Origin of the sequence: Paenibacillus silagei, assembly GCF_017874735.1 — a bacterium.
In the GTDB taxonomy this organism is placed as follows: Bacteria; Bacillota; Bacilli; order Paenibacillales; family Paenibacillaceae; genus Paenibacillus_AQ; species Paenibacillus_AQ silagei.
The window spans coordinates 1-48,293 of the sequence record NZ_JAGGLV010000037.1; the positions used below are offsets into that span (position 1 = coordinate 1).

At 53.7% G+C, this 48,293-nt stretch carries 41 protein-coding genes and 1 riboswitch; of the genes, 37 read left to right on the forward strand and 4 right to left on the reverse strand.

Annotated features, from left to right (window positions below; translation table 11 throughout):
- Positions 1-521 precede the first annotated feature (521 nt).
- Positions 522-2,453, reverse strand: coding sequence for a beta-N-acetylhexosaminidase (locus J2Z70_RS31270; RefSeq protein WP_209879396.1), 1,932 nt, complete (start codon positions 2,451-2,453; stop codon positions 522-524).
- 84 nt (positions 2,454-2,537) lie between these two features.
- Between J2Z70_RS31270 and J2Z70_RS31275 the strand changes: the two genes are divergently transcribed.
- The 23 genes from J2Z70_RS31275 to J2Z70_RS31385 all read left to right on the forward strand — a co-directional run bounded on the left by J2Z70_RS31275 (position 2,538) and on the right by J2Z70_RS31385 (position 33,784).
- The gene (locus J2Z70_RS31275) at positions 2,538-3,392 is read left to right on the forward strand and encodes a helix-turn-helix transcriptional regulator (RefSeq protein ID WP_209879398.1); all 855 of its coding nucleotides are present in this window, start codon (positions 2,538-2,540) and stop codon (positions 3,390-3,392) included.
- A gap of 846 nt (positions 3,393-4,238) precedes the next feature.
- Positions 4,239-5,678: a sensor histidine kinase gene (locus J2Z70_RS31280; protein WP_245368670.1), complete on the forward strand. Its 1,440-nt coding sequence runs from the start codon at positions 4,239-4,241 to the stop codon at positions 5,676-5,678.
- 23 nt (positions 5,679-5,701) lie between these two features.
- Positions 5,702-6,337 (forward strand): response regulator, encoded by a 636-nt coding sequence (locus J2Z70_RS31285; RefSeq protein WP_036693598.1) that lies wholly within the window; start codon positions 5,702-5,704, stop codon positions 6,335-6,337.
- Between the two features lie 668 nt (positions 6,338-7,005).
- Entirely contained in the window at positions 7,006-7,746 is a 741-nt protein-coding gene (locus J2Z70_RS31290) for a YveK family protein (protein WP_209879404.1), read from the forward strand.
- Positions 7,730-8,371 (forward strand): CpsD/CapB family tyrosine-protein kinase, encoded by a 642-nt coding sequence (locus J2Z70_RS31295; protein ID WP_036723430.1) that lies wholly within the window; start codon positions 7,730-7,732, stop codon positions 8,369-8,371. Before J2Z70_RS31290 ends, J2Z70_RS31295 begins: the two co-directional genes overlap by 17 nt.
- Before the next feature lie 46 nt (positions 8,372-8,417).
- Positions 8,418-9,308 (forward strand): UTP--glucose-1-phosphate uridylyltransferase GalU, encoded by an 891-nt coding sequence (galU, locus tag J2Z70_RS31300; protein ID WP_036723429.1) that lies wholly within the window; start codon positions 8,418-8,420, stop codon positions 9,306-9,308.
- A 79-nt stretch (positions 9,309-9,387) separates the two neighbouring features.
- The gene (locus tag J2Z70_RS31305; protein ID WP_209879408.1) at positions 9,388-10,080 is read left to right on the forward strand and encodes a sugar transferase; all 693 of its coding nucleotides are present in this window, start codon (positions 9,388-9,390) and stop codon (positions 10,078-10,080) included.
- A 24-nt stretch (positions 10,081-10,104) separates the two neighbouring features.
- Complete coding sequence (locus J2Z70_RS31310; RefSeq protein WP_209879411.1) at positions 10,105-11,040, forward strand: glycosyltransferase; 936 nt, start codon at positions 10,105-10,107, stop codon at positions 11,038-11,040.
- Positions 11,041-11,055: 15 nt separating this feature from the next.
- Positions 11,056-12,402, forward strand: coding sequence for an O-antigen ligase family protein (locus tag J2Z70_RS31315; protein WP_209879413.1), 1,347 nt, complete (start codon positions 11,056-11,058; stop codon positions 12,400-12,402).
- Entirely contained in the window at positions 12,399-13,172 is a 774-nt protein-coding gene (locus tag J2Z70_RS31320; RefSeq protein ID WP_076078985.1) for a WecB/TagA/CpsF family glycosyltransferase, read from the forward strand. Before J2Z70_RS31315 ends, J2Z70_RS31320 begins: the two co-directional genes overlap by 4 nt.
- A gap of 98 nt (positions 13,173-13,270) precedes the next feature.
- Complete coding sequence (locus tag J2Z70_RS31325) at positions 13,271-14,701, forward strand: O-antigen ligase family protein (RefSeq protein ID WP_209879472.1); 1,431 nt, start codon at positions 13,271-13,273, stop codon at positions 14,699-14,701.
- The gene (locus J2Z70_RS31330; protein WP_209879416.1) at positions 14,667-16,046 is read left to right on the forward strand and encodes an oligosaccharide flippase family protein; all 1,380 of its coding nucleotides are present in this window, start codon (positions 14,667-14,669) and stop codon (positions 16,044-16,046) included. The genes J2Z70_RS31325 and J2Z70_RS31330 overlap by 35 nt, the downstream gene beginning before the upstream one ends.
- A gap of 292 nt (positions 16,047-16,338) precedes the next feature.
- Positions 16,339-17,193 (forward strand): glycosyltransferase family 2 protein, encoded by an 855-nt coding sequence (locus tag J2Z70_RS31335; protein ID WP_036693614.1) that lies wholly within the window; start codon positions 16,339-16,341, stop codon positions 17,191-17,193.
- Positions 17,180-18,370, forward strand: a complete 1,191-nt coding sequence (locus J2Z70_RS31340; protein ID WP_209879419.1) for a glycosyltransferase family 4 protein — start codon at positions 17,180-17,182, stop codon at positions 18,368-18,370. The genes J2Z70_RS31335 and J2Z70_RS31340 overlap by 14 nt, the downstream gene beginning before the upstream one ends.
- Complete coding sequence (locus J2Z70_RS31345) at positions 18,367-19,506, forward strand: glycosyltransferase family 4 protein (RefSeq protein ID WP_209879422.1); 1,140 nt, start codon at positions 18,367-18,369, stop codon at positions 19,504-19,506. The genes J2Z70_RS31340 and J2Z70_RS31345 overlap by 4 nt, the downstream gene beginning before the upstream one ends.
- A gap of 101 nt (positions 19,507-19,607) precedes the next feature.
- Positions 19,608-20,708 carry a glycosyltransferase gene (locus J2Z70_RS31350; RefSeq protein WP_036723418.1) on the forward strand — a complete coding sequence of 367 codons (1,101 nt, stop codon included), beginning with the start codon at positions 19,608-19,610 and terminating at the stop codon, positions 20,706-20,708.
- A 4-nt stretch (positions 20,709-20,712) separates the two neighbouring features.
- Positions 20,713-22,053, forward strand: a complete 1,341-nt coding sequence (locus tag J2Z70_RS31355) for a UDP-glucose dehydrogenase family protein (RefSeq protein WP_036723416.1) — start codon at positions 20,713-20,715, stop codon at positions 22,051-22,053.
- A 1,010-nt stretch (positions 22,054-23,063) separates the two neighbouring features.
- On the forward strand, positions 23,064-24,437 hold the full coding sequence (locus J2Z70_RS31360; RefSeq protein WP_209879425.1) for a sugar phosphate nucleotidyltransferase: 1,374 nt from the start codon (positions 23,064-23,066) through the stop codon (positions 24,435-24,437).
- Between the two features lie 137 nt (positions 24,438-24,574).
- Positions 24,575-24,655, forward strand: a riboswitch (cyclic di-GMP riboswitch).
- Positions 24,656-24,669: 14 nt separating this feature from the next.
- Positions 24,670-27,000, forward strand: a complete 2,331-nt coding sequence (locus tag J2Z70_RS31365) for a PA14 domain-containing protein (protein WP_342593073.1) — start codon at positions 24,670-24,672, stop codon at positions 26,998-27,000.
- Positions 27,001-27,192: 192 nt separating this feature from the next.
- Entirely contained in the window at positions 27,193-28,713 is a 1,521-nt protein-coding gene (locus J2Z70_RS31370; RefSeq protein WP_209879428.1) for a glycosyl hydrolase, read from the forward strand.
- A 76-nt stretch (positions 28,714-28,789) separates the two neighbouring features.
- Positions 28,790-31,474 carry a discoidin domain-containing protein gene (locus tag J2Z70_RS31375; RefSeq protein ID WP_209879431.1) on the forward strand — a complete coding sequence of 895 codons (2,685 nt, stop codon included), beginning with the start codon at positions 28,790-28,792 and terminating at the stop codon, positions 31,472-31,474.
- A 129-nt stretch (positions 31,475-31,603) separates the two neighbouring features.
- Positions 31,604-33,082, forward strand: coding sequence for a potassium/proton antiporter (locus J2Z70_RS31380; RefSeq protein ID WP_209879434.1), 1,479 nt, complete (start codon positions 31,604-31,606; stop codon positions 33,080-33,082).
- A gap of 246 nt (positions 33,083-33,328) precedes the next feature.
- A complete protein-coding gene (locus J2Z70_RS31385; protein ID WP_209879437.1) occupies positions 33,329-33,784 on the forward strand; it encodes a Dps family protein in 456 nt (151 codons plus the stop codon).
- Between the two features lie 56 nt (positions 33,785-33,840).
- Here the strand turns inward: J2Z70_RS31385 and J2Z70_RS31390 are convergent, their stop codons facing one another.
- Together J2Z70_RS31390 and J2Z70_RS31395 are read right to left on the reverse strand one after the other, a co-directional pair.
- Positions 33,841-34,545, reverse strand: a complete 705-nt coding sequence (locus J2Z70_RS31390; protein ID WP_036723116.1) for an AIM24 family protein — start codon at positions 34,543-34,545, stop codon at positions 33,841-33,843.
- 12 nt (positions 34,546-34,557) lie between these two features.
- Complete coding sequence (locus tag J2Z70_RS31395) at positions 34,558-35,067, reverse strand: hypothetical protein (RefSeq protein ID WP_209879440.1); 510 nt, start codon at positions 35,065-35,067, stop codon at positions 34,558-34,560.
- Between the two features lie 211 nt (positions 35,068-35,278).
- Here J2Z70_RS31395 and J2Z70_RS31400 point away from each other — a divergent pair, with 211 nt between their 5' ends.
- The 14 genes from J2Z70_RS31400 to modB all read left to right on the forward strand — a co-directional run bounded on the left by J2Z70_RS31400 (position 35,279) and on the right by modB (position 48,082).
- Positions 35,279-35,965, forward strand: coding sequence for a M50 family metallopeptidase (locus tag J2Z70_RS31400; RefSeq protein WP_209879442.1), 687 nt, complete (start codon positions 35,279-35,281; stop codon positions 35,963-35,965).
- A gap of 187 nt (positions 35,966-36,152) precedes the next feature.
- Complete coding sequence (locus J2Z70_RS31405; RefSeq protein WP_036723121.1) at positions 36,153-36,836, forward strand: hypothetical protein; 684 nt, start codon at positions 36,153-36,155, stop codon at positions 36,834-36,836.
- A gap of 233 nt (positions 36,837-37,069) precedes the next feature.
- A complete protein-coding gene (locus J2Z70_RS31410) occupies positions 37,070-38,035 on the forward strand; it encodes a helix-turn-helix transcriptional regulator (protein WP_036723123.1) in 966 nt (321 codons plus the stop codon).
- A gap of 259 nt (positions 38,036-38,294) precedes the next feature.
- Positions 38,295-39,284: an ABC transporter ATP-binding protein gene (locus J2Z70_RS31415; protein WP_245368668.1), complete on the forward strand. Its 990-nt coding sequence runs from the start codon at positions 38,295-38,297 to the stop codon at positions 39,282-39,284.
- The gene (locus tag J2Z70_RS31420) at positions 39,281-40,273 is read left to right on the forward strand and encodes an ABC transporter ATP-binding protein (RefSeq protein ID WP_209879445.1); all 993 of its coding nucleotides are present in this window, start codon (positions 39,281-39,283) and stop codon (positions 40,271-40,273) included. The genes J2Z70_RS31415 and J2Z70_RS31420 overlap by 4 nt, the downstream gene beginning before the upstream one ends.
- Positions 40,274-40,386: 113 nt before the next feature.
- Positions 40,387-42,054 (forward strand): ABC transporter substrate-binding protein, encoded by a 1,668-nt coding sequence (locus tag J2Z70_RS31425; protein ID WP_209879448.1) that lies wholly within the window; start codon positions 40,387-40,389, stop codon positions 42,052-42,054.
- Between the two features lie 25 nt (positions 42,055-42,079).
- On the forward strand, positions 42,080-43,084 hold the full coding sequence (locus tag J2Z70_RS31430; protein WP_209879451.1) for an ABC transporter permease: 1,005 nt from the start codon (positions 42,080-42,082) through the stop codon (positions 43,082-43,084).
- Positions 43,085-43,097: 13 nt separating this feature from the next.
- Positions 43,098-43,991 carry a nickel transporter permease gene (gene nikC, locus J2Z70_RS31435; protein ID WP_036723130.1) on the forward strand — a complete coding sequence of 298 codons (894 nt, stop codon included), beginning with the start codon at positions 43,098-43,100 and terminating at the stop codon, positions 43,989-43,991.
- Between the two features lie 473 nt (positions 43,992-44,464).
- Positions 44,465-45,019: an RNA polymerase sigma factor gene (locus J2Z70_RS31440; RefSeq protein WP_209879454.1), complete on the forward strand. Its 555-nt coding sequence runs from the start codon at positions 44,465-44,467 to the stop codon at positions 45,017-45,019.
- On the forward strand, positions 45,020-45,340 hold the full coding sequence (locus tag J2Z70_RS31445; RefSeq protein ID WP_209879457.1) for a hypothetical protein: 321 nt from the start codon (positions 45,020-45,022) through the stop codon (positions 45,338-45,340).
- The gene (locus J2Z70_RS31450; protein WP_209879460.1) at positions 45,318-45,695 is read left to right on the forward strand and encodes a PLDc N-terminal domain-containing protein; all 378 of its coding nucleotides are present in this window, start codon (positions 45,318-45,320) and stop codon (positions 45,693-45,695) included. The genes J2Z70_RS31445 and J2Z70_RS31450 overlap by 23 nt, the downstream gene beginning before the upstream one ends.
- A 20-nt stretch (positions 45,696-45,715) precedes the next feature.
- Positions 45,716-46,096, forward strand: a complete 381-nt coding sequence (locus J2Z70_RS31455; protein WP_209879463.1) for a hypothetical protein — start codon at positions 45,716-45,718, stop codon at positions 46,094-46,096.
- 550 nt (positions 46,097-46,646) lie between these two features.
- A complete protein-coding gene (modA, locus tag J2Z70_RS31460) occupies positions 46,647-47,390 on the forward strand; it encodes a molybdate ABC transporter substrate-binding protein (protein WP_245368677.1) in 744 nt (247 codons plus the stop codon).
- A gap of 29 nt (positions 47,391-47,419) precedes the next feature.
- The gene (gene modB / locus J2Z70_RS31465) at positions 47,420-48,082 is read left to right on the forward strand and encodes a molybdate ABC transporter permease subunit (protein WP_036723137.1); all 663 of its coding nucleotides are present in this window, start codon (positions 47,420-47,422) and stop codon (positions 48,080-48,082) included.
- 31 nt (positions 48,083-48,113) lie between these two features.
- On the opposite strand, the gene J2Z70_RS31470 is transcribed toward modB, so the two are convergent.
- Positions 48,114-48,293 (reverse strand): hypothetical protein (locus J2Z70_RS31470; RefSeq protein ID WP_209879469.1); only part of this gene is annotated, 180 nt, incomplete at its 5' end.

Genomic DNA, 48,293 nt, shown 5'->3' on the forward strand with positions numbered 1-48,293 from the left:
AAAAACGAAACGTTCTTTTGGGGCGGTGGGTCTTTTTTTGTCAAAATCCAGTCTGCGGCACATTTCCCGGTACTTTTATTTTCGTATTAAACCGACCACAATGGGACCCGGGGGCAGCACGTAGGCCAAATGTAATCGAAAAACCGACCACAATGGGACCCGGGGGCGCACGTAGGCCAAATGTAATTGAAAAACCGACCACAATGGAACCGGGGGCAGCACGTAGGCCAAATGTAATCGAAAAACCGACCATATTGAGCGTGACGGAGGCGTGTGGTCCGAATGTATGCGGAAAAGGATTCTTCAAAATCCTTCTAAATCACAAAAAGAAACCGCCCTTTGCTGAAATGGAGTACCCACACAACCATTTCATAAGGAGCGGTTTCTATTGTATGTTCAAATATAAGAATGTATAGGTTGCACACGATAACTTATCCTTCTATTTCTCGCTGAAACGGTACCGTCCTTTAAAAGGACGGCAAAGCCGTTTCCACTTGTATTGTGTTCTTCCGTAGTGTAATCTACCGAACAGTCTCTGCATCCAGCTTAGCGGCAAGCGCAGCATATTCCCCCCGCAGGCGGACCAGCTTCGAGACACTGCGCTCCAGGCCGCCCGGCCGGTTGCGCCGGGTCCAGAGCTGGCGGTACTGGTGGAGCAGCAGATCCAGGTCATGGATCTGCGCCTGTACCAGCGCTGCCTGGGGCTGCGAATCTGCGGCGGCGAGCTGCTGCTTAAGCCGGGTAAGCTGCACGGCATGCTTCACGAAGTGAATGCCGCTGCGCAGTTCTTCTATGACCAATCCGGCGTCGCTGCATTCCAGAACGGGCTGCTCAAGCCTGGCTTCAAGGCCAAGAATGTATTGCTCCAGCTGGTCGAGCTGTTCTACTGGCAGCTTCACAGCCAACTGCACATGCTCCAGATGGCTGCGCAGCAGCATAGACATCTCCGTGTCATTCGGGCGGACCGTGCCCGACTCCAGCTTGTAGTAGTTGCCCAGATCCAGCAGCAATTGCCCGATGGTTCCTGAGCGGTCTTGGAAGACCGCCGTGTTCAGATAATGCGCCACATCCGCCTCCAGATTCCCCTCTACATTCCAGGCAAGCGCTGCCCCGTAGGCGAATCCGGCATAGCTGACCGGCAGATGCTGCCAGTGGCCGAAATCTCCCCAGTCGGTAATCAGGTAGCCGACAGCGCCGTTTCTCTTGCCATGCACCGCAGCGCTGCGCAGATTGGCGAGCATGTTGTCGGTCCTGCCGGTGAGCGAGTTCCAGGAACTGGTTCCCGGACAGACATAGAACGGGATGCCTGCCTCCTTGAATTTGCGGGTATCCGCTTCAAAAGGATGAGCCGCGCTGTATCCCCACTCCATGGCGATGATATCCTTCGGCAGCCGTGGGATCAGCTCGGGATGCTGGATAATGATATCGCCCCAGAATTGCATGGTTTTGCCGCGCTGCTTGACCAGTCCGTGAATCTTCTGCAGGAAGGAGAGATACAGCTCGCCTTTGCCGGAAGACTCCGCCAGCGCCTGGCTTGCGCCAAGTCCCAGTTCATAAGTCTCATCACAGCCGACATTGAACATCTCTGAGCTGAAGTAGGGAAGGAGGTCATCGTACATCGTGCCCAGGAGCTGCAATACCTCAGGGTCCTCTGTATGGAAGGTTCCGGGATGCATAAATAATCCTTCCGGGTATAAATCGCTATCATACATCTGATCCGGGAGCATGAAGCCTGCGGGGATCTCTGCCAGATGGTTGAATTCCGGCCGGGTCAGCCAGCCTTCCATATGGCCGAAGCTGTTTTGATTAGGCACCAGCTCAATGTACCGCTCGCGGCAGTAGGCATCCAGCAGCAGGATTTCATCGCCGGTAACCGGAGTTTCCAGCTCCCATACCTGCGGGAAAGACTCATAAGCAAACGGAGCTCCTTCTATATATAGCTGCAGCTGATTCAGTTTGAGGTCCGCCATGAGATCAATGATCCGGTACAGGGTATCCAGCGTGGGGATTTTGTTACGGCTGATATCAAGCATGAGCCCTCTGGCTGCGAAATCCGGCTGATCGCGGATATGCAGATATGGCAGTGTCCGGCCGTACTGCTGCAGGAGCTGCTTCAGCGTCACGGCTGCATAATAAGCGCCTTGCGGGGAACCGTAAGCGGCAATTAGGCCTTCTTCGTTAATGTGCAGCTCATAAGCTCCTTCTGTAAGCTGTGCGTTATAGCGGAAGGTGCAAGCCGGAACTGTGGCGGACCGCTGCCCTATGGACAGAGGCAGACTGAGACGGACCACCTCGAAAGCGGTCTGCTGAAGCCTGCGGGCTGCGGGAAGGGCGGACAACTGGTCCTCACCGGTCAGCACAATGCTGCCCCGGGAAGGAAGGTGGAACTGTCCTGCGGATACCGTGAGCTTATGCGGCCGGGGAAAAAGCTGTAAGTGAACAATATCAGACATAGCGTGGACACCTCTTATTCATGTAGAATATGATCATCTTCATTATCAACATATCACTCCTGAACACATGGAGGAATGCAATGTATGCTTAAGCTCATGGATTATATGATCAGCCCGTATCCAGTAAGAATTATTGATCCGAAGGTGGAGGCCGCCAGGCTGCGCCTGAAGTCGATCCGTGTCGGGCAAGCCGGCCATCTGCCGGGAAGAACGCTGTTTCGTTCGGGCGTCACCTTTGAACACTGGGCACTTGTATATATAGTCGCAGGAGACGGAACTTATACGGAGAACGGAGGACCAGAGCAGCAGGTCCATGAGGGAAGCCTGTTTTTTTTCAGACCCGGTTATAGCTACAGCTTCGGACCGCCCCCAGGCGGGTATTGGGATGAATATTATATTAATTTCAGCGGAAGCCGTGTCACCGAATGGCTGGAAGCCGGAATGATTGCGGGTGGAGAGGTAACCCGGGGGGATAAGGCGGAAGGGCTGAAAGCGTCCTTTGAAAAGGTTCTGGCGTACATGGCCGGAGATGTTCCCGGTGATGCGGACCGGGCTGCGCTGCTGCTGGAGGAGATGCTGCTGGAATGCTCGCTGCAGCTCCAGGGCAGCCGCCGCCCGTGGCAGCAGGAAGCCATGCCGCTGATCCGGGAGGCGCTGAATGCCTGCATCTATGAGCAGCCGGATCTGCCGGGGATGGCCGAGCGCCTGCACCTGTCCATGTCTACACTCCGCCGCACCGTGCGGCGGAGCAGCGGGTACCCGCTGCATGAATATATCCACCGGCTGAAGATGGCCGAGGCCAAGCATTTGCTGCTGAATACCTCCCTGCAGGTGCAGGAGATAGCGGGAATGCTTCATTATAGGGATAGTTTTTATTTTTCAAGGCTATTCAAGAAATATATGGGCCTCTCTCCGCAGACCTGCCGGAATCATCTGTGATATAATAAACGACATAATTCTACTTTTTATCTTAAAAGGGTCTCTGAATAATGTCGTTTTTTGCAGATTTTTGTTGACACGCAGAAAAAAACAGTGCTATGCTCTAGATAATATTAGCAGTTCTAGAATAGTTCTTCTAGACTATGCCGGAGATGAGACTATTGAGAGAGTATTACTGCATCAGTTGCCGCAGTCTCCATAAGGTGGTAGGACCTAATCATACCTTGCGTATTTTGTCCACCGGGTATCATATCGTTGGCGAACAGCGCTATCAAATTTGTATATGTAATAATGCCAAGCTGGAGCAAGCTGTGACGGCGGTGACTGAATAGACTGTGCCGGGTGTACTCACCGGATAACCGAAGACTTCTCTTTTGAAGAGCCTGTCCCTGGAGGGAGAGGCTCTTTGTCATGCCCGGAGCCGGACTGGATAATTTTGCATACGCTATCATTTGAGAAGCTGGATAGAGTTGGTTAATTTTTCATGAAAAAAGAATAATTATACCCATTTTATTTTCAAAGTAAACGCTATCATTAGAAATCGAAACTTGTTATTGTGATTTTTCTCATGTATGATGCTTTTAAACATAGCTTAGAATAAACTCGAATTTTCCACAAACTGGAGAATAGGGTGGTGGGATGAACATTAAATTAACAGTCGAAGACCGTACGATCGCCTTTTTCAGAATCTTTTCTTTGTCCCTCACATCGTTTATGTACCTCATGGTTCCTGCGGGGCCTTCCGTAATATACAAATCCCTACTAATCATTGTGCTATTCTTATTTGCCCAACTATTCCCGTATTATTACCGGAGGTTCCATGCAAAAGCCCGTACTCTAGTGCTGATGGTCAGTATAGAGACGGCACTCATTGCGGTGTTGATGTTATTTACTGGAGGATACGATAGTCCTTTTAAGCTATATGTACTGAATCCGGTGCTGTTTGCGGCGGGTGCGCTGTCTTTGTATTGTGCCTGGAGTCTGATCTTGGGTTATATTGCCATGGTGGCGGTATCGGGCTACATGGATGCCGGTTCTCCGGGTCTTACGATTGCTGAAATTATGCTTGCCAATGGTAACCTGTTTCTAGCCCTGGCTCTCGCGGTTATAGTTATGCAGATGGTTAAGGGGATAAAGCGGCAGCGGGAGGAAGCGAACGCGCGGACCAACGATACCATGGAGCATATCAAATCGCTTTATCACATCGTGGAAACATCAAGCCAGCATGACTTCATGAATATTGGCCAAGTCATTACCGACTATGTGGTCAAGCTTACCAAGCTGGAGAAGGCACTGTTCTGGTTCGCCAAAAAAAGCGGTGAGCCTGCTCCGCAGAGCCGCCAGACGGGATGGCAGCATGAGGAGGAGCGCTTTCTGTTCATGGAGCTTGAGAAGCACGAGCATGAATGGAGGCTGCAGCGTGAACCGGTATTCAAGAGTATGCCGGGGATCGGCGACTTCCTGCTGATGCCGGTAAGAATGAGCACCCGGTTCGTCGGAATGATTGGCGTGAAGCTGGAAGCCTCGGAAGGGCTGGAGGGCCGCCGGTGGTACATCCAGCAACTGATGTTCCTGTCGGAGCTGAGTGCGATTATTCTTGAGCGCCACGAGCTGGGCGTGATCGAGAACCGGCTGATCATCACGAACGAGCAGAACCGGATAGCCGATGAGATGCACGACAGTGTCTCCCAGAGTCTTTTCGGCATCGTCTATGCGACCCACTCCCTGAAGCAGACCTGGCGCAAAATGTCTGAGCGGGAGCTGGAGGAGCAGATTGAGCTTATCCATGATTCAGCCACTAAGGTAGCCAAGGAGCTGCGGATTACCATCTACAGCCTCAGCTCCAAGAAGAGCGGCGGCCCGAGCTGGCTTGGGATGGTGCGCTCGCATCTGAAAAGCCTCTCCCGGCTTAATGATGTTGAGATTGAACTGAAAATAACGGGGGATGATTTCAGTCTCCCTTATCCTTACCACAAGGCACTCTTCCGGATTATCTCCGAAGCGACCGGCAACGCCATAAGACATGGTGCTGCCAGCCGGGTGGATGTAGAACTGTCGCTTAAGCCGAAATGGATTAGACTATCGATTATCGACGATGGCGTCGGTTTCGATGCAGATCTAAGCTGGAACGAACCTGATGAGCACTCAGGCGGACTGGGAATGAAGAATATGCAATATCTGGCACAGTCCCTTGGAGGCGATTTCCAGTTAACCAGCAGTGAGAACGCTGGAACCAGAATTTTAATCTCTATACCTGTCGGTGTGGCTGAACTGAAAAATGCATAAACTTTAGGCAGGAGGTCGTTCAAGTGAAAATCGTCATTGTTGATGATCACCCTTTGGTGAGAAGAGGATTGGCATCTGTGATATCGATGCAGTCCAATCTGCAGTTTGCCGGCGAAGCAACGAATGGCCAAGAAGCTCTTCTCGTGATTGAGGAGATACAGCCTGATCTTGTGCTGATTGATCTGAAGCTTGCCGATGAATCGGGCCTGGATATTATCAAGGAAGCCCGCGTGCGCGGATTCTCATGCAAGTTCATCCTGCTAACATCCTCAGCCAGCCGGGAAGATTTCCTGAAGGCGGAGGAAGTGCTGGTAGACGGTTATGTACTGAAGGAAGCTCTGCCGGAGGAATTGCTGTTTGCTATTCAACTGGTCCACAAGGGCAGGAAGTATTACGATCCCGGGCTGATGGAAGATAAGATGCGCATGAGCGGCAGCAGTCCGACCGATGAGCTTACACCCAAAGAGAAGGAAGTTCTGATCGAGCTGGGACAGGGGGCCTGCAACCGCGAGATTGCTTCACGCCTGTTCATCAGCGAATTCACCGTCAAGAAGCATGTCAGCCAGATTCTGGCGAAACTGCAGGTGGCGGACCGGACGCAGGCGGCCTTATACGCCAATGCTGTCGGGCTTACCAAATATGAGATGTCATACGATTAATAATCATCCCTGTGAATGATCGGGGACGGAGCACGGACCACGTTGTCCGTGTTTTTTTGCGTTCAGGGAGATCAAACCGAACACAATGGGCGGCTGTGAGGCCCACGGCCCGAATGTATGCGAAAAACAGCATACATTATGCTCGCAAGCAGGCACACGGCCTGAATGTATGTGAAAAACAGCATACATTATGCTCGCAAGCGGGCCCATGGCCCGAATGTATGTGAAAAACAGCATACATTATGCTCACAAGCAGGCACATGGGCCGAATGTATGTGAAAAACAGCATTATGCTCGCAAGCAGGCCCACGGGCCGAATGTATGTGAAAAACAGCATACATTATGCTCGCAAGCAGGCACACGGCCTGAATGTATGTGAAAAACAGCATACATTATGCTGGCGCGGAGTGCTGACACGAAGGTGCGCCGGCATCCTTCACCCGGCTGGGTGATCTTGGCTCACTGCTGGTGTTAGCATTTTCCATGGATATGGTACTAAAGTATACCATCCACCCCCTCTGGCGGACCAAACACAGTCACTCGAAAGTGAAGTGTAAAGTGATGCTAGGGGGCATGTGATAAATCCTGCGCGTTGTTAGAATAAAAGCAAGACATCTGAAACTTTCATGATTGCTTTCAAAACGAACATAAGCGGAAGGAGGGTTACTGTGGAAAAGACGATTCTGGATTACATTAACCTGATAAAGAAAAAATTATGGTTAATCATGGTATTTGTACTGATCTCCTGCGCCACCACCTTCTACGTCAGTAAAAACTTCGTTGCACCCGTCTACTCCGCCTCTGGACAGCTACTGGTCAACAACGTTGTGAATGTCCCCGAGAGCAATAATCTCAACGCACTTAACTTCAGTCTTAACCTCATCGAGAGCTATAAGGAAATCATGAAGTCGCCAACCATTATGAAGAGTGTGATCGCGGAGCATCCCGAGTTCGGTCTGACGGCGGGCCAACTGGCTGCCAAGCTGCAGATCAAATCCTCGGAGAAAAGCCAGGTGATTAATCTGACCGTGGAGGATAAGGATTACGGCACTGCAGCTACGATTGTAAACGCGGTTTCGCAGACCTTCATCCGCAGCCTGCCGGCACTGATGAACCTGGATAATGTAACATTCCTGACTCCGGCTGATCCTGCAGCCCAGCCTCTGCCGGTCAACGGCGGGGTGACCATGAATATTCTGATCAGCTTCGTGGTGTCACTGATGGCAGCGGTCGGGATTATCCTGCTGATGGAGACGCTGAACGGTACGCTGAGAAACGAGAAGGAAGCGGAATTTGAGCTTGGCCTTCCGGTCATTGCCAGTATTCCGGCCATCCGCAAACGCGATTTCGGCAGTGCGAACAATGACAAGGCAAGAGTAGGGGAGGGAAAATATGTTACGGCTGAATAGAAGTCTAATCGCGGACATAAACCCGTCCTCGCATGTCTCCGAATCCTTCCGCTCGCTGCGCACGTATATCCGCCAGCTCGGCTTGCTGAAGGGGCCAGGCGGACAGGTGCTGCTCTTCACTTCAGCGGAGAGCGGCGAAGGCAAGACCACGATTCTCTCCAATCTGGCTGTATCCTTCGTACAGGATGGCAAGAAGGTGGCGGTGGTGGATTGTAACCTGCGGAAGCCCGGCCTGCATAGCGTGTTCGATGTGGAAGGCAGCCAGGGGCTGGCAGCTTACTTGAGCGGCTACGAGGAAGCGAAGGACGTTCTGGTATACGGCAGCTTGGCGAATCTGGCGGTAATCCCTGCCGGAGTGAGTACAGTCAGTCCGCCGGATCTGCTCGGCAGCGAGAAGATGGCCGGGCTGCTTACAGAGCTGAAGGCAAGCTTCGATCTGATTCTGCTGGATTCGCCGCAGGCGGTCGATTACAGCGATGCACGGATTCTGGCCCCGCTCTCGGACGGGGTGGTCATTGTCGCCAGACACGGCCGGACGAAGCGCGAAGCGCTCCGCAAGCTGAAGGGTCTCATGGAACAGACAGGTGTAAGGATTCTCGGAATAGCAATGAACCAGACCAAGTAGAACACCGAAGCGGCAATGTGAACGAAACTATTGGGAGGTATGTGTGATGAAAAAGGTAAAAAAGGTAATTATCCCGGCGGCCGGGTTAGGCACACGTTTCCTTCCGGCGACCAAGGCAATGCCCAAGGAAATGCTGCCTATTATCAACAAACCGACGATCCAGTATATCGTGGAGGAGGCCATTGCCTCCGGGATTGAAGACATCATCATTGTTACCGGTAAGGGAAAGCGGGCGATCGAGGATCATTTCGATAACGCCTTTGAGCTTGAATCCCGGCTGCTGGAGGACGGAAAGCTGGAGCTGCTCAAAGAGGTACAGCGGTCCTCCAAGGTGGAAATTCACTACATCCGGCAAAAGGAACCCAAGGGTCTCGGCCATGCCGTATGGTGTGCCAGACGGTTCATCGGCGATGAGCCATTCGGCGTTATGCTCGGCGATGATATTGTAACCGGACAGGTCCCTTGCCTGAAGCAGCTGATCGACCAGTATGAGGAGACCCAGAACTCGGTGATCGGGGTACAGGTTATCCCGGATGAATTCACGAACCGCTACGGGATTATCGAGCCGGATCTGCAAGACGGGAAGCTCTACCGGGTGAACAACTTCGTGGAGAAGCCGGCACTTGGCACGGCGCCTTCCAATCTGGCGATCATGGGCCGCTATGTCTTTACCCCTAAGATCTTCAAGTATCTCGATCTTCAGGAGAAGGGTGCGGGCGGTGAGATCCAGCTGACGGATGCCATTCAGAAGCTGAACCAGAGCGAACGTGTCTATGCTTATAACTTCGACGGTACCAGATATGATGTCGGCGAACGGCTCGGTTATATTTTGACCACACTGGAATTTGCCTTAGAGAGCGAGGATCTACGTTATCAGGTCATGGATGCTATGGCGGAATGGTTAAAAAAAGCGGAACAGACCTCGGTCAGCAGCTGAGACGGTTCCCCGAAAGTGAGCGACACAAGCCGGAGTCAAGAAGTAAGGCTGCATAAACCTTTACGAGAAATGAGGAGAGATGAGCATGCAAAAACTGCCGGAAGACTATGAGGCCGTCCTGCCGAAACTTTACATGCTGCATTCGGGTGAAGAAAGCAAGGGAATGGAGTCCTATCTGGTCATGAAGCGGATCATCGACATCTTGTTCTCTGCCCTGGGGCTGCTGTTCCTGCTCCCGCTCTTCGCAGTGGTGGCTGTCCTGATTAAGCTGGAAGATCCGAAGGGCAAGGTGTTCTTCCGCCAAATGCGGGTCGGCAAGGACGAGAAGCTGTTCCCCATGTACAAGTTCAGATCCATGGTCTCTAATGCCGAGGAGCTGAAGGAGAGTCTCATGGCCTATAACGAAGTAAGCGGCGCGATGTTCAAGATCAAGAATGATCCCCGTATTACACGGATTGGAAAATTCATGCGCAAGACCAGTATTGATGAACTGCCGCAGCTCTGGAACGTGCTGATAGGGCATATGAGTCTGGTGGGTCCCCGTCCTCCGCTCGTTGAAGAGGTGGAGCAGTACACGGAATACGACAAGCAGCGGCTGATGGTAACCCCCGGCTGCACCGGCTACTGGCAGGTAAATGCCAGAAACAGCGTCGGCTTCGACGAGATGGTTCAGCTGGACCTCACGTATATCCACATGCGCAGCACGATGCTGGATCTGAAGATTATTGTCAAGACCGGTCTGATGCTGCTAGGTTCCAAAAATGCTTATTAAAAATATGGGAATTAGGTGATGCCGATGTTCGTACACGGAGATGGACCTGAGATTTCCATTATCATATGCACCTATAACCGGTCGGCGCTGCTGGTGAAGACTCTTCATTCACTGCTGCCGCTGGAGAATTTGCACCAGGCCGAGATCATCGTCGTGGATAACCAGTCCACGGATGATACGGCGGCCGCCATTAAGGGGTTCATCGAAACCTATGGTGCGGATATGGATATCCGTTATCTGCTGGAGCCGGTTCAAGGGCTGTCAGCAGCCCGGAACACAGGAATTCTGGCTTCCAAATCGCAGCTCATCGCTTTCCTGGATGATGATGCGATCCCCTGCCGGACCTGGATTACAACCATTGTGAACACCTTTGCGGATAAGCCGGAGGTGATGGCTATGGGCGGCAGGATTGCTCCGATCTTCGAGAGCAAGCGCCCGGATTGGCTGATCAAGCCGTTCGAGCTTCCTTATACGATTGTCGATCTGGGGAGCCGGATTAAAGAGTATCCGAAGCGGCTTCACCCTTGCGGTGCCAATATGGCGATGCGCAAGCCGGTATTCGATATCAGCCTGTTCCCGCTGGAGCTGGGCCGCAAGGGCGATTCGCTGCTCTCGGGTGAAGAGACCTGGCTGTTCAGCCAGCTGCAGCAGGAAGGGCATTCCATTCTCTATCATCCCGAGATGGCCGTGGATCATTTCGTTCCGGCGAACCGGCTGACGGAGGACTGGATCATGAAGCGGTATTACAGCCAGGGCATATCGAACGCTATGAAGAGTGAAGGAATGAAAGGGCATCTGCTGCTCCTGGGCAAGACAGGCGCCAAAGTCATCTACATTCTGGCAGATTCCGTTCTATCCCGCAGTAAGGGAAGGAAGCTGCTGAATAAATGCCGGCTGGAGAGTATTCGCGGAACTCTTCATATGATTCTTAACCGGAAGAGGGAATCCGCAGCGGGGTGAGGGGAGGTACGCGCGATGACCCATTTTGAGTGGGGCTCCAAAATCAATAGTCTGCCATACGGAATGCTCTATCTCTTAACAGCACTGTTCCTGGGAACAGCTGTCATCTTCCAGCCGGTCATCGCAGTAGCGGCCGTATTCTTCATTCTGCTGCTGGTTGCCTCCCTATCACGCCCTGAACTGATCAGCTATTTCGTTCTGCTGACCACGGCGGTCTCGATTAACTTCTTGTACAGCGGGAGTATGTTCGGTATTGAGATCCTGTCGCTCTACAAGCTGGTTATTCTGATGCTGCTGGTGCCGTGTATCCTGGTTAATGGCCTCAGGTTCAAGCTCAGTCCTCCCTTATGGGCGATGCTGGCCCTGATTCTGCTCACCTTCAGCTTCTCCATCTGGCTGCCGGAGATGAGCACATCGATTGCGGTCAAAGCCTTCATCGGACTGTCTCTGCCCTTCGTGCTTCTGCTGATCAACTGGAAGAAGGAGGTCGCCGAGAAGCAAATCCGGATCATTACCCTGCTGCCGCTGGTCAGCATGCTGCTGGGCGTGGTGCTCCAGGCTGCGAATATACATTCACTGGTAGCCGTTGAGTTCACAGGCGCGGTGCGGGTGCAGGGGGCGAACATACCGCCTCACCTGGCGATGCTGGCCTTCATGGGAGTAGCGATCGCGTTCATCGAGATCAAGCGCAGTCCGCAGTATACCCGGTTCAATTACATCATGCTGGGGCTGAATTTCTTGATTCTGGTGATTACAGGCACGCGCGGGCCGATTCTCGCCCTGGTGCTGATGGTGCTCTATTACTTCTATGATATCTCCCGCGCTTTTCTGAAGGGGAAGAAGAGATTTCTGATCCCGCTGCTGTGTTCACTGCTGGTCATCACCTCGGCAGTATACATGCAGCTGGACAACATCAAGAAGCGCTCCTTCGAACGGACGACCGAGACGGGAATTGACCTGTCGGGGCGGGCGGAGGCCTGGGAGTACTTCCTGAACAAGGCGGCGGATTCGCCGGTGGCAGGACGGGGGCTTGGAGCCGTAACGGTGGCGAATGACGGAACGCTCTACGGAGGGTTCGTGGTTCCGCATAACGAATATATCCGCTTTTATTACGATGGGGGATACGTTGGTGCCATCCTGCTGCTGCTGTCCTTGCTCGCTGTGTTTCTAATGGTATACAGAGTTCTTTTGCCGGCGGTCAAACCTTATTATTCTCTCTTTATTGCAGCATTTCTGATCTATTCTTTCACGGATAACACGCTGTCGACGGTCCAATTCATCATTCCGTTCTGTTGGTACCTGAACTGCCTGTATCGATCTTCACAGCTGGCCGATTCCCCACAAAAAGAAGTGATACGATGAACCAAGTGAACATGTTCGATGTCAATTTCGATAACTATGATTTCATGGATCTGCTGGATTATATCGACAGAACCATTCAGGAGAGGAACCAATCCTACATCCTGACCTGTAACGTCGACCATGTGATCAAGCTGCGCAAGGATAAAGAGTTCCGGGAAGTGTACTCCGAAGCAGGTGCCGTAGTCGCGGACGGGATGCCGATTATCTGGGCGTCCAAGATGCTCGGCAAGCCGCTGAAGCAAAAGGTGTCCGGCGCAGACCTGTTCAGCCGCCTGGGCAATGCGTTCGAGCAAAGGCAATACCGGTTGTTCTTCCTCGGTGCCGCCGAGGGTGTGGCGGAGCAGGCTACGAAGAATCTGAAGGCCGCCTTCCCGGGGATTAACGTCGTGGGCTGTTACTCTCCTTCCTACGGCTTCGAACACAACGAAGAAGAGAACCGGCATATTATCCGGCTGCTGACCGAGAGCCAGCCCGATATCGTGTTCGTAGGGGTAGGCGCACCGAAGCAGGAGAAGTGGATCTACCGTCACTATACCTCCTACCAGGCGCCGGTCTCCATCGGCGTAGGTGCAACCTTCGACTTCCTGTCCGGCTCGGTGAAGCGGGCACCGGATTTCATGCAGCGAACCGGCATGGAGTGGCTATGGAGACTTAGCCAGGAGCCGGGCCGGTTATGGAAAAGATACCTTGTCGACGATGCCCAGTTCCTGGTGCTGCTGCTCAAGGAGCTGCGCAAACGGGGCAAGGTGAAGAACAGCAGTACGGATTGAAGAAAGCGGCGAAAGACGGGAGGCAGGGAATGAAGATGCTAAGCAGAGATGAGAATAGTCTGAATCTTCCATCGGCACAAGCTGTGAAGTCGGCTGTAATGATGACCTTGATCTGCGCCTCGGCGCTTGTCCTGCCGCTTGCGATCGGCTTCGCCAGTGCGAACCTGAGCGCATCGAACAGCCTGCAGGGCATCATTCTGGCAGGCATCCTCTTTCCGGCCTTGCTGCTGGCCTTGCTGAATACACGGATGCTGATTCCGTACACGCTGCTTATCTGGGCGGTTGCCCCGGAGCTGCGGCGGATTGCAGACTGGTACGAAGGCGTGTACCATTCCGTCTCTCTGCTCAGTCTGGCCCCGCTGCTGACCGGAGCGACCTTAGCTATTCCGGTGCTGCGGGAAATTCACCGGATTCGCAAGTCCTCCACCCGGATCATGCTGCTGTTCTCCATCGCACTGGCTTACGGCGCATTGATTGGTCTGGCGAAGAACGGCATCGGCTCGGTATACGATCTGGCGAATTACATCGTACCGCTGCTGCTGATTCCCTTCTTCGCGGTGACGCCGTTTAAGCCGAAGGATATCGACCGGCTGTTGTACGCTTTTGCTAATATTGCGGTGCTGGTTGCGGTCTACGGGATCGTACAGTATCTGACCGTTCCGCCTTGGGATGCCTTCTGGATGCGCAATGCGGATATGATCTCTATCGGTACTCCGTATCCGCTGGAGATCCGTGTCTTCTCGACACTGAACTCCCCGGGTCCGGCTGCAACCTTCCTGGTCTTCGCCCTGGTGCCGATGATTCTGGAGAAAAGATGGCAGGGTACCCTGCGCTGGCTCGGTGTTCTGCTCGTAGTAGTCTGCCTGCTGACTACGCTCGTCCGGTCCGCATGGCTGGTCCTGCTGGTGATGCTGCTGGTCTACATCGCTTCCTCTCCCTCCAAGGGCAAATGGAAGACGCTGTTCCAGCTCGCATTCGTGGCAGCCGCGCTGTTCTGGATCGTGCCGAAGCTCCCTGGAGCAGAGGGGCTGGTGGCCCGGATGGAGACCCTGACCTCCGTGCAGGAGGATCATTCCTACAATGAACGCCTCAGTCTCTGGACCAACATGCTGCCGATGGTCGCAGGCAACCCGGTAGGTCAGGGGATCGGCAGTGTAGGTCAGGGCACCAAGCTTGGCAACGGCGGAGAGCTGGGGGAATACGGCAATATGGATAACGGCTTCATCGCGCTGCTGCTGACCTTCGGCGTACTCGGCGCATTGTTCTTCTTCGGGGCACTCGGCGCGGTCATCAGGGAGATCGGCGCCAGAGTCACCCGCAGGAATGAACTTCAGCCTTACGCCAGACTGGCGCTGGCGGCGTGGATGGGAGCTGTAGCCAGCCTGATATCGGATAACGGCTTTCCCGGTCTTAAGGGGTATCTGATCTGGATGCTGATCGGACTTGGCCTCAGTGCCAAGGAGCTCAATCAAAGCAGAAAGAAGGGACTACCGCATGCAGCAGTCAAGCGCCAAATCACTACCCGCTAACCGGGTATGGTCCATCTTCCGGAGATTCACGAAGAGTAAGGACAATAGCTCGGCTGCTGTCAAAACGATGTTCGTCAGCGTGCTGATCCTGCTGGTCAATATGCTGACCGGCGTACTGACTGCCCGTTATCTCGGCCCGACCGGCCGGGGGGAGCAGACAGCGATGGTGAACTGGTCGCAGTTCCTGGCCTTCAGCATGAGCTTCGGCATTCCCTCGGCGCTGATCTACAACGCCAAGAAGAATCCGCAGGAAGCCGGGGTGCTGTACCGGATTGCCCTGCTGATCGGTCTGACGTTCGGAACCATCGCCATGACAGTCGGGATACTCGTGCTGCCTTATTGGCTGGGGTCGTTCAGTCATGAGGTAGTGGTCTTCGCCCAGTGGTCGATGATTCTCTGCCCGCTGATTGTGGTGTCGCAGATCAACAACGCGGCCTTCCAGTTCAGAGGGGATTACAAGACCTTCAACTGGATGCGGTATCTGGTGCCGCTGCTGACACTGGGGGCTATCGGGATTCTGATCCTGACCGGCTACATGAATCCTTATACAACTGCACTGGCCTATCTGGTGCCATCGGTTCCGCTGTTCATCGGGATGACCTTCCTGCTGCTGCGGACCTACAAGGTCAAGCTCCGGGATTCCTATCTTAATTTCAAAAGACTGTTCACCTATGGTCTAGGCTCCTACGGAAACGACCTGCTTGGACAATTCTCGGTATACATAGACCAGATCATCATTGCCGGATTGCTCAGACCGGCAGATCTGGGGCTCTATGCGGTAGCGGTCAGCCTGTCGCGTATGGTGAACTTCTTCGCGAATTCGATCACGGTGGTGCTCTTCCCGAAGGCCTCTGAGATGTCGAAGGACGAAGCGGTCGCCCTTACGTTCAAGGCTTTCCGGATCAGTACTACCTGTACTTTGCTTGGCGCAGTGTTCCTGATGCTGGTAGCGCCCTTTGTCATCCCGCTGCTCTACGGCAAGGATTTCAATACCGCGCTTACCGTGTTCCGCCTGCTGCTGCTGGAAGTAACCATCAGCGGCGGGACGCTGATTCTGGCTCAGGTGTTCATGGCGCTGGGCAAGCCGAAGTTCGTATCCATCCTGCAGGGGGTCGGCCTGATCCTCGTGATTCCGCTGCTCTTCCTGCTGGTGCCGAAGTTTGGATTGTTCGGAGCGGGTGTGGCTATGCTCTCATCGGCTGTGCTGCGATTCCTGTTCATTATTCTCAATATCAGGTACAACCTGAAGGTTAAGCTTCCGCGGCTGCTCATTAACGCCCAGGACCTTCAGTGGATGAAGACGACGATGAATTCGTATATTCGCAAGAAACCTATGGATGTGTAGGCGGTTAAGGGTTCGATTCAAGCGTTTTGAGTAATCTCAAATGTTTTGTATTTGATTCAGCGAGCCCGAGAACACGAGGCGAGCCCCTTATCTGCTTAAAAAACCATGGAATGGTGTTGAAGAAGCGGAGAGGAAATTTGGAGCTGTAGAAGCGTCAGCGTTCGCCTTTGTCTTCTGATTTCTACCACAGCTAGCGGTCCTAAATCAGGAAATCAGAAGACAACAGCGATCGGAAGCCCAAATTTTCCCGCAGCGACGACACACACCAGACCATATAAGGAGGATACCTATCATGGATTCAGTAACAAGCGTGCTTGGCGGCCGGGGCAGCTACCCGATCTCGGCGGTCATCATTGCCCAGGACGACGAAGTTCGGATATCCAAAGCCATTCAGTCCTGCCGGTTATTCGCCGATGAGGTGGTCGTAATCGACGGAGGAAGCAAAGACGGGACCGTTGGGCTATCCGAGAGCCTCGGATGCCGGGTGTATGTCAACCCCTGGCCCGGATATGCGAAGCAAAGGGAATTCGGAGTGGAACGTGCCATCCATGATTGGGTCTTCCTGATTGATACTGACGAAGTGGTCAGCGAGGAGCTGGCCCGGGATATCCTGGAGCGCAAGCCGGGACTGACCGATGCTACGGTCGCGTTCTCGCTGTACCGGATTGGCGACTTCCTAGGCAAATGGCTGGATAAAGGCGAGTATCTGGTGCGGCTGTATAACCGCAAGGAATACGGTATCCGCAACTCTCTGGTGCATGAGATGCCAGAGGTGTCCGAGGAACGGACCGTGAAGCTGAACGGAACGCTGTGGCATCAAGGCTTCCGCAGCATCAACGATCATGTCGCCCGGTTCAACAAATACACCGATCTGGAAGCAGAGAGTGCATTCGCCAGCGGCAAGCCGTTCAAGCTGAGCCACCTGCTGCTGCGTCCGCCGGCACGCTTCCTGCAGAAGTATTTCCTGCATGGCCTGTTCAAGAAAGGCATCTCGGGCTTCGCGGTATCCGTCTTCTGGGTGATGTATGAATTCATGGTCGGCTTCAAGCATTACGAATTGCACAGCGCAGGCAGGCTGGCCCGGCATAACGAAGCGGGTCAGGCCGAGAAGGAGAACAAGGGGGAGAGAAGCTATGTCGTACAATGACGGACTCAACATTATGACGACCGGCCTCAGCTGGCCCTCGTTACAGCCCGGAGGACTGAACACCTATTTCAAATCCGTGTGTGAGCAGCTCTCTTCACGGAACCGGGTGCATGCCCTGATCTGCAGCCAGGAAACACCGGAGACGCCGAAGGAACTGATCATCCACAATGCCGGTGATCCGAAGGAGACGATCTGGAAGCGCAAGGATGCTTTCCAGCGCAAGGCGGCCTCCCTGATGGGGGATGGCAGCGGGCGGATTGATATCCTCTACACCCACTTCGCCCCTTACGGCATCGGGCCGGCGATTGAAGCGAAGAAGCGGGGGATTCCGGTCATCATGACCTTCCACGGCCCGTGGAACGAAGAGATGAAGATCGAAGGTCAAGGTATCAAGCATAAGGTCAAAACAACGATTGCCAAATCGATAGAACATAAGGCTTACAAGCTGGCGGACAAATTCATCGTCCTCAGCGATTACTTCCGTAACATGCTGCACGAACTGCATGGTGTACCGCTGCATAAGATTACTGTCATTCCGGGAGCGGCCAATGTCGAGCGGTTCACGCCCGCGACGAACCGGCTGGCGATCCGCCGGACGCTGAATCTGCCGGAAGGCGCAACAACGGTCCTGACCGTCCGCCGGCTGATGAACCGGATGGGGCTGCTGCAGCTGCTAGAAGCCTGGAAGCAGGTGGCAGAACGGTTCCCGAACGCAATTCTGCTGATCGGGGGCAAGGGCCCGCTGCGCGGGGAGCTGGAAGAGCGGATCGCCGATTACGGGCTGGGCAACAAGGTCCGGCTGCTCGGGTACATTCCCGATCATGAGCTGGCCTCCTATTATCAGGCGGCAGATATGTTCGTTGTTCCTTCCCAGGCACTGGAAGGCTTCGGCCTGATCACCGTTGAAGCCTTGGCCTCGGGGCTGCCGGTGATGGCTACGCCGGTCGGCGGCAATAAGGAGATTCTCCAGGGCTTCCGTCCGGAGCTGCTGTTCAAGAGTGCGGCCAGCGAGGATATGGCGGAAGGCATGATTCATATGCTGAGCAACCGCAAGCTGCTGCCGGGCCGGGACGAATGCCGGAATCATGTGCTGGAGAAGTACACCTGGCAGCATGTGGGCGACAAGATTGAGTCTGTATTCCTCGAAACCTTGGGAAAGGGTGTGAGCGTAGGATGATCAAAGTCGCTTATATCGACCACACCGCCAAATGGAGCGGGGGCGAGGTCGCCCTGTTCAACATCCTCACCAACATCGGTGAGCAGATTGAGCCGCTGGTGATCCTGGCAGAGGAAGGCACGCTTGCCGAACGTCTGCGGGAGAAGGGCATCGATGTCCGCATTATCCCGCTGGATGAGAGCATCCGCAGCCGCGGCCGCAATGCCGTGAATCTTGGGGCTCCGGCGGCTGCTATGAAGCTGCTGGCTTATGGCCGTAAGCTGGCTCCGCTGCTGAAGGAAGAGAAGGTGGATTGCGTGCATACCAATTCCCTGAAATCGGCCTTTTACGGAGCTGTTGCTGCCAAAAAAGCAGGTGTGCCGCTGATCTGGCACATCCGGGATCACATCGGGGCGCCTTATCTGAAGCCGGTTGTCGCCAAGGCGATCCGGCTGCTGTCACGCCTGCTGCCGAACGGGGTCATTGCCAATTCCCACTCCACGCTGAATGCACTGGAGCTGCCGCGCTCGAAGAAGACGCTGGTCGTCTACTCGGCCTTCGCCAAGGCGATCGGTGAAGGGATCGGCCGGCGGGACCGGAAGGACTTCAACGTCCTGCTGGTCGGGCGGCTCGCCCACTGGAAAGGCCAGCATATTGTGCTGGAAGCGGCCAAAGCCTTCAAGCAGGACAGCCGCGTGAAATTCTGGCTGGCCGGTGACGCCCTGTTCGGGGAGGAAGAATACAAGCAGGAATTAATTGCGCAGATGCAGCAGGGGGACATCACCAATGTCAGCCTGCTGGGTCATGTAGATGATATACAAGGACTCATGAACCAAGCGGATTTACTGATTCATACGTCGATCACTCCTGAGCCGTTCGGCCAGGTCATCGTCGAAGGCATGGCAGCCGGACTGCCGGTGATTGCCTCCAATGAAGGCGGTCCGGTAGAGATCGTAGTTCCTGGTGAGACAGGACTGCTGATCCAGCCCGGAGATGCTACTGTACTTGCAGACTCCATCACCTGGATGCTGAACCATCCCGAAGAGCGTAGACGGATGGCGGACAATGGAATGAGACGGGTGAAAGAGCATTTTGTCATCGAGAACACGGTCAAGGATATTGTCGCTTACTACAAAGGTCTGCTGGCAGTCACCTGACCTTCCCGCTCCATAATGCTTAAGGCTTGCATCATATCTGTCTCTAGCCATGCGTGTACTGCTTAATGATGCTGCTCCATAAAACTTTGAGGATGATTCACATGAAAATTGCGATCGCGCACGATTATTTAATCCAGATGGGCGGGGCGGAACGGGTGGTGGAGGTTTTCCATCACATGTACCCGGAAGCTCCGATCTTCACAACGGTTTTTAACGGAAGCCGCCTGACCGATAACCTCAAAGATGCCGATATCCGGGCCTCCTGGCTGCAGAAGATTCCGGGAGTGAAGCGTAACTTCAAAGGGGTGCTCCCGCTCTACCCCATGGCTGTCCGCGATTTGGACTTCAGCGGGTATGATATCGTTCTTAGCTCCAGCAGTGCTTTTATGAAAAGCATCCAGGTGCCCGAATCCACCTTCCATCTGTGCTACTGTCATACGCCGATGCGTTTCGCCTGGGACTATGACACATACATGGAGCGGCAATCGAATTCCGGGTTATTCAAAAGACTGCTCAAGGTGTATATGCAGCGGCTCAAGAACTGGGATCAGCGCACCTCCAAAAATGTGAACCAGTTCGTCGCTAACTCCTCAGTCGTGAAGACGCGGATTCAGAATTATTACCACCGGGATTCCGATGTGATTTTCCCGCCCATCAATACGGCCCGCTTCTCCAGCTCTACGAGCATCGGCGATTATTATCTGATTGTCTCGCGGCTGGTCTCCTACAAGCGGATCGATCTGGCGGTGGAGGCGTTCAACCGTAACGGGCTTAAGCTGTATATTGTTGGGGACGGACCGGACAGGAAGCGTCTGGAAGGCATGGCCAAGGGAAACGTTTCGTTTCTGGGCCGGCTGGAGGATGAGGAAGTCACAGGGCTGATGTCCCAGTGCCGGGCGTTTGTTTTCCCGGGGGAAGAGGATTTCGGCATCACGCCGCTGGAGGCGAATGCTGCTGGAAGACCGGTCATCGCCTATCAGGCCGGGGGAGCGCTGGACACGATTATTCCATACGTTAACGGCGTGTTTTTCCAGCATCAGGAAGTTGATGATTTGCTTAAGGCCATTGATGAGGTGGAGTCCTATGCGTGGGATATCGACCAGATTATGGGCCATGCACGCAAATTCGATGAGCAGGCGTTTATGGTTCAGTTCAAGCAGTATGTGGAACAGGCCTACGTCAATTTCCTAAAAGGAGGATGAAAGTATGAAACTCGCAGTGATTGGTACCGGCTATGTAGGACTTGTATCAGGCGTATGCTTTACCCTAAATGGAAATCATGTCATCTGTGTGGATAAGGATGAACAGAAGATCGAGAAGCTGAACCGGATGGAATCCCCTATCTATGAGCCGGGCATTGAAGCCCTGATTGAAATGAATCTGCGCGAGGGGCGGCTGAGCTTCTCGTCCGATCTTCAGGAGTCGGTCCGCCGCTCCGATATCGTCATTCTTGCTGTGGGTACACCTTCTCTGCCGGGCGGCGAAGCCGACCTGAGATATATCGAAGGGGCCGCTGCCGAGATTGCACAGGCGATGGAAGGCTATAAGATCATTATGACCAAGTCGACCGTCCCTGTTGGAACCAATGAGCGCATCCGCCAGCTGATCTCCTCCCTCACAAATCATCCCTTCGATATCGTCTCTGCGCCTGAATTCCTCCGTGAAGGCTCTGCCATCCGCGACACGCTTCATCCCGACCGGATCGTGATCGGACTGGATAATCAGGCGCTTGAGCCGACCATGCGCGAGCTGCATAAGGGCTTCACAGAGAATGTATTCGTCACGGATATCCGCAGCGCCGAGATGATCAAATATGCCTCGAATGCTTTTCTGGCGACGAAGATCTCCTTCATTAATGAGATTGCCAACATTTGCGAAAAGGTAGGAGCGGATGTCACCGAAGTCGCAGGCGGCATGGGGATGGACCAGAGAATCGGCGCGACCTTTCTGCAGGCCGGTATCGGCTATGGCGGCTCCTGCTTCCCGAAGGATACCAATGCGCTGATCCAGATTGCCGGGAATGTGGATTATGAGTTCAAGCTGCTCAAATCCGTCGTTGAAGTCAATAAAGGCCAGCGCTTCATGATTATCTCCAAGCTCCATGAATCGCTCGGCAGCCTGCGCGGCGCGGTCATCGGCATCTGGGGGCTTGCCTTCAAGCCCAATACCGATGATGTCCGCGAGGCCCCGGCCCGTGAGATCGTCGAGGCGCTGGTCGCCGAGGGCGCCATCGTGAAGCTGTACGATCCCATCGCCGCCGAGAACTTCCGCAAGGAATACGATCACCCGCAGCTCCGCTGGTGCGGACTGGCCGAAGAGGCAGCCGAGGGCAGCGATGCTGTCTGCCTACTGACCGACTGGAGCCAGTTCAAGGAGATCAACCTGCACCAGCTTGCCGGAACCATGCGCCGCCAGGTGCTGATCGACGGCCGCAACGTCTATACCAAAGAGCAGATCGAAGGCACCGGTCTCGAATATATCTCCGTCGGCCGCCCGCAGATGGGCGGGCTTAGCGGATTCTCCGCCAGCGTGGCTGGCGCGGTGTAAGCCGACGATCCATGGCAGCGATCCAGGGCAAGTCAGCCCTTTCTGGAGGCGCCGCGCCGAAAGTCGCTTGCGCGGAGAAATGAGGAGCACAAGTGCCCCTGATTTCCCGGATGCGGGCTAAATGAGCAAATGAGGAGCACAAGTGCCCCTGAATCCCGGGAAAGTTGGCTAAACGAGCAAATGAAGAGCACAAGTGCCCCTGAATCCCGGGAAAGTTGGCTAAACGAGCAAATGAAGAGCACAAATGCCCCTGAATCCCAGGAATGTTGGCTAAACGAGCAAATGAGGAGCACAAATGCCCCTGAATCCCGGGAAAGTTGGCTAAACGAGCAAATGAGGAGCACAAATGCCCCTGAATCCCGGGAAAGTTGGCTAAACGAGCAAATGAGGAGCACTAGTGCCTAGTACTTAACTAACTAGCTTCTGCCGCCGCGAACTTGTGCGGGCAGCCCTTGGCACAAGAGTCTTGAATCCAGGTCTTGAATCCAGGTCTTGAATTCCATTGTCTTGGAACTCTTGTTCTCTCCAGCCGCTAGGTCAGCGGCGACGCCTTGGAACAAGCGGCACTTAAGAGTCTTTGAGCCTTTGAATTTTTCTCCGCCGCAACAGTAGGCGGCAACCAGGGATTCAATTGTCGTGAAGGCAGGCTGCCGGCAACCAGGATTCAACTGCTGCCGCGCATGCATAGCGGCGGCCCGGCTCCCCTTGCCGCTACAACAAGCGGCAATATCGGATCTTTAGCCGGGAGCTTCGCCAGCGGGCGAAGCGGATATAAAATCACAAGCCTGTTATGAAATGGAGCGGAGAGGAATTTTGGAGCTGTAGGAGCGTTAGCGTCCGCCTTTGTCTCCGGATGTTATCTGCTGCAAGCAATATAATCAACAACATCTGGAGACAACAGCGGCCGTAAGCCCAAAATTCCTTGCAGCGACCCTCATAACAGGCGGGATTTTAACTCACAGCTCCGCAACAAGAAATACCCAATAACAATACGATATGGAGGGTTCACTATGAAACTAGTACTTCTATCAGGCGGCTCCGGCAAGCGGCTCTGGCCGTTGTCCAATGATTCACGCTCCAAGCAATTTCTGAAGGTACTGGCAAGCCCGGCAGGTGAACCGGAATCAATGGTACAACGGGTATGGAGACAGCTGGAGGAGAACGGCATGGCCGGGTCCTCGTATCTGGCGACCGGGCGCAGCCAGGTGGAGATGATTCAGAGCCAGCTCGGCAGCGAGGTGCCGATCATTGTGGAGCCGGAGCGGCGGGATACCTTCCCGGCTATTGCGCTGACGGCGGCCTACCTGTATTCCATCGCGGGGGTGTCCCCAAGCGAGACCGTGGCGATTCTGCCGGTGGACCCATACGTGGAATCCTCCTTTTTCGAAACGGTGCTGCAACTGGAGAACACCATGCTGGTGAGCGGGGCGAACCTGGCGCTGATGGGCGTAGTTCCCGAGCATGCTTCGGAGAAATACGGCTACATTATTCCAACGGGCGCAGATGCGGGAGCGAATGGTTACCTGCAGGTGAGCCACTTCCAGGAGAAGCCGGACCGTGTGCAGGCCGAGGAGCTGATCGGCAAAGGGGCGCTCTGGAACTGCGGAGTGTTCGCCTTCCGTCTGGGTTACCTGCTGGATATCCTGCAGCGCAAAGGGCTGCCGCTCAATTACGAGGAGCTGCAGAAGCAGTATAAGCTGCTGTCCTCGATTAGCTTCGATTACGAAGTGGTGGAAAAAGAAGAGAACATCGTCGTACAGCCTTACGCCGGATTCTGGAAAGATCTGGGCACCTGGAATACGCTGACCGAGGAAATGACCAGTAACCATGTCGGCAAAGGCTTTATCACCGCTGACTCCGAAGGCACCTGCCTCATTAACGAGCTGGATATTCCAATCACGGTAATCGGGGCGAAGGATCTGATTATCGCCGCCAGCCCGGACGGCATTCTGGTGACGCACAAGGCCGAGAGTCCGCGGATCAAGGAAGTGCTGAAGACTTTTGAACAAAGACCGATGTACGAAGAGCGCCGCTGGGGCCACTACAAGGTGATCGATTATGTGAAATATGATGAGGGCAACGAGGTGCTGACCAAGCGGATTTTCATCAATGAGGGCAAAAATATCAGCTACCAGCTGCATCACAAACGCAGTGAAATCTGGACCTTCGTCAGCGGGGAAGCCAGCATTGTCATCAATGAGAAGATGCATAAGGTGAAGGCGGGAGATGTGGTGCGGATACCGGAAGGGACCAAGCATGCCATTCTTGCTCTTACCGATGTGGAGTTCATTGAGGTGCAGACAGGGTCTGAGCTGGTAGAGGAGGACAATATCCGTATTACTCTGGACTGGGAGGATATCGCTCTACATCAGTTCATTTCGTAGGTCTAACTTATCTATTTAACCAATTGTTACAATTTTAAATCAGGCATTTAGAACTATTTTTCAGACAAAATTTGTTTTTACTCTACATTAAATTTGCATATCGACGATACTTACGGTAAGAGGGATTGATCCTTCCAAAACGACAATGGCAAACCTAATCGAAAGATAGGGACGCAAAGCTATAGGGCCTTCGCAAGAGTGGCAGCCTGGCTACCGAAAGGAAGAGAATATTGTGAAAACTTACCGTAAGTCTCGTTTGCTCTGCGCTGTGCTGTCGCTGGCCGTGGTATTGTCTGCTGTACCCGTGGGACTGGGAATCGCCCCGTCCACTGTCAAGGCTGCTTCCTCTACAGGAGCACCAGTGAATCCTAATGCTTCAGCCGAGGCGGTCAAGCTGCTGAACAGTCTCTATGAGATCTCCGGGAACGGAATCATTACAGGGCAGCATGACTATTTCGAAAGTCCGGATGAGCTGAGCAACAAGCTGAAGGGAACAAGCGGACAATACGCCGCACTGCATGGGTATGAGCTTGGAGCAATCGGTGGACAGAGCGAGAGCGGAGTAGCTGCACAACGCAAAAATATCGTCTGGAGTGCAACGAACTGGTCCAGAGCGGGCGGCATTGTCGCCATGACCTTCCACCAGAGTCTGCCGGGCACCAAGTACGAATGGTCCAATGTGCAGAAGCCAATTACTCAGGCGCAATTTAACAAATACGTAACCCCCGGCACGCCAGAGTATAATGCGCTGATCACCGATCTGGATAAAGTAGCTGTCTCCCTGAAAAGCCTGCGGGACGCTAAGGTTCCGATTCTGTGGAGACCTTACCATGAAATGAACGGCGGCTGGTTCTGGTGGGGCAAGAAAGACAACTTCACTGCACTATGGAATATTATGTATGACCGGTTCGTGAACGTTCATCAGTTAAATAATCTGATTTGGGTATGGAACCCGAATGCGCCGAATGCCAACTCTGATCCCTATGCACGGACCTATCCGGGCGCGGCCAGAGTGGATGTACTGGCAGCAGATATATATAATAACGACTACTCGAATAAATATCATGATGATCTGACCAGCCTGGCTGGCGGCAAACCTATCGGCATCGGCGAGAACGGCGAAATGCCGAACATCTCGAAGCTGAAGCTGACCCAGCAGAATTATGTGTTCATGATGAACTGGGGCAAGATGCTCTATGAGAATAACAGCACGGCTACGATCAAGAATTTCATGAATGACAGCTACACACTGACCCGTGACCAATATAAGGCCTGGTCTGCTCCGGCGGCGGCTCCTAAGCCAACGGCAACGCCAACGCCTACCGCAACGCCGACTGCAACACCAACACCGACTGCAACACCGACTGCAACACCGACTGTAACACCAACGCCGACTGCAACACCAACCGTTGCGCCGATTCCGAAGCCGGTCCCAACCTCCGGTGATACGGACAGTAAGCCTGCCCAGAATGGCTTGCTTGGAGAATACTTCAAGAACATGACGCTCTCGGGAACGCCGGTTATGGTGCGTAACGATGATGTCATCAGCTTCAATTGGCGCCAGGGTACTCCTAATGCTGCACTCGGTGTAGACTACTTCTCGATCCGCTGGACCGGCCAGATTAAGCCGGCTTACAGCGAGACCTATCAGTTCTATACTACATCGGATGATGGTATCCGCCTGTGGGTGAACGGCACAGCAGTCATTGACAGCTGGGTCAAGCAGAGCGGAACTGCCCGCACAGGAAGCATAGCCTTGACTGCCGGGCAACTGTACGATATTAAGGTAGAGTATTATGAGAATGCAGGCGATGCGAATGTCCATCTGATGTGGCAGAGCCCCAGCCAGGTGAAGGGAACCGTACCTGCAAGTGCGCTTTTCTCCAGAGCAGGCAACACATCCATACCTGCTCCGGCTGCAACAGCAGTACCGACAACGGTACCAGCAGCGACAGTAGCACCAGCACAGACAGCAACGCCGGCACCAGTAACGACACCAATGCCAACACCAGCACCAACACTGACGCCAGTACCGACACCAACGCCAACACCGGTGCCTACGCCGACAGCGGTTCCCGTTCCTTCTCCTACAGCAACACCGGCGGATCTGCCGGTAGAAGTTCCTGCTGCCAATGGACTGTACGCGGAATACTTCAATAATATGACTCTATCGGGCGAACCCGCTGTAGTGCGTACCGATGCTGTGCTTGATTTCAACTGGCGCCAAGGCACGCCGGATGCCGCTATCGGCATAGACTTCTTCTCTGTCCGCTGGAGCGGGAAGATGAGGCCACTCTACACGGAGACTTATCAGATCTATACCACTTCCGATGACGGTATCCGCGTACGGGTGAACGGTGAGCTTGTGATTGACAGCTGGGTGAAGCAGAGCGGCACCGAACGCATGGGCAGCATCAGCCTGACCGCAGGCGAGCTGTATGATATTCAGGTAGAGTATTATGAGAATCAAGGGGATGCAAAAGCGCGGCTGATGTGGCAGAGTCCAAGCCAGGCCAAAGGAACCATTCCGGCAAGCGCGTTGTTCCTCCCGTCCGCTTCGTAAGCTCATAAGGTCCGCAGCTGTGTTCAACATTGGCGCTGTTACTGGTTAAGACGTTACAATTATAAATCCTGTAAGCCACTCTTAATGGCCCTGCTTACCAGCAGGGCTACTAAGCTATAGAAAGGCAGACAATCCGGCAGGCGTAACCTCCGGGGCCCTGCCGGAGAGTGTGGCTGAAGAAAGGAGATTACATTGAACACTTACCGTAAGTACAGGCTATATACAACTATTTTTCCTCTAATCCTTATCCTTTCATTGCTTCCATGGGGGGAAGGGCGCAGTCTGCCCGCAGCCGCCAAGGTTACAGCACCTGCCGCCCCCGCTCCCATACAGCCCATTAATCCTTCTGCCTCCAAGGAGGCTTCCGCACTGTTAAGCTATCTCAGTAATCTCAGCGGCAAGGGGATGATATCCGGCCAGCATGATTACCTGGAGAGCCCCGATGAATTTAATAATAAGCTCCGCACCACAACCGGCCGCTATGCCGTTCTGCATGGCTATGAGCTGGGAGCCATAGGCAACCAGTCCAAGGAGACCATTGCCAAGCAGCGTCAGGCTGTCGTGGACAGCGCCATCCGTTGGCATGAGGGCGGCGGTATTGTCGCCATGACCTTCCATCAGAATCTGCCGGGAACCGCGCCGGTATGGACCAATGTACAGAAGCCGCTGAGCCAGAGTCAATTCAAGCTGTATGTCACTCCCGGAACGCCGCAGTACAAAGCCCTGGTAGCTGAGCTGGATGAAGTGGCCAAGTATCTGGGTGAGCTGCGCGATGCCGGAGTTCCGGTGTTATGGCGGCCCTATCATGAGATGAACGGCGGCTGGTTCTGGTGGGGGCAGAAGGATGACTTCGCGAAGCTCTGGGACCTGGTCTATGACCGCATGGTGAATACGCATAAGCTGAATAATCTGCTGTGGGTATGGAATCCGAATGCTCCCAACAAGTCGTCTGAGCCGTATGCCGCCTATTTTCCCGGCATCGCCAAGGTGGATATTCTGGCCGCCGACATTTATGACAATGATTTCAAGCAGTCTTATTATGACAGCCTCCTGAAGCTGGCCGATGGCAAACCGATCGGAATCGGGGAGAGCGGAGAGCTTCCAGACCCTGTCATCATGTCTCAAAAACAAAGCAAATGGGTATATACGATGACATGGGGCAAGATGCTGGTTGAGAATAACCCGACTGTGAAAATTCAAAGCTTCATGAACCATAAATACACGGTATCGCGGGAGGATTACAAGCTCGCGGCGGGTGCCAAAACGCATGCGGCGGCTGTAAGCTCAAGGAACGGCCTGAGAGGCCAGTATTATGGCAATATGGACCTGTCCGGCACACCGCTGCTTACCCGTAACGACAGCACCCTTCAATTCAACTGGCATGGCAATTCACCGGCTCCCGGCCTTCCCAAGGATTCATTCTCGGTACGCTGGACCGGGACCCTTAAGCCTCTCTACAGTGAAAAGTATACGTTCACCGCTTCTTCGGATGACGGCATCCGCGTATGGATCGGCGGCAAGCTCCTGATCGACAGCTGGAAGAACCAGAGCAGTGCGAGCAAGGAGGGCAGCATCACGCTCTCTGCGGGTACCCCCTACGCCATCAAGGTGGAGTATTACGAGAACCGCGGGGATGCCAGCGTCAGTCTGATGTGGAGGAGCCAGAGCCAGAAGCAGATGATTATTCCCCAGAGTGCGCTGACGCTTCCTTAAGGAAGCCGCGCGGAAGACGAAGTGTGACGTTAGCCCGGTACAGCACAGAATTCCGGAAGAAAGCGAGGACAAGGGAATGAGGACTAGAGTTCAAAAGAAACCCAGTAAATATCTCCACCGACTACTAAAATTTGCAGCACTGATCATCTTGATTCTGTTGTCCGTCTCTGTCTTCGGAGATTACGGGACGAAGGACGGTGAAGATGATGTGGATCTGTCTTCATTGTCGGCGGCCAAGGATGCCGGTCCTGAGATGCCGGAAGGAACTGTTCTATGGAAGCTTGGCAAGCATGACGGCTCTGCCGGTGAGTTCAAGGCGGCAGGGTCAAGCGGGGTGAAGAAGACACTCAGCATAGCTTCAACCACTGCCAGGTCGGCAGAGCTGAAGTCACTGCCCTCCGGCCTGCACGGGGAGACCAACCCGGAGCTGCGGATTCAGTATGAGCTGGATAAGATCCCGGAGCACGGGGTCTTATTTCGCGTGAGCATTATCGATGCTTACAAATCCGTTCCCCAGATGAGCGTGTTCTCCAACCGTCAGCTCTCAGGCATCATTCAGATCGCCGGGATTGCCGGAACAGGCAGCAAATACGACTTCCGCAAAACCTATGAGCTGTACATTCCCAAAGAGCAGCTCATCAGCGGCACCAACGAGCTGACGCTGCGGACGGCCAGAGGAATCTATTCCTCAGAGGCTGAGGATAAGTACAACTGGTGGACATGGGATAATCTCAGTCTGGAGGCGCTGAAGTCTCCGATTAAGGAGCCGATTCACGGCAGCTATACGCTGACGGGGACGGTGGTGAATAACAAGCAGTTTTATTTTGACGAGGGGGCGGTTACCCATCTGCCCTATATTATGAAGTGGCTGGGTGTAGCCTATAGCGGCAATATCATGCGGACCAGCTGTGCCAGCGATGTAGGCCGCTCGTGTGAGAATATGGAGGAGTACTACAAGGTCCTGAAGGATTACAATATGCAGGCTGTAGCGCTCTATCTGTACACAGGCGATATCAAGCTGAAAGCGGACGGAACGCTGCCAGAGGATGCGGAGAAGAAGCTGACGGATTATTTCCAGAAGTACAGCCCGTACTTCCAGTATTACGAGGTGGATAACGAACCGGGCCTGTTCAACCGTTCCAAAGCGGTCAATCTGGCCATAGCCGAGTGGCTGAACAGCAAGGGTAAGACGATCGCACCGCATCTGCAGACGGTTGCACCCGGATGGGCCTACTGGCCGGGCTACAGCGAAGACTCGTGCGGCAATCAGAAGGGTCCGGTGAAGCAGTGCGGAGACCCGGACGGCTGGGAACGCGATCCGAAGCAGCGCGATGAGCTTGAAGCGGTAACGGATCTGACGAATGGCCATTCTTATGGGGATTCCTATATTTTCGGACAGGGCGGGAGCTTCACGGAGAACCTGAAGACCTTCGGGGGCTCGGTAGACGGCCTTAGCAAAAAAATGCTCGCCACCGAGTTCGGCACCTCGGACTCCCATGTGGACGCGTATCAATATGGGGCCAAGGAGCGGACTTCAGCGGTGTTCGACCGGATTATGCGGGCACATATCGGCTATGCCGAGATGTTCGTGCAGCATGCCGCCTTTTTCAAGAATTTCAGCCTGTTCAAATACGGCTTCAATCTGGAGGATCATGATCCGGCGGCTACAGAGATCTACTACACCAAGGAAGGCGAAGAATCCCGCGTCAGTATCATGCGCAGGCTGGATCTGGCTTATGCTACACACGGCGCTCCGCTGACCTACCAGATCAGCAATAAGGAGGAGCTGAAGGATAAGCTGGTCTACGTAAGAGCAGTGGACACCTCCACGCTTGAGCCGCTGGCGGGCAGCAAGGCGACCTCCAACAAGGTGCTGGTGAACTTCGTCAATTTCGAGAAGACGGAGCAGACCGTTAAGGTCAAGGTCACTATGCCGAAGAAAACGGAGTACGAAGGAGAACGGTTCGGCAAGGGCGATACTTATGAGGAGGCCCGCAGCTATGTAACCGGCAGGGCTGCTTCGCCGGAGCTGGAATTCACGGAGACGCTGGCTCCGGGAGAAGGCGTGCAGTACATTCTGGAGCCTTCCTCTGAGGTGGCGGATATGGCGCCTCAGGGCTTGAAGGCGACTGCTGTCAAGGGATTATCGATGCATCTGAACTGGCTGGAAGCCCCCGGAGCAAGCTATGAAGTGCTCCGGGCGGACAGCCCGGACGAGAAGCTGAAGGTCATCGCTACAGCAGTGAAGGGAACCGAGTACAACGACAGCAAGCTGAAGGAAGGCACACTTTATACTTATGCTGTAAGAGTGTCCGGCTCTGGTGTGATGTCAGAGAAGACACAGATTACAGCAACCGGACTTGTCCCGCTGGACCGGGCAGGCTGGAAGGTGACGTCCAGTGTGAGTAAGGAGGCTTCCAATCCGGCAGGTGCCATTGACGGAGACCGGCGGACCCGCTGGGATACGGTCAAGCATCAGGCTTCGGGGGAGTACTTCCAGATTGATCTGGGCGCAGAACATACGGTAGAAGCTATAGATATGGATTACCCTTTATCGCCATATGACTATCCGCGCGGCTACACTGTCCACGTATCGGAGGATGCCAAGAGCTGGAGACAGGTCGCAGCGGGCAAAGGCCAGCTGGAGAAGACCAAGATTACGTTTGCCCCGGTCAAGACCCGGCATATCAAGATTACCCAGACAGGCTCCGGCGGCAACTACTGGTCCATTCAGGAGCTGCAGGTGTATTCAAGAGAATGAAGGACGGCATAATAACCTCCGTGGAATTCAGCCCACCGGGGTTTTTTTCTGTCTCAGAATCATACACATACTATAAAATACATGGGGCTAAGGCGGATACCCGGCTCCGGGGAAGGTGTGAACCGGTTCATGACTCATCTTGCAGATCAAATCATCCTGCTGCTGGCGGCTTTGCTGCTGATCGCCGTGCTCTCCACCAAATTCTCCACCCGTTTTGGCATGCCTGCTCTGGTCCTGTTTATTGCAGCCGGCATGGTACTCAGCCATTTCATTTATTTCAACAATGCTTCGCTCACGCAGATTGCCGGCATTTTTGCCCTGGTGGTGATTCTGTTTGAGGGCGGGATGCAGACGAGCATGAAGGATATTCGCCCGATTCTGAAGCCGGCGTTGTCGCTGGCTACACTCGGAGTGCTGCTGACTGCGGTGATCGTCGGTGTGTTTGCCAAATTTATACTTGGAGTGCCCTGGGCGGAGAGCTTCCTGTTCGGGGCCATTGTCGGTTCGACAGATGCAGCGGCGGTATTCTCCGTGCTGGGCGGCAAAAATATCGACAAACGGCTAACCTCGACGCTTGAAGCCGAATCCGGCAGCAATGATCCGATGGCTGTATTCCTTACCGTGTCGCTGATTGAATGGGTGCAGCACCCGGATACCGCAGTCTTGCGTCTGGTGCTGTCGTTCTTCTGGGAGATGGGGGTAGGGCTGCTGGTCGGGATCATCATCGGCAAGCTGGCGGTGTACCTGATTAACCGGATTAATCTGGACTCCACCGGATTGTATCCAGTCATGGCGGTCGGCTTCGCAGTTCTGACTTACGGGGTTTCGGCTATGGTACACAGCAGCGGATTGCTAGCTGTCTATGTCATGGGGCTGGTGCTGGGGAATTCCGAGCTGATGTACCACCGCACCATTATGAATTTCAGTCATGGCTTTGCCTGGATGATGCAGATTGCCATGTTCATTCTGCTCGGGATGCTGGTCTTCCCGCAGGAGCTGGCGGCTGTGGCCTGGCAGGGGCTGCTGCTGTCCGTGATTCTGATGGCCCTAGCAAGGCCGCTCGGCGTATTCCTCAGCCTGCTATTGTCCCGGTTCTCCTTCCGTGAAAAGACACTGATCTCCTGGGCCGGGCTCCGGGGAGCCGTCCCGATTGTCCTGGCGACCTACCCGCTGCTCGCGGGGCTGCCGCATGGCAGGCTGTTCTTCAATGTCGTATTCTTCGTTGTTCTGACCTCGGCAGTGATTCAGGGAACAACCATTTCACCCCTGGCCTCGCGGCTGAGGCTGGTGGGCCGGGAGCAGGCGTCCCAGCCATCCTTGATGGAGCTTGTCGCGCTAGGGAAGACTGATTCCGAATTCAATCATATCGGAATCGACCGGCAGATGGCGATATCCGGCATGCAGATAGCAGAGATCGGCCTGCCGGACGATATTCTGTTCACGGCCATTATACGGAACAAGACCATCGTGACGCCGCATGGCAGCACGGTGATTGAGCCCGGAGATACGGTATATGTGCTTAGCCCCAAGAGCAAGCGGGAGGAGATGCGTGCCATCTTCCGCAGCGGACTGGGACGGGCGGCAGAGACGGATATCCCTACGGTATAAGGGACATCCTACGGGAGGATGTGAGCTTCTCTTCCGGTTCGGGTGATTTATGTCAATCGATGTGCTTTTGCAGAATTGTGATTCAAATTATAGGATAGCTCCCGGAGGAGTGCTAGAATGTGCAGTACATCAAGGATGCGGGACATTAGATTGCAATACAGTAAAAAGTGTGTTAAATTGTATATAGATTTAGAACGAGTCTAAATACAATGTATTGTAGAATACACATTCCGGGAGGTTATTTAAATGAGTACACAAGTTAACAGCCACACTGCACTGCATGCTGTTCTGAACCGTCAGACCGCGAACTGGACGTTACTGGGAGTGAAGCTGCATCACTACCACTGGTATGTCAGCGGAACCCAATTCTTCACCCTGCATGAGAAATTCGAAGAGCTGTACAATGAAGCCGCGGGTTATGTGGATGAGCTGGCTGAGCGGCTGCTTGCCATCGGCGGACGTCCTGCTTCTACGATGGCAGAGTACCTGAAGCTCTCCAGCCTGAAGGAAGCTGCCGGCGGTGAGAGCGCCAAGGAAATGGTGGCACAGCTGGTTCAAGACTTCGCTGCCGTAGCTGAAGAGCTGAAGCAGGGCATTACTAGCGCAGAGGAGGCCAGCGACCAGCCTACCGCCGATCTGCTGATCGGAATCCGGACAAGTGTAGAGAAGACAGCCTGGATGCTGAACGCTTACCTAGCGTAATTCCGGCATAGGACATATAGAAGAGCGCCCGCGTTACACCTGCGGGCGCTCTTTACTTACTTAATAAATACACCGCCGAAGGGCAGGGCTTCCCGCAGGAAGCGTTTGATAATACCGTCTTCATTATTGTCGCGCTCAAAGCGTCTGCTCTGGCGTCCGGCCTGGAACAGCACAGGCCCGTGGCCGGTCATCTTCCAGTGATAGCTCATATGCTGGCTGGCGAGATGGTTGCCGTACACCGTCAGCTCAAGCTTGGCATTCTCGGGATAAGCGATAATACTGCCGGCATCGACATAGAGCGGATCGAAGGGATGCAGCTCGGCTTCGCAGACCGTGCCCTCCGTCAGAATGCCGATGCTGCCGCGGCCGGAAAATTTGACCTTGACGATATCCCGGGTAATCAGCATATTCTTCATGCTCAGCACTCTCGTCTGCATCGTGACGCCCTTGCTGTAGAAGAAGAGGTGCCTGAAGTCGTAGAGCAGATCGCTTTTGCTGTCGAGCTGGATGGTCTTGACCCGGTAGCCGGGCGGCAGCGCGGCTGTGAACCGGCAAGGGCCGGTCAGATCCGCCCGGATCAGCTTGCGCTTGCGGTACATGCCCTTCACATCCATGAACCGGTCGGCCCGTCCCGCCGAAGGGCCCTGGTAAGCAATAATCTGCTGCGGATGCAGCACATGGACCTCCTCGTTCTCCTGAACGGTAAAAGCAACCGCCTGTCCGCTGCCGCTGTCGCCTTCATCCTGAATGTCAATATTCATTCTTCATCCTCCTTAACGCAGCCGGTCGCTTCTTCTGGAGCGGTACCGCATCGTGAAGCGCAGCACACGGATCAGCAGGAAGTAGCCCAGCAGAAGAGCAATCCCGGAGATGACCGTCACCTTGATCCGGTTGAAGTAGTTCTCTCTCGCCGTGCGGTCATTCTTCAGTTCGTCCACGACCTGGCTGAGCTGGCGGTTCTGCTCCTGCAGGGCAGCATTCTGGGACTGATACGTCTGCATTTGCTGCAGGCTGTCCGTCAGCTGCTCCTTGGTCTGCCCCAGCTCGTCCACTGCTTCTCCGAGATCATCCTTCGTCTGCTGAAGCTCCTCGGCAGTCTTCCGGTAGCTCTCCTGCAGCTTGCTGACCTCGCCGGGCAGCTCCGAGAAGCTCTGGATTCCATTGTATATATCATTCAGATAATTGGCCTTAGCCTCGGGGGCAGGCCAAGTGAGAGTAAGGCCAAGCATAAGCAGGGAAGAACCCAGCAGCCTCAGCATCACTCCTGTTACCCGTTTTTTCATCAACTGATCACCACCTGTTAGAGCTAATTGTCTTCCTATTTTATCATAGCTGCTTGCTGTTTGAACAACCCGGGCGGCTGTAGGCATAATTACCCTTTGTATCTATGGAGAGAACCAAGAGGTAATACAGTGTCAAGGCAGGGATGGTTTCCATAATATTGAGTGTCGCTGCAAATTAACGTATACTGTGAACGGAAAGGGGCTGTATTCAATGAATAGATGGCTCAAAACACTGTTGTTCCTGGCGGGCTCCGCTCTGTTGACCCGGTTTATTCCGTTCTCCTCCTTATTCCGTAATCTGGATACCATGTTCCATGAATTCGGCCACGCGCTGATGACTCTGCTGCTCTCCGGCAATGTGCTGCGCATTGAGCTGTATTCTGATCACAGCGGTGTGACCTATTCGGCGATTGCTGCCGGAGGCAAGGCGATCCTGGTGTCGCTGGCGGGTTATCCTCTGGCTTCACTGTTCGCGTTGCTGCTCTTCTATTTCTATAGTAGAGATAAGCGGGAATGGGGGCTTGTTCTGACCAGCCTGGTCGCGCTGATTATGCTTGTGCTGTATGTACGGGGCGGCTTCGGAATGATCTGGCTGAGCGGCTTCATTCTGCTGAATGCTGCGATGCTGTTCCTCTGGCCGAAGGTCAGCAAGGTGTACTATCTGTTTCTTGCGTTCCTGACCCTGGAGGAGTCCGTGATGGGGACCTTATTCCTGGTCTATGCTTCCGTCGTGACACCTTCCCGGGCAGGGGATGCAGCGAATCTGGCCAGATTGACCATTTTACCGGCCCCTGTGTGGTCACTCCTGTTCTTCCTCTTCGCATTGCTGTGTGCAACCTGGGCCCTTGGGCTGTTCTTCCGGCATGAGAAGGCGGGCAGACGGGTCCGATTGATGTAATGCGTAAAACTTTGTTCGTCATATTTTGACAAAAGAATAGACTTTCATAAAGAGGCAATCACCTTTTGGGGTAGGTTGGCTCTTTTTTTGTCGATATTATAGGACCGAACATACATTCCATGACAAGGAGTTGTCCGCCAATATTGGTACATTAATAGAAGACCCAAATTAAGAAAGAGGTGGAAATATGCAAGCAAGTATTCAGACGTTGTTTACATGGAGCCAGGAGCGTATTTTGGCAGGCGGTGCCAAGAAAATAGTGCTGCTCGTGGAGTGGAAGGGAGCGCTACAAGGGGAGGATTCCCGCAAGAAGAGCCGCAAGGTGGTAGCCCGGGATATTGAGCTGCGTGTCTGGCTCGAAAGTCATGTCAAGGTAACAGGATGTTACGGCTGTAGTGCAGAAGAGGGAGAGGGGAGATCACTGCTCCTGAAGCTTGGCAAAATCCATTCCGGGCAGCGCAGGTACATCGCCCTGGAATTCATGATGGCGGGTATGCCTGCAGGCATACATGAAGCCCTCTGGCTGCAATGGCAATACAAGCAGCCTACGGTGGAACGTATCCGCGAGCTGCCGCTCAAGAAGCTGGGAATTGAATATTCCCATCATACCGGCTTGCTGGGGGCAGGCTCCTGCTTCCATGTGGAGAAGCATCTGGCGCTGCTGCAGACAGAGGCGCTAATCGCGGAAGCCCAGGAGGCCCGGATGAAGAACAAGCCTGAGGTACCCGCAGATATTCTTCGCAGGCAGGCCGATCAACTACTCCTGATGGCTGCCCGCTCCGGGGATATGCAGCTGCTCAGAGAAGCGGAAGCGCTGTATAAAAGACTGGAGGCAGAGCATCTGCCGCTCAGCAGGATAGGAATGAGATAATTGCTGGGAAGCTGCGTAGATAGAATAGGAATTACCCATACATAGGGCTCAAATATAGAATCACACCGGGCGGAGCAGATAAAGAAATGCGTAATATCTAAATGTGGTAACATAGTAAAATAGTTCTATTATATTTTCTTATCTCGGTTATTACATCCTTGGTTATAGATATATATAACTAGTTTATTTAAAAATAATGGGTCTATTTTACCATAAGTCAAGGAGAACTGAATATGACAGACCGATTGATCCGGCTGATGCGCATCATTACGCTAGTTCAAGCCAAACCGGGAATTCTGGCCCGTGAGCTGGCGGAACGATGCGGCAACAGCGAGAGAACGATTTATCGGGATATGGATGCGCTCAGTGCCATGCATATCCCCATTACTCATATGGGACATGGCAAGGGGTATGCTTTTATCGGTAATTTCGCGCTGTACCCCTTGGATTGGTCAGAAGAGGAAGAAGAGGCTTTTTCTCAGTTGCGCAGTATTATGGCGGAGATCAAACCTTTGCTGCCCCCGGGCTTTGAAGACGCATACGAGAAAGTGATGGCGGCAGATTATAAGCAAAAGGCAGAAAGGGAAGAAACAATGGAGCGTACGAAAAAGGAAGCCGGACCAAACTGGACGGAAAATAGCAGATCTCAGGGAGACCAGCCCCTCTTTCTGACCGACATTCTGGATGCCGTAATGAAGCAGAGAAGCATACAGGCTGACTATAGTGAGAATGCCTACGAAGAAAAAGGTATCCGGATTGATCCCTATTGCCTGGTCCCGCTAGAGAATCGTTTTCACCTGATTGGTTTCTGTCACCGCTTCGGGATCATCCGCACCTTTCATATTAACGGCTTCTCCAGTGTCAATCCGCTGGACAGGTGGTTCTCCAAAGACCAGTTCGATCTGCAGTCCTTCATGGAGCAGAAGTGGTCCCTGGAACAGGACAGCCTGCAGGTTGAATTCAGAGTCAAATTCTCGCAGCGGATGATGGAACGGCTGAAGCAGGAGGAGATGTTTGTTAAGCCGAGCAGGGTGGACCGCCAGAACCGCAGCCTGCATTTCAAGGTCGCTGTGGAGCAGGATATCGGCTTCGTTCATTGGATTATGAAATACAAGGAAGAGGCTGAGATTATGGAGCCGCTATATTACCGGGATGTGCTGAAGCAACAACTGGAGAAGTGGCTGTCGCTGTACAAATAACTGCAGGTATATTTTCCTCACACTTTTATGCTCTGATATATTCATATAAAATTCATAGGGTTAGTTATATGTACAAATTTTCCTTGCCTAGATAGGACATCCATAGTAAAGTTATACATTAAATAACAGTAATATGTATTTAAAGTTAATTAGATTACTTATTATGTTAGGTATTGGTTAATATATCTAACTTTTTAAATAGTTTTCCTGAGCAGGCATTTGACCTTCGTTCAATTTTTAACAGAAAAGAGGGAGAGACTTGATCCAGCCGATTCTAAGCATTGAAAACCTGCATACCCACTTTTTAACGGACCGCGGTGAGGTTCCGGCAGTGGATGGTGTCGATCTCTACATTAATCCGGGCGAAGTTCTGGGTGTCGTAGGAGAATCCGGCTGCGGTAAAAGTGTCACCTCCCTGTCTATCCTGAAGCTGGTCCCAAGCCCCCCAGGGAGAATTGTTGACGGACGCATCCTGCTGAAGGGCCGCGATATTGTTCCGCTGAAGGAGAAGGATATGCGTAAGATCCGGGGGGATTCGGTCTCGATGATCTTTCAGGAGCCGATGACCTCGCTGAATCCCTTATTCACGGTTGGACAGCAGATTATGGAGACGGTACGGCTACACCGTGGTCGCTCCAGGAAGGAGGCCCGGGAGCATGCTGTCGGTATGCTGCGCAAGGTTGGAATTCCCCGGCCGGAAGCGATCATCGACGAGTACCCGCATCAGCTATCAGGAGGCATGCGCCAGCGTGTCATGATTGCCATGTCGATCTCCTGCAGCCCGGAGCTGCTGATTGCCGATGAGCCGACAACCGCGCTTGATGTAACCATTCAGGCTCAGATTCTGGAGCTGATCCGCCAGCTGAATGAGGAGCAGGGCACTGCCGTTATGCTGATTACCCATGATCTTGGCGTAGTAGCCGAGATGTGCCACCGTGTGGCTGTGATGTATGCCGGCAAGGTGGTGGAGGAAGGCAGTGTACATGATATTTTCAAAAATCCGCTGCATCCGTATACGAGAGGACTGATTGCCTCCGTCCCCCGGATGGATGAAGCTAAGGAACGTCTCTACTCCATTCCGGGCAATGTGCCGATTCTCAGCACAGAGATGCAGGGCTGCCGGTTCGCACCGCGCTGCCCGGAGGTCATGGAGCTGTGCATGCAGAGCCTTCCGGCGCTGACACGGCAAGAGGAGCAGCATAGCTGCAGATGCTGGCTGTTTGACAGGGAACAGGAGGATGCGGTATGAGTGAGAGCCTGCTTGAGGTCAAGGGACTCCGGAAGTATTATCCGCTGAACAAGGGCTTCTTCAGCCGGGAACGCGGCAGTGTGAAGGCTGTGGATGATATCTCCTTTGCTGTGAGCAAGGGGGAGACCTTCGGTCTGGTAGGGGAGAGCGGCTGCGGCAAATCGACTACCGGCCGCGCGCTGCTCCGGCTGATTGAGCCGACAGCGGGCGAGATCTGGTTCGAAGGGCAGGAGCTTACGAAGCTGTCTGCGGAAGATATGCGGCGGCAGCGCCGGGAGATGCAGATTGTCTTCCAGGACCCGTTCTCCTCCCTGGACCCGCGTTATACTGTGCAGCGTATTCTCGAAGAGCCGATGATTGTACACGCTACTTGCGATGCCAGGCAGCGCAAGGCAGAGGTGGAGCGGCTGGCGGATGTAGTCGGATTGTCCAGGGCCCATCTGCAGCGTTACCCTCACCAATTCTCCGGCGGACAACGCCAACGGATCGGCATTGCCAGAGCACTGGCACTCCATCCGAAGCTGATTATTGCGGATGAGCCTGTCTCTGCGCTGGATGTATCGATCCAGTCCCAGGTTATTAACCTGATGCAGGATTTGCAGCGGGAATTCGGCTTAACTTACATATTTATCGCCCATGATCTCAGTGTGGTGAAGCATATCTGCGACCGGGTAGCGGTAATGTACCTGGGGCGGATTGTCGAAATTACGGACAAGCATAAGCTTTATGCCCGGCCGCAGCATCCTTATACGCAGGCTCTGCTGTCTGCGGTTCCTGAACCTGATCCCGATATCCGTAAGGAGCGGATCATTCTGCAGGGGGAGGTACCGAGTCCGGCGAATGCGCCAGTCGGATGTGCATTTAACACGCGTTGTCCGCGCGTGATGGAGCAGTGCCGGGTGATCAGGCCTCCGCTGATGGAGACAGAATCCGGACACTTCACAGCCTGCCATCTCTATGATGGAGAAGCCAATACACCGCTTGCCTGATTTGCTTGCATCTTAGAGCCATATACAGAAGAACCTTGGTTTATAGCTGTGCTACCTGCACGGCTCTATATAAACACTTTGATATTTCAATGAAAGAAGGGAGCTTTCTGGAGATGAACAAATGGGGTAATCTCGCATTGGTACTGATGCTTGGCGCGGGGCTCGCGCTCAGCGGCTGCGGCGGAGGGAACAACACAGGCAACATGGGAAATACCGGAGGGAATACGGCGGCGACGAACGCTCCGGCAAGCTCACCTGAGACCTCCGGGACAGCGCAGGATACCCTGATCCTGGGGCGCGGGGGTGACTCGGCTTCCCTGGACCCGGCGATTGTGACGGACGGGGAGTCGCTGAAGATTGCGCATCAGGTCTTCGATTCGCTGCTCGAGTATAAGCCGGGTACCTCTGAAGTCCAGGCCTCACTTGCCGACAGCTGGGAAGTAACGCCGGACGGGCTGAGCTACACCTTCAAGCTGCATCCTGGCGTGAAGTTTCATGACGGAACCGATTTCAACGCCGAGGCAGTCGTGTTCAATTTCCAGCGCTGGAGTGATCCGGCCAGTGAATACAAATTCGAAGGTGATTCTTTCGATTACTATGACTCCATGTTCGGTCCGGACGGGGCGCGGGTGATCAAGGAAGTGAAGGCGGTGGATGAGTCGACGGTTCAATTTGTACTAAACCAGCCGCAGGCGCCGTTCCTGCAGAATATCGCCATGACCACCTTCGGGATTGCCAGTCCTGCTGCGGTCAAGGAGAAAAAGGAGAATTTCAAGAATGAGCCGGTAGGGACAGGCCCGTTCGTGTTCAAGGAGTGGAAGCGCAATGATTCCATCACACTGGATAAGAATACCGCCTACTGGAAGGAAGGGCTTCCCAAGCTGAACAAGGTCATCGTGCGCTCGATTCCGGACAACTCAGCCCGCTTCACCGCGCTGCAAAACGGGGAAATCGATCTGATGGAAGATCTCAGCCCGGATGACTTGTCCACGCTGGAGAGCAACAGTGCTCTGACCAAGATTGAGCGTCCGCCGTTCAATGTGGCGTACCTCGGCTTCAACTTCAAGAAGAAGCCGTTCGACAATGTGAAGGTAAGGCAGGCGCTCAGCCATGCAGTCAACAAGCAGGAGATTATCGATGCATTCTTCGCCGGCCAGGCCCAGGCTGCGGTGAATCCTATGCCGCCTTCCCTGTGGGGCTATAACGACAGTGTAAAGGATTATGAGTATGATCTGGACAAAGCCAAAGCGTTGCTGGCCGAAGCGGGTTATCCTGACGGACTGCCTGATCCGGTGACACTGTACGCGATGCCTGTATCCCGTCCTTATATGCCTGACGGCAAGAAGGTAGCCGAAGCGATTCAAGCAGAATGGGAGAAGATCGGGGTCAAGACCGTTATTGAGTCCCCGGAATGGGCGACTTATCTCGATGACACCAAGGCCGGGGAGAAGGACGATATCTTCATGCTAGGCTGGACCGGCGACAACGGCGACCCGGACAACTTCCTGTACACCCTGCTGGACAAGGATGCTATTCCCGGCAATAACCGTGCCTTTTATGTGAACGAAGAATTGCATACGCTTCTGACCGGCGCCCAGAAGGAGACAGACCAGGGCAAACGCACCGAGCTGTACAAGCAGGCTCAGGAGATTATCAAAGCCGATGCGCCATGGATTCCGCTGGTTCATACCACACCGCTGCTGGCCGGCAAGGCCAATCTGAAGGGCTTCGTTCCCGGACCGACAGGGACAGAGTATTACAGTGAGATTTATTTTGAATAAATACACCTTTGGAAGGTGAACGGAATTGAACTCTTACCTCATAAAACGTGTGATGGTGCTGTTCCCCGTGCTGATCGGCATGACCCTGATCGTCTTCTCCATTATCCATGCCATTCCGGGTGATCCGGCCGAGACGATTCTCGGCCAGAAGGCGACCGAGCAATCCAAGCAGGCGCTGCGTAACCAGCTTGGCCTCGACAAGTCCTGGCTGCAGCAATATTTTAATTACATGGGTGATTTGGCCCGGGGGGACCTCGGGACTTCGATCCGCACCAAAACGCCGATTGCCAAAGAAATCGTACCGTATCTGGCCGCTACGCTGGAGCTGACGGCTGCCAGCATGCTGTTCGCAACCTTCGTCGGAGTGAACGCCGGTATCCTCAGCGCCTGGAGACAGAACTCCTGGTTTGACTATACGGCGATGATCATCGCGCTCATTGGGGTATCGATGCCGATCTTCTGGCTGGGGCTGATGGAGCAGCTGCTCTTCGCGCTGAAGCTGCACTGGCTGCCGTCCATCGGCAGGATGGACCAGCGCAATCCGGTGGAGACGATAACCAACCTGTACGTGCTGGATACGATTCTGGCCGGACGGTGGGACCAGCTGTGGACGGTCATTAAGCATCTCATTCTGCCGAGTATTGCACTTGGCACGATTCCGATGGCGATCATTGCCCGGATGACCCGCTCCAGTATGCTGGAGGTGATGAATTCCGATTATATCCGTACAGCCAAGGCCAAGGGTATGTCGCAGTTCCTCGTGGTCTATAAGCATGCGCTGAAGAATGCACTGATTCCGGTGCTGACAGTAATCGGTCTGCAGACGGGGGCGCTGCTCGGAGGGGCGGTGCTGACCGAGACGATTTTCGCCTGGCCCGGGGTAGGGCGTTATATCTTCGAAGCGATCAGCTCGCGGGATTATCCGGTGATCCAGACCGGGATTCTGATTATTGCCTTTATCTTTGTGGTCATCAATCTGCTGGTGGATCTGCTGTATGCCGCTATCGATCCGCGCATCAATTACAAGTGAGGGGGAGCAGCTAATGGGACAGGCAGCACTACAGGCTCCACCTCCTAAGGCTCCGGCGGATCAAGCCTCCGGCCCCTGGCGCGATGCATGGAAGGCCTTCCGCAAGAACAAGACGGCCATGGCCGGGCTTGGCATTATCCTGTTCTTTGTACTGATTGCGCTGCTCGCGCCATGGATTGCCCCGTATGATTTCAAGGCCCAGCAGCTGGTGAACCGCCTGAAGCCGCCGTCGGCAGAGCATTGGTTCGGTACGGATGATCTGGGGCGGGATCTGTTCACCCGGGTAATCTATGGGGCGCGGATTTCACTCTGGGTGGGATTCTTTTCCGTAATCGGCTCGATCATTGTCGGCACTGCGCTGGGCATCCTCGCCGGATACTACGGCAAATGGATGGATATGATCATCTCCCGTCTGTTTGACATTTTGCTGGCTTTCCCGAGTATTCTGCTGGCCATCGCTATTGTAGCTATTCTGGGACCTTCCTTGCAGAATGCGCTCTACGCGATTGCCATCGTCAACATTCCGACCTATGGCCGGCTGGTCCGGGCCAAGGTGCTGAGCCTGAAGTCCGAGGAGTACATTACGGCGGCCAGGGCCATCGGGATGAAGAACGGGAGGATTCTGTTCAGCCACATCCTGCCGAACAGCCTGACGCCGATCATTGTTCAAGGCACTCTTGGCGTCGCGACAGCCATCATTGAAGCCGCTGCCCTGGGCTTCCTTGGACTGGGCGCTCAGCCGCCGGACCCGGAATGGGGCAAGATGCTCTCCGATTCCCGCCAGTTTATCCAGAAGGCCCCCTGGACCGTGGTGTTCCCGGGCCTGTCTATCATGCTGACGGTCCTCGGCTTCAACCTGATGGGCGACGGCCTGCGGGATGTGCTGGACCCGCGGATGAAGAATTAAATCTGAATAGAAGGTATTAGCAAGGGCTGTTCCAAGCCATATTAATGGCTGCTTGGGGCAGCTCTTGTTTTGATGGAAGGTGGTTTCCTGTGTTAGTTGCAGAATGTACACTTAAAAGCAGCCAAAAGGCATAGTTTCATCTTCTAACTGTATTCTGTACAACTAAATCTGCCCAATTAGCTGATAAACGGGAGAAGGCTGCCTTTTAAATGTACGAAATACAACTAAACGTGAGAAGGGTTAGGAATCGGGCATTTTAGTTGTACGAATTGCAATTAAGCCAACCCCGTCCTGTCCTCGGGTCAGGGCTAAACCTTAGTTCAGAATTAGCCCAACGTGGTTCCCAAATGGGAGATTCGTTTCTCAGCGTTCTGTGAACCGAAGCCCTACTTTTCCCAAAAATAACTTTGTGAATTTTCGAACAATATCTGAAACGCTTCGTAATGTAGGTTGAAAGGGTGGGCGGAGAACAGATGATGACCGACAAACAGCTCGTTGAAGGATGCAAGTCCGGTCAACAAGAGCATCTTGAGTTTCTCATTGTCAGGTATAGGGATGATTTATACCGGTTCTGCCGCCATCTTACCTTGAACCGGCAGGATGCGGAGGATTTGTTCCAGGAGGTATGGGTACGTGTGCTCCGCAAGCTGGAGAAGTATGATGCAGAGCGTCCCTTTAAGCCTTGGCTGTTCCAGGTGGCCTTCAACATGTACCGTGACCGCTACCGGAAGTGGAAAAGCGTGTATGTCCTTTGGACCTGGTTGTCCTCGGATGCGGAGCTTATACATATTAGAGACCCGGCTCCACTGGCAGAAGAGGATCTGCTGCGGCATGAGGAGCACCGGCTCCTGGAGGAATGCCTGCGGAGTCTGCCCAAACGTTACCTTGCCCCTCTCGTACTGTATTACTATGAGGAGTTCAGCTATGAGGGCATAGCGGAGGTGCTGGGAGTTCCCCTCGGAACTGTCAAATCCCGATTGAATCATGGCAAGAAGCTGCTGCACAAGCTAATGAAGGAGATGAACTAAATGAAGGAGTCCGGAGACGAAGACCGGCTGCTGACGGAATATGTCAATCTGCCGCTCACGCCATCACCAGAGCTTGTCTCTAATACGATTCGGCGGATTCACGGGCGCAGAAGAATGGTAATCCTTTCCGGGTTAATGGTCCTGCAATGGCTGGTATTCCTGGTGCTGGGATTGTATTTCCTGGCCGGTCCGGCTGCCATGCAATGGAAGATCAGCATGGGGCTGCTGTTCATCCTTTCTCCAATGGTCGCCGGAACATTGCTGTTGTACAGTACTATGGGAGGCGGGAGAGGGTCTTATGAAAGCTCACTTAACCGTTGAGAAATTTGTTTTTTGGGCGCTTACAGCAACCATCCTGGTAAGCTGTATTGTGCTGGGGTACGCTATAAGCCCCTATATGGGCGAGTTTATGGAGGAGAATCTGACCTGGCTCATCGTGATAAGCCTGTTGGCCCTGCTGTTCCTGGGGCTGAATGTGCTAATCGCGGTATTCATTTATAAAGATGCCTCGCGGCGGCGGATGAATGCCTGGCTGTGGGTGACTGCGGTCATCTATATCCCTAATTTCATCGGTCTGATCCTGTATCTCCTGGCAAGGAAACAGCATCACATTCACATAGCATCTAATGCAGGCAATGAGGGTATCCGTTGTCCGCACTGCGGCCATCTAATCTAAACCGGGGGAGTGTTAGGGATATGAAGAATAAATGGATGAAAATGGGTATTTTTATCATCATGGCGTCGGTGCTGCTGACTTCCTGTGACAAGAAAATAATGTACGTCGGGTCCAGTACGAAGAGCAAAATAAGCGGCTCCTACAAGCTTTTTACGGGCACAGAGGAGAAGAAGCTGAGCATGAAAAGCGGCGAAACGATCAGCATCGATTACAAATCCAAGGTGGAAAAGGGTCGGCTGTCCATGAAGTTATACGGGCCGGATAATGAGGTGCTTACTGAACTGGCAACCAATGAATCAGGTACCGAGAAGGTGGAAGCCGGGAAGGACGGGAAATACAGGATTGAAATCAAGGGGCAAGATGCCAAGGGAAGCTTCAAGGTTGCTTTCAAGGTCGAATAACTGGAACTATATAGATTGAACTAAAAAATTTAAGTTAAAGGAAAAGTGGCGGAGGGGAATTTTGGAACTGGAGGAGCGGTAGCGACCGCCTTTGTCTACGGATTTCAACCGTTAAAAAAGGTATAAAATCATGAAATCTGTAGACAACAGCGGCCGGAAGTCCAAAACTTCTCTGGAGTCACGGCTAATTCCAAAACATAAAAACATTAGTTCAATTTATATAGCGAGAAGATTATTGCAGATAGCCTTAGAACAGGCCTCTTCCCTATACATAGGGCGGGGGTTTTTTGTTGTATGGATTAGGGGAGTCCCTATTTTGTTAGGATTTATATGTTTTGGGGTCCCCGCAAAGTACCTGAGTCATCATCGAAGCTAAAGCTGCACTTTGTGGGGGTGTTTTGATACTAATTATAACTAAACATATACAAACATAATCAAATGCATTGTATAATTCGATTTAACTTGCTAGAATATGATCAAAATAAAGAATAGAGATTGGGAGGTATGGAGTGTGCTGAAGAAGTGGTTAGCGGGATTGTTGGTGCTGCTTATGGTGGCGGGCGTGTCGGCGGGTTCAGCAGGAGATGTTGAGGCGGCAGTGAAGAAGACGGAGATTATTGTCTCCGCAGCAGCGAGTCTGCAGGATAGTCTGGACAAGATTGCTGTGCAGTATGAGAAGCAGCATCCTGAGATTAAGCTGGTGTTCAATTATGGCGCCTCAGGTACGCTGCAGAAGCAGATTGAGCAGGGAGCACCGGCCGACTTGTTCTTCTCGGCAGGCGATAAGCAGATGAACGCGCTGGTGGATAAAGGGTTGATTGCAGACCACAAGGCGCTGCTGAAGAATCAATTGGTCGCCGTTGTGCCTTCCGATTCGAACACGAAGCTTACAACCATTACTGACCTTACCGCTCCAGCCTTCAAAAAGGTAGCCGTAGGCCAGCCGGAATCGGTACCAGCCGGACAATACGCTCAGCAGTCCTTGACCGCGAAGAAGGTATGGGATACGCTGCAAAGCAAGCTGGTCTTCGCTAAGGATGTCCGTCAGGTGCTGTCTTATGTGGAGACAGGCAATGCAGATGCCGGGTTCGTCTACAAGACGGACGCGTTAACCTCGAATAAGGTGAAGATCGCCCTGACGGTGGGCGGCCATGTACACAAGGCGATTAACTATCCGGTGGGCATTGTTAAGGATTCGAAGCATCAGGCGGAGGCCAAAGCGTTCTACAGCTATGTGCAGACTGCTGCCGCAAGCTCGGTCTTTACTGGCTACGGGTTTCAATTGGCGAAATAAGTAACTTCTATTAGATAGGGTGAAAAGAGATGGAGATCAATTGGACCGACTTTTTCGCCCCGGTCTGGCTGTCCATCAAGATTGCGGTATTAACCAGTATGATCGTGTTCCTGCTGGCCACACTGGCTGCCCGGAAGATGGCGGGACGCCGGTTCTTCGGACACAGTCTGGTCGAAACGGTCCTGCTGCTGCCGCTGGTGCTGCCGCCAACCGTGGTCGGCTTCGTCCTGCTGGTGATCCTCGGACGGCGGAGCTGGATCGGCAGGCTGTATGAACAGTTCACGGAGCAAACGATTCTGTTCACCTGGGGGGCGGCAGTCATTGCCGCTGTTGTGGTTGCTTTTCCGCTGGTATACCGCACGGTCAAGGCAGGCTTCGAAGGGGTAGAGAAGGACCTTGAGGATGCAGCGAGGGCGCAGGGAGCCAGCGAGCTTCAGGTGCTGCGCTATGTGACCCTGCCGCTGGCCGGGCGTTCACTGGCTGCCGGTTATGTCCTCGGCTTCGCCCGCGGGCTGGGCGAGTTCGGGGCAACGATTATGGTGGCGGGCAATATTCCGGGACGCACCCAGACCGTGCCTACCGCGATCTATGTAGCGGTGGATGGCGGCAATATGACGCTGGCCTGGATGTGGGTCGGCTCGATCATTGTCATCTCCGCACTTATGCTGATGTTCGTGAACCGCCGTACCTGACGGCTTAGCTTAACAAGGGTAACCCCCGTCCTCACCGGAATTTCCGGTGAAGGCGGGGGCTTTTTGCGGTAAACCGGCTGTAGAGCAATTGGCTGGTGTGTGTGGTGAGCAGGCCGAATGTAATCGAAAAACCGACCACATTCGGCGTTGCGCGGGCGCGTGGAGCAAATGTAATCGAAAAACCGACCATAATGTGCGTTGCGGAGGCACG

Bases quoted from the DNA above. Each gene is read 5' to 3' on its own strand.
- J2Z70_RS31270 (WP_209879396.1), bottom strand. From the start codon at position 2,453: ATGTCTGATATTGTTCACTTACAGCTTTTTCCCCGGCCGCATAAGCTC.
- J2Z70_RS31275 (WP_209879398.1), top strand. From the start codon at position 2,538: ATGCTTAAGCTCATGGATTATATGATCAGCCCGTATCCAGTAAGAATT.
- J2Z70_RS31280 (WP_245368670.1), top strand. From the start codon at position 4,239: ATGGTCAGTATAGAGACGGCACTCATTGCGGTGTTGATGTTATTTACT.
- J2Z70_RS31295 (WP_036723430.1), top strand. From the start codon at position 7,730: ATGTTACGGCTGAATAGAAGTCTAATCGCGGACATAAACCCGTCCTCG.
- galU (WP_036723429.1), top strand. From the start codon at position 8,418: ATGAAAAAGGTAAAAAAGGTAATTATCCCGGCGGCCGGGTTAGGCACA.
- J2Z70_RS31305 (WP_209879408.1), top strand. From the start codon at position 9,388: ATGAGCATGCAAAAACTGCCGGAAGACTATGAGGCCGTCCTGCCGAAA.
- J2Z70_RS31310 (WP_209879411.1), top strand. From the start codon at position 10,105: ATGTTCGTACACGGAGATGGACCTGAGATTTCCATTATCATATGCACC.
- J2Z70_RS31315 (WP_209879413.1), top strand. From the start codon at position 11,056: ATGACCCATTTTGAGTGGGGCTCCAAAATCAATAGTCTGCCATACGGA.
- J2Z70_RS31320 (WP_076078985.1), top strand. From the start codon at position 12,399: ATGAACCAAGTGAACATGTTCGATGTCAATTTCGATAACTATGATTTC.
- J2Z70_RS31325 (WP_209879472.1), top strand. From the start codon at position 13,271: ATGATGACCTTGATCTGCGCCTCGGCGCTTGTCCTGCCGCTTGCGATC.
- J2Z70_RS31330 (WP_209879416.1), top strand. From the start codon at position 14,667: ATGCAGCAGTCAAGCGCCAAATCACTACCCGCTAACCGGGTATGGTCC.
- J2Z70_RS31335 (WP_036693614.1), top strand. From the start codon at position 16,339: ATGGATTCAGTAACAAGCGTGCTTGGCGGCCGGGGCAGCTACCCGATC.
- J2Z70_RS31340 (WP_209879419.1), top strand. From the start codon at position 17,180: ATGTCGTACAATGACGGACTCAACATTATGACGACCGGCCTCAGCTGG.
- J2Z70_RS31345 (WP_209879422.1), top strand. From the start codon at position 18,367: ATGATCAAAGTCGCTTATATCGACCACACCGCCAAATGGAGCGGGGGC.
- J2Z70_RS31350 (WP_036723418.1), top strand. From the start codon at position 19,608: ATGAAAATTGCGATCGCGCACGATTATTTAATCCAGATGGGCGGGGCG.
- J2Z70_RS31355 (WP_036723416.1), top strand. From the start codon at position 20,713: ATGAAACTCGCAGTGATTGGTACCGGCTATGTAGGACTTGTATCAGGC.
- J2Z70_RS31360 (WP_209879425.1), top strand. From the start codon at position 23,064: ATGAAACTAGTACTTCTATCAGGCGGCTCCGGCAAGCGGCTCTGGCCG.
- J2Z70_RS31375 (WP_209879431.1), top strand. From the start codon at position 28,790: ATGAGGACTAGAGTTCAAAAGAAACCCAGTAAATATCTCCACCGACTA.
- J2Z70_RS31380 (WP_209879434.1), top strand. From the start codon at position 31,604: ATGACTCATCTTGCAGATCAAATCATCCTGCTGCTGGCGGCTTTGCTG.
- J2Z70_RS31385 (WP_209879437.1), top strand. From the start codon at position 33,329: ATGAGTACACAAGTTAACAGCCACACTGCACTGCATGCTGTTCTGAAC.
- J2Z70_RS31390 (WP_036723116.1), bottom strand. From the start codon at position 34,545: ATGAATATTGACATTCAGGATGAAGGCGACAGCGGCAGCGGACAGGCG.
- J2Z70_RS31395 (WP_209879440.1), bottom strand. From the start codon at position 35,067: ATGAAAAAACGGGTAACAGGAGTGATGCTGAGGCTGCTGGGTTCTTCC.
- J2Z70_RS31400 (WP_209879442.1), top strand. From the start codon at position 35,279: ATGAATAGATGGCTCAAAACACTGTTGTTCCTGGCGGGCTCCGCTCTG.
- J2Z70_RS31405 (WP_036723121.1), top strand. From the start codon at position 36,153: ATGCAAGCAAGTATTCAGACGTTGTTTACATGGAGCCAGGAGCGTATT.
- J2Z70_RS31410 (WP_036723123.1), top strand. From the start codon at position 37,070: ATGACAGACCGATTGATCCGGCTGATGCGCATCATTACGCTAGTTCAA.
- J2Z70_RS31420 (WP_209879445.1), top strand. From the start codon at position 39,281: ATGAGTGAGAGCCTGCTTGAGGTCAAGGGACTCCGGAAGTATTATCCG.
- J2Z70_RS31425 (WP_209879448.1), top strand. From the start codon at position 40,387: ATGAACAAATGGGGTAATCTCGCATTGGTACTGATGCTTGGCGCGGGG.
- nikC (WP_036723130.1), top strand. From the start codon at position 43,098: ATGGGACAGGCAGCACTACAGGCTCCACCTCCTAAGGCTCCGGCGGAT.
- J2Z70_RS31440 (WP_209879454.1), top strand. From the start codon at position 44,465: ATGATGACCGACAAACAGCTCGTTGAAGGATGCAAGTCCGGTCAACAA.
- J2Z70_RS31445 (WP_209879457.1), top strand. From the start codon at position 45,020: ATGAAGGAGTCCGGAGACGAAGACCGGCTGCTGACGGAATATGTCAAT.
- J2Z70_RS31450 (WP_209879460.1), top strand. From the start codon at position 45,318: ATGAAAGCTCACTTAACCGTTGAGAAATTTGTTTTTTGGGCGCTTACA.
- J2Z70_RS31455 (WP_209879463.1), top strand. From the start codon at position 45,716: ATGAAGAATAAATGGATGAAAATGGGTATTTTTATCATCATGGCGTCG.
- modA (WP_245368677.1), top strand. From the start codon at position 46,647: ATGGTGGCGGGCGTGTCGGCGGGTTCAGCAGGAGATGTTGAGGCGGCA.
- modB (WP_036723137.1), top strand. From the start codon at position 47,420: ATGGAGATCAATTGGACCGACTTTTTCGCCCCGGTCTGGCTGTCCATC.